Here is a 56,043-nt window from a genome sequence, read left to right as displayed (position 1 = left end):
GTTCCCGGCCCGGACCGAGCCGCTCGACGTGTCACGGGTCAACCCCGCGCTGGAGGAGGCCCAGGTGCACTCGCTGGCCGCGCTGCGGGAGCGCCGCGACGCCCGTGCCGTCGCCGCCATCGTCGACCTCACCGCCGCGGCCCAGGCCGGCGACAACCTCATGCCCGAATGTATCGACGCCATTCGCGCAGACGCGACCGTGGGGGAGATGGTCGCCCGGCTCCGCAGTGCCCACGGGCCGTGGACGCCGAGCACCTCCTACTGACGATGTTCAGCTACCAACTGCTGCTCGTTGTCGGGATCGCAGCGTGCGTCGGCGCGCTCGTACAGAGCAGTGTGGGCTTCGGCCTGGGCGTCGTGGCGGCACCGGTCATCACCGTCGCCGACCCGTCCCTGATGCCCGCGTCGCTGCTGGTCGTCAGCACGGTGCTGCCGCTGCTGACCCTGGTCAGGGAGTGGAGGCACATCGACTTTCCCGGCCTGGGTTGGGCGCTGCTCGGCCGCCTCCCCGGCACGATTTGCGGAGTCTGGCTGATCGCCGCGTTCCCCGGACGCGGTATGGAGGCCGTGGTCGCCATGACCGTGCTGGTGGCCGTGGGCATCAGCCTGCTTCCCGTGGACGTGCCCCGCACGCGTCTGACCCTCTCCGTCGCGGGCGGCGTCGCCGCAGTCACCGCCACCACAGCTGCCATCGGAGGCCCGCCGATGGCGCTCATTTACCAGCGGGCGGGCGGTGCCAAGCTGCGCGCCACACTTTCGGCGTTCTTCGTAGTCGGCGCGGCCGGCTCACTGAGCATGCTGCAACTGGCCAATCATCTCGAACGGCGCTCGGTCATTGGTGGCCTGCTCATGCTCCCGTTCGTGGCGGTCGGCTTCGCACTGGCGGCCCCGCTGCGTAGGCGCCTCGACTCGGGAAGGATCCGGCCCGCTGTGCTCGCCATCGCCGCATGTGCCGCCACGGCCCTGCTCGTCAAGGCCCTGCTCGTCAAGGCCGCGACATAGAGCTTCGACTCGAGGAAAGCGCGACGGTACGCCGCGAGGCGGTCCGAGCGAACAGAACGGTAAGGACGCTCCCCCTCCAGCCGTAGCGATCCACGTTGTGGCCTGCGGCCACCGCAAGATCTTGGGGCTCGTCCACATCACATAGACGATCGCGCGGTGGCCGCGCCACGTCTACCCCGGCCCGACCAGCGGCGTCCGAAACGGCGGCCGGCAATGGGACTGTCCGATCTTCGGCTCTGGCACGGAGACGGTGGTCGCGGTGCTATGCGAGCGGGATCCGCTGTCGCAGGAGCGGGAATGCGGCTCGGCCGTACATCTGCCGTTTCAGGAACTTGACCTTGGTGTTGGCGCCTTGGATCGGGCCGTTGCTGTAGGGCAGGGTGAGGCCGGCGACGACGGCTGGCAGGTCCATCCGCAGGTCGTGAACGTAGGCGTGCAGTGCTGGCAGGTCGTCGGCTTCCATTGAGGTTCCCCCGGTAGCTCGGAGGCTTTCGATCATGCTCTGATGTAGCTGAAGGGAGTCATCCGTGGCAGCACTGAAGAAGTACCCCGATGAGCTGCGTGAACGTGCGGTGCGTTTGTATCGGGAGTCGGACCCGAAGCCGGTGATCCGCCAACTGGCACGGCAGCTTGGGGTGCACCACGAGGCGTTGCGCAACTGGATCCGCCAGGACGAAGCCGACCGCGGTCAGCGCGACGACCGGCCGACGACCAGGGAGCTGGGGGAGCTGCGCCGGCTGCGGCGGGAGAACGCCGAGTTGAAGCGGGCGAATGAGATCTTGAAGGCCGCGTCGGCTTTTTTCGCCTCGGAACTGTGCGCCACGTAGCGCTGATTGATCGAGAGGTGGTGGGAGACCGTCTCCGCCGGGCCGTCGCAGCGGCTTGGTGAAGCCTGAGGGCAGCCCGATCCGCGCAACGGCGGTGAGGGTGGCAAGCGGCCCTGACGAAGGCGGGGCGCGCCGGAACTACCAGACGGTGCGGGCTCGTTTGGCGAGGCCAGAAGGTGTAACGCGAGTGAACCAGTGGTTGAAGCTCCGTAACAGCGAAGCCGGCTCGAAACCTGGTGGATCTGGGCCGGTGTGCAGTGCACGACCACCACGATCATGTGGTGGTCGACTCCGAAGCCGTGTAGCTCTAGCGGTGGGGAGGCCGCGGTGAAGGTCTGCGGCGTAACCGTGGCGATGCTGCCGGAGTAGAGCTGGGCACCTCGCTGGCCGATCGATCGATGAGTGAACGTGGGAACCGACCGGTTGCCCGCCCGCTGACTGTCTATCCAGGACCGTCGTGGGCAGGTGAGTTGCCGCTGATGGGTGGCTGGTCGGGGCGGAGGCCTCGTAGTAGTCGCGGGCGTGACGACCCGCCGTCGGGGTCCGGGAGAGCCGGACGCAGGGCAAAGGGGGCCAGCAAGTCAAGCAGTACGGATGCTGGAATGCCAGGAGGTTGTCGCCGGTGAATACCGACGAGCTGGAGTCGGCCCTGTTCCGGGCCGAAGACCGGGTATTGGGGATCCAGACCAAGCTGCACCGTTGGGCTCGTGATGATCCTCATCGCGTGTTCGACGACCTGTTCAACCTCGTCACCGACCCCGCGTTCCTGTTGGTGGCGTGGGATCGGGTGCGGAGCAACAAGGGCGCCAAGACCGCTGGGGTGGACGGCCGAACGGCGCTGTCCATCGCGTTGCGGGTCGGCGTCGAGGAGTTCCTCGACATGCTGCGAACCTCGTTGAAGGATCGCAGTTTCCGGCCGGTGCCGGTTCGGGAGCGGATGATCCCCAAGCCCGGTGGCAAGCTGCGCCGGCTGGGGATCGCCACGATCACCGACCGGGTGGTGCAGGCGTCACTGAAGCTGGTGCTGGAGCCGATCTTCGAGGCGGACTTCCTCCCGTGCTCCTACGGGTTCCGCCCGGGACGCCGGGCCCATGACGCGGTGGCCGAAATCCGTTACCTGGCCACCAGACCACGCAGCTACGAGTGGGTCGTGGAAGGTGACATCAAGGCCTGCTTCGACGAGATCGACCACGCCGCCCTGATGGGCCGGGTACGTGGCCGTATCGCCGATAAGCGCGTGCTGGACCTGGTGAAGGCGTTCCTGAAGTCGGGCATCCTCGGCGAGGACCGCCAACTGCGGGAGACCAACGCCGGCACCCCGCAAGGGTCGATCCTGTCCCCGCTGCTGAGCAACATCGCCTTGTCGGTGCTGGACGAGTATGTCGCCCAGCGCCCCGGTGGCCCGTCCACCAGCAAGGTCGAGAAGGCGAGGCGGCTTCGGCGCGGCCTGCCGAACTTCAAGCTGGTCCGGTATGCCGACGACTGGTGCCTGATGATCAAAGGCAGCCGGGCGGACGCCGAAGCGCTGCGGGAAGAGATCGCCGGGGTCCTGGCCACGATGGGCCTGCGCCTGTCAGAGACCAAGACCCTGATCACCCACATCGACGAGGGAATGGACTTCCTCGGCTGGCGCATCCAGCGTCATCGCAAGAGGGGGACCACCCGGCATTTCATCTACACCTATCCAGCCAAGAAGTCACTCAGAGCGGTGATGGCCAAGGTGAAGACCCTATGCCGGCAGGTCGAGGTGAACCAGCCGCTGGACGACCTGATCCGCAGGCTCAACCAAGCGGTACGGGGCTGGTGCGCCTACTTCCGGCCCGGCGTATCGTCGGCGACCTTCGCCTACCTCAGCCACTACCTGTGGCAGACGGTCTGGCGATGGCTCCGCCGAAAACACCGCCGGACCACCTGGAAGGAACTGCGCCGCCGCTACTGCGACGGCGGATGGTGGCCCCACGGCCAACGGGAACTGTTCGACCCAGAGAAACTGAGCACCACTCGGTACCTCTACCGCGGCGCGAACATCCCCACTCCCTGGCCAACCACCTAACGACGAGACACCGCGACCCCGCACGGGACTTGTGGAGAGCCCGGTGCATTGAAAGGTGCACGCCGGGTTCGGGAAGCGGCCCGCAGAAACAGACCGACCAAAGATCGGAACTGCGCTGCGGGCCGACTTCACCGACCCGACCCCGGCGACGGTCGTGACGCTCGTCGACGAGCTGCGCGACCGCTTCGGGGTCGAGCCCGTCCTCCGGGTCATCGGCGTGGCCGTCTCCACCTACTACGGCTGGCTGACCCAGGCGGCGAACACGTCACCACGGCGACGCGACGATGCGGATCTGGCGGTGGAGATCGCGAGATTCACGACGTGTCGCGTGGCACCTACGGCAGCCGCGGGTGCACGCCATGCTGCGCCGGCAAGGCCGCCAGGTGGGTCGCAAGCGGGTCGAGCGGTTGATGCGCGAGCAAGGTCTGCAGGGGGCGTTCCTGCGCAAGAAGTGCGCATCCCGTCGACCCGGTCGAACCCGAAGGCGACACCGGCACCGGACCTGGTCAACCGGCAGTTCACCGCTGCGGCACCGAACCGGCTATGGGTCGCCGACGCCACCCGCATCCCCTGCGGGCAGGGCGTGTTCTGGCTCGCTGCCGTGCGGGATGCGTTCTCCAACCGCATCGTGGGCTGGCGATGTTCCGATCGCTGCGACACCGACCTGATCCTCGGCGCCCTCGAATACGGCATCTGGTTCCGCGACAACCGCGACGGCCAACTGATCCACCGCTCCGACCGGGGGGGCTGTATTGAACGCCTGGTTGGCCGCCGCCGGCTCGGCCATCGCCCAGGCGACCTGCCGTCCGAGCAGCCGCGCATCGGTGATGTCCGTGACACCGTTGTACTGCTGCGGGCTGCCCGGGAAGACAAATGGAGCACCGGTGGCCCGGCAATCGTGCCGTAGATCGCCAGCGTCACACCCATGTTCATCGCGTTGCCCAAGGCGAACCCGATCATTGTGTCTGGTCGGTGGACCGACCAGGCGAAGCCCTGCCGCTCCGCCTCTGCGGTCAGGACATCCTCCTGGTCATAGTAGAAGTTCTGGTACGGCAGCCGCGCCTGCTACTCGCGGTACGGCGTTTCCGCGGGAGTCTTCCCGTACGCCTCGAACGGGCCGAGGTAGTGCTTGAGCCCGGTTACCAGGGTGACGTGCCGCAGCTGTGTCGTCGACCCGACCGCCTCGAGGGTGTTGCGGAGCATCGCCGCGTTGACGCGGCAGTTCTCGGCCTCGGTGTCGTGGCGCCGCCAGGTGGCGAAGACGAGGTCGGTGATGCCCTGGCCGGCCACGGCATCCTTGATCTGCGTGCGGTCGAGCACGTCGGCGGTGACGTGTTCGACACCGTGCACACGGCGGTTGACCCGGCGGGAGAGACCCACCACTCGGTGACCGGCCTCCAGTAGGGCAGCTGCGCAGTTGTTTCCGGCGATTCCGGTCACGCCGACGACCAGCGTGGTTCATTGCATCGGTACTCCTCTGCGTGGATGTGATGAGGGCGGTCGTTGTGCGGCCGGCCGCCGGCCGCCGAGCCGCACTGTCGGTCGGCGGCCACGTTGATCAGATGAGGCGCAGCCGCGCGAGACGGTCGCGCAGGTCCCCGTCCACCGGCTCGACCTGGTGGCTGCCGTCGGGGAAGACGATGACGGGGAGGCTCGCCCTGCCGCTGATGGACTCGGCGGTCGCCCACCGGGCCGGGTCGGCCTCAACGTCAACGAACTCGTAGGGAACGTCGAGCGATGCGAGCAGTGCACGCGACCGGATGGTGTCGGCGCAGCTCTTTTCCCGTACACGGTGATGTCGGTCATTGCCGAAGCTCCTATCGGGCGAGGAAGCCACCGTCGACGGGCAGGTTGACTCCGGTGATCCAGGCTGATTCGTCGGAGGCGAGGAAGAGGCAGGCGTGGGCGACGTCGATCGGCTGGCCGAGACGACGGATCGACTGGTTCGCGGTGTTGACCTTCTCGTATTCCGTGAGGCCACCCGGGAACTCGTCGGCGATCGCCCGCACGAGAGGAGTCAGCACGGTGCTCGGGTTCACCGAGTTGACCCGGATGTTGTACCGCCCGTACACGGCGGCGTCCTGCCGGGTCTGCATGTTCACCGCGCCCTTGGCGACGTGGTACGCGGAGAACTCCTCGTTTCCGATCACGCCGTAGATCGACGAGTAGTTGACGATCGAGCCCGACCGCTGGGCGATCATGTAGGGCACGGCGTGCTTGGTCGAGAAGAAGACGCCCTTGACGTCGACGGCGAACAGCGCGTCCCAGTCCGCCTCGGTGAGTTCGTGCGTGGGCTTGTCCACGCCGATGATCCCCGCACAGTTGACGAGTACGTCGATCGTTCCGTGTTCTGCACCGACGCGGGAGTAGACCTCTGCCACGCTGGACTCGTCTGTGACGTCCATGGGGTAGAAGGCCGCATTGCCTCCGGCGGCACGGATTGCCTCGGCTGCCTGCTTGCCGGACTGCTCGTTGAGGTCGGTGAGGACCGTGTCGGCGCCCTCGATGGCGAAGAGCTCCGCGGTGGCCCGGCCCATTCCGGACGCCGCACCGGTGACGACCGCAACCTTGCCGTTCAGTCTGTCCATTGTGTCGATACCTCTCGCGGTAAGGGCGGTCCGGGCCCGCGACGCGGATCGGGATCGCGTCGCCGGCCCGGACCTGGGCGTGCGTGTCAGGACGGGCGAGCTTCGGCGCTGTCGGCCGCCCGGAACGAGCGGTACCCATCGGCTTCAGCGTCGCGGCAGAACTGCTGGTACACCTGGCCGCCGCCCATGTAGACCTGGAACTGCCGCGACTTGCCCGGCACGTTCTCGCCGAAGAACCACGCCTTGGCCTTCTGCCCCTCGCTGTACATCACGGTTGCCTTCCCGGCACGGTCGACCTCCTGGGCCCACCACTGCTCGGACTCGAGCGTCGCCTCGATCGCCGGGATCCCGTTGCGCTCGAAGTAGTCGATGGCCCGCGCCATCCACTGGGCGCCTAGCTGGATCGGGACAGGAAGGTTCGAGTACGGCGTCTGCGGACCGAGCGACAGCAGGAGGTTCGGAAAGCCGTTCATGGAGATGCCGAGGTTGCTGCGAATGCCCCCGGCCCACTTGTCCCGGAGCACCTGGCCGTCCCGGCCGACGATGTCGACGTTCGTCAGGGTGCCGGTCATGGCGTCGAAGCCGGTGGCGCAGATGAGGACGTCGAGTTCGTATACGGTGTCGCCGACCTTGACGCCAGCCTCCGTGATCTCGGTGATCGGTGTGGTCTTGACGTCGACGAGGCGGACGTGCGGAAGGTTGAACGCGTCGTAGTAGCGGAATCCCGTCGGGACGCGCTTGCCGTTGAAGGAGTAGTCCTTCGGGCAGAGCAGCTCAGCGGTCGCCGGGTCCTTGACGATCTGACGGATCTTCTTTCGGATGAACTCCGACGCAAGCTCGCTCGATTCGTGGTTGGTGGCGAGGTCGTTGAAGCACTCGTTGGCGAAGTGGAAGCCGCCTTCGTCCCACTTGCTCTCGAAAATGCGCTCGCGCTCGTCTGGTGAGACCTCCAGCGCGCTGTACTCCGCGGGAACCATGTCGACCCCGAAGGGGTGGGCAGCAGCCCGCTCCCAGATCTGGTCGTACGTCTCGCGGACCCGCCGCATCTCCGCGTCGGTGACCTTGGGGTTGTTCGTCTCGACGATGAAGTTGGGCTGGCGCTGAAAGACGAAGAACTCGCCGACCTCGGGCGCGATCGTGGGGACGATCTGGATGCCGGAGGCGCCGAGGCCGATCAGGCCGACCCGCTTGCCCTTGAGGTCCACCCCGTCGTGCGGCCAGCGAGCCGCGTGCACCAACTGGCCCTTGAACCGCTCGCGTCCTGGAATGCTCGGCCAGATCGGCTGGGACAGCACTCCCATGCCCGAGATCAGGTACTTCGTCGTGAGGGTCTCGCCGCCCTTGAGGTGGACCGTCCAGACGTTTGCCGTCTCGTCGTAGACCGCGCGCTCGACGAAGGCTCCCAGCCGGATGTCCTTTCGCAGGTCCAGTCGGTCGGCGACGAAGTTCAGGTACTGGAGCACCTCGGCGCCAGTGGGGTAGCGCTCGCTCCAGGTCCACTCCTCTCGAACCTCCTTCGAGAACGAGAAGGAGTAGTAGGGGTATTCGCTGTCGGTACGGACACCCGGGTAGCGGTTGATCCACCAGGTGCCGCCTATGCCGGCGGCCCCGTCAACGGCCAGCGTGCGCTGCCCGATCTCGCGCAGGTGGTGGAGGATCGCCAGGCCCGAGAAGCCGGCGCCGATGACGATGCTGTCGTAGTCGGTGACAACCTTGTCCGAGGTCATGCCGATCTTGCCTTTCGTGTCGGTGCGGGATCGCGGAGGCATCGGAGGGTCAACCGCGACCGGCGCGGTACCAGGCGGCCATGCGCTCGATCTCCTCATCGGCCCGGGTCGCGTTACCGGCCATGAAGGGGAAGACGTGCTGCTGGCCCTTACCGATGGAGAATGTGACGTCGACGCCGGCCTTGGCGGCCAGCTCGTTGAGCCGCACGCTGTCCTCGAAGAGCGACTCGATGTCGCCGGCGGTGATGAACAGCCGAGGGAAGCCATCGAAGTCCTGGTACAGCGGGTTCGCCATCGGGTCGGTCGGAGAGGTGGCCCCGAGGATGTAGCGGTCGATGTTGTCCTGGAGCCCTTCGCGCGCGATGAGGAAGTCCGTGTCGTTGTTGGTCTCGATGGTGGAGCCGGCGTTCTCCATGTCGAGCCAGGGCGACATCGTCATGACCTGGGAGGGCAGCGGGAGTCCCCGGCGCTTGAGCTCGAAGACCAGGCTGATCGCCAGGTTCCCACCGGCGCTGTCGCCGACCGGCGTGATGTCCAGCGGCCGAAGCCCTTGCGCCAGTAGGGCTTCGTAGACGCTGACGCCGTCGTCGATCTGGGCGGGGAACTTGGCTTCCGGAGCCCGCCGGAAGTCGAGCACGAACGCCGTGCAGCCGGAGGCCTTGGCTAGGTGACCCGCGAGCTTCCGGTGGCTGGCTGACGAACCGAGCGCGAATCCGCCGCCGTGGAAGAACAGCTGGACCTGTTTCGGATCACTGACCAGCGGCGTGACGAGGATGCCAGGCACTCCGCCGATCGATGTGGACTTGTAGGTGACGTCCTCGGGTTCGGCGGTCGCGCGCTGCCAATCATCGAAGACGAGACGCAGCAGCTCGGTCGAGGGATCCGGGATTTTGCTCAGCTCGTCGTTCCAATGCGCGTAGATCTCTCCCAGGAGATCGGTCGGCTTCGGTGGCGACATGTGCGGCTCCTCGTCCTGCAAATCGGATTGACCGCATACGCTGCGCGGTCTCAGGGCGTCGGACCGAATGGCCCGCTGGTCGGGCACTCAACCAGGTTCGACGGGTCCGCGACACTCCATGGGGCGTCTCAATTCGATACGCCAAACGTTGCGTCTCACATTGAAACAGGCGCTTCCTGGTGGCCGCCTGGCCGACCTAAAGTCCCGCCGTCACGACTCCGTGTCTCACTCTGAAACACCGGCCACCGCAAGGGTTGTCGCTCGGGAACACTCGCCGCTACGACCGCCGTGAGAGCTCCCGCAAACCCACTGCACGAGTACGACTGACGTTTCGCTCCAGTCTTGAGTTCCGCTCCAGCTCTCGGCCCGCCCCGGGGGCATCGCAGCCCTCGGCAGCGGCTGGCCCGTCCCCTCAAGAAAGAGAGTTCCATGTCATCCATGCTCAAGCGCACCACCATTCCGCTCGCCGCGGTGAGCGCCCTCCTGCTGGTCGCCTGCGGCTCCGGCAGCGGCACCGGGCAGGCCGCATCAGGCGGATCAGCCGGCGCCGTCGCCGTTGGCAGGGAAGGCGTCCAGGCCGACATCCAGGACGTCGCGAAGTTCTGCGGCACCAAGCCCATCAAGGTCGCCCTCGCCGATGGCTTCGGAGGGAACTCCTGGCGGAAGACGACTCGTGCCCTTTTCGAGGCCGAGGCGAAGAAGTGCTCCAACATCACCAGTGTGCTTTACACCGACGCCCAGGCGGACCCGCAGAAGGCGATTGCTGACATCAATGGTCTCGTCGCGCAGGGCGTCAACGTTATCGTGTCGTTCGCCGACGCGGGCGAGGCGCTTCTGCCGACGGTCCAGGCCGCGTCCGCAGCCGGGGTTAAATTCGTATCTATCGTTGCCTGCCCCGGCGGCACGCCCGGCGAAGACTACGTCGACTGTGTCTCCGAAAACGTCGACACATATGGCTACGGTCTTGCCAACTGGACGATCAAGAAAATGGGCGGTAAGGGCAAGCTTGTCATGACCGGTGGCCAGGCTGGAAATCCTTACTCCGCGGCGGTTTACAAGGGCGTCAAGCGGGCTGCGGCAGAGAATCCCGGCATCACGATCCTCAACCAGCAGATGGGTGACGTGCCGGTCGACACGAGCTGGGAGCCCGGCAAGACCAAGCAGGTGATGGCCGGGCTGATCACGAAGTTCGGCCAGATCGATGGCGTGGTTGCCGACTACGGCGGTGGTTCGGTCGGCGGGATCGAGGCGTTCCTCGAGTCCGGCAGGAGGCTGCCCGTGTGGTCGGCGAACGACTCGAACCAGTTCGCGTGCCTCTACCACGAGAACAAGGACAGGCAGCCGACCTTCCAGATCGCAACCATGTCGTCGCGCAACTGGGTGGTCGTTCCGGCGCTGCACAAGGGCCTCGCGGCGTACAACGGCATCACCAACGACGAGCCGTCCACGTACAACCTCGACATCATCGAAGACAGCACCGACCAGGCCAAGCAGCCCAAGTGCGAGAAGAGCCTGCCCAACGACGCGATCCTGTCCTCCGGACTCTCGGTCGCGCAACTGCAGGCCCTGTTCAAGCAGTGACGCGGGATCGGGCGCCGGATCCTGCGGGGTCCGGCGCACGGCCCGGCCCGGTCGTGCCACCGCTCGCGCGCCGCGCGCCCGTCCGCTGCGGCCTTCCGGCCACCCGTGCGGGCGGAAACCCCTGGACTTCTCGTCGCGCCGCACCCGTGCCGCTCGCACGGCGACGCGACAGCCGCCACCCACAGCTCGCAGTGACGCGGGCTCGCACACCGTTTAGGAGAACCGCCATGGACCGCCTCAAGGGCAAGGTAGCGATCGTGACCGGCGCCGGGCGCGGCATCGGCCGGGGCATCGCCGAACTCTTCGCCGAGGAGGGCGCCACCGTCGTGGCGACCAGCCAGTCGCAAAGGCACCACTTCAACGACGAGATCGAGTACCACCAGCACGAGGTGGCGGAGGAGGACGACTGGCACCGCGTCGTCGGCGACGTGATCGCCCGGCACGGTCGGGTCGATGTCCTCGTGAACAACGCCGGGATCATCGCCTACCAACTGCTCGATGACCTCTCGCGCGCCGACTGGGACCGGGTCGTCGCCGTCAACCAGACCGGTGTCTTCCTCGGGATGCGCACGGTCCTGCCCTCGATGCTGAGCCACGGCTCGGGGTCGATCGTCAACGTCTCGTCCATCTGGGGCAACGCCGCGGTCGCCGGCGCCCACGCGTATCACGCGACGAAGGGAGCGGTGCGCAACATGTCGAAGAACGCGGCCATCACGTACGCCTCCCGTGGCGTGCGGATCAACAGCCTGCACCCCGGCTTCATCGCGACACCGCTGACGGACGCCCAGGCGCCGGAGGTCAACGAGTTCGTGGTCGGGATGACGCCGATGGGACGGGCCGGGACACCGCGAGAAATCGCCTACGCCGCCGTCTTCCTGGCCAGCGACGAGTCCAGCTTCGTGACCGGATCCGAGCTCGTCGTCGACGGCGGATACCTCGCCCAGTGAAGAACGGAGTCTCAGGCGAATGACCGAGATCCAGTCCACCGCGAGCACACCCAGGGCGGCCGCGGACCCGACGGCGGCGATGCCTCCTGGGCTCGAGCTCACGGGGATCGTCAAGACGTTCCCGGGCGTCCGCGCCCTGTCCGACGTCAACCTCACCGTCCTCGCCGGAGAAGTGCACGCACTCGTCGGCGAGAACGGCGCCGGGAAGTCGACCCTCATGGCGGTTGCCTCCGGCGCGCTGGCGCCCGACGCGGGCGCCGTGCGGATCGCCGGAGCCCCGCTCAGCGCGGCTTCTCCGGACGAGGCACGCCGGTTGGGGCTGGCCATCGTCCGGCAGGACCCAGCGCTTCTGCCGGACCTCACCGTCGCCGAAAACATGGCGATCGGGGCCGGTCGTACGACCCGTGGCGGCCTCCGGGCCGCGCCCACGTGGGCGCAACGAGCACTGGACCCCTGGCAGATGGGGATCGACGCCCGCGCCCGGATCGCCGACCTGTCGGTCGAGCAGCGATTCATCGTGGAGATCGCCAAGGCCCTTGTGCTCAAGCCCAAGGTGCTCATCCTTGACGAACCGACCGAGCACCTGAACAAGGACGAGGTGAACCGGCTCTTCCAACGGGTGCGCGAGCTTGCCGCGGCCGGCACCGCCGTCGTCTACATCTCGCACCGGATCCCCGAGGTGAAGGAAATCGCGGACCGCCTCACGGTCCTTCGCGACGGGCAGGTGCGCGGGGTCTTCTCCGCGGACGCCGTCACGGAGACACAGATTGTCGAACTCGTCGTCGGTCGCGCCCTCGGCACGGTGTTCCCCGCCAAGGGGTCGGCAACCGGCGCGGTGCGCGAGGAGGAGCGCCTCGTCGTCAGCGGGCTGACCGGACGGCACTTCCACGACGTGTCCCTCACCGTGAAGGCCGGCGAGATCGTCGGCCTGGCCGGGGTTCAGGGCAACGGCCAGGAGCACCTGATCCGGGCTCTCGCCGGCCTGGAGCCCGCGTCCGGACGGGTGGAGATCGCGGGCCGCCAGGTCACGACGGGAAGCAGCCCCGCCGCTGCCGCCGCCGGCACGGTGTATGTCCCGTCCGACCGGCACGGCGAAGGTGTGTTCCTGCCGCTCACCGTCGGCGAGAACGTCGTCATGAAAACCTTGCGCGACGTCTCGAGCGCGGGATTCGTCCAGGACCGCCGAATCGCCGAGGTGTCGAAGGAGCAGATCGGCCGGCGGTTGATCAAAACCCCGTCGTGGCGGACCCCGGTTTCCTCGTTGTCGGGTGGCAACCAGCAGAAGGTCGTCCTCGCCCGCACCCTCCTCGCCGGGCCGAAGGTGCTGCTCGCGGAGGAGCCCACCCAGGGGGTGGACGCCGGTGCCCGCGTTGACATCTACCAGATCCTCCGTGCCGCGGCGGACAACGGCGCCGCCGTCGTCATGCTCTCCTCGGACGGCATCGAGCTCGAAGGGCTCTGCGACCGTGTGTTCATCATGTCCCGCGGGCGCGTCATAGCCGAGCTGGAGGGCGACCAGGTCACAGAGGCCGAGATCGCCCACGCGGCTCTGACGTCGACGGTGATCCGGGACCGGGGAACGGACCGGAGCACTCGGTCGGGCCGGATCCGCAGCTGGCTGCGCGGCGACTACGCCCCAGCTGCCGTCCTCGCCCTCGTCATCGCACTCCTTGGCCTGATCATCGGGTCGCAGAACCCCGCGTACTTCTCCACCTTCAACCTCGGGAACATCCTCTTCACGGCGTCCATCCTCGTCCTCGTCGGAGCCGCTCAACAGACGGTCGTGATGGGGTCGGGCATCGACCTGTCCGTCGGCCCGATGATGAGTTTCCTCGTCGTCATCGCGTCCTTCTTCGTGATCAGGGACGGCAACATCGGCCTCGGCATCGCGCTCATGGTGCTCGCCGCCATCGCCGTTGGGCTGCTCAACGGAGTCCTGACGACGAGGTTCGACGTCAGCCCGGTCGTCGTGACACTCGCTGTGGCGCTGGCTCTGCAGGGAACCCTGTTCACCCTCCGCAGCACGCCCGGCGGTGCTTTCGCGACCGAGGTGACGAGGCATGTCATGAAACGGGTTGGCGGTTTCGTGCCAGTAGCCGCCATCTTCGCCGTCGTCGCGGCGCTCCTGCTCGAATGGCTGCTGCGCCGGTCGCGGTGGGGCGTCGAGCTGCGGGCCGTCGGGTCCCGCAGCGACGCGGCGCAGCGGCTCGGCATCGACGTCGGCCGAACCCGCCGCAGGTCCTACCTGCTCACGTCGCTGCTCGTCCTGCCGGCGTCGGTCGTCCTCATCTCGCAGATCGGCATCGGCGACGGTAGGCCCGGCCTCTCCTTCACCCTGTCGTCGGTCACCGTCGTCGTGCTCGCCGGGGCGAGCATCTTCGGCGGACGCGGCTCCTATGTGGGGATCCTCGCCGCGGCTGTCCTGGTCGCGCAGATCCTCGGCGCCCCCACGTTCCTGGGGCTCTCCGGAGCGTGGTCGTACCTCCTCCCCGGAATCATCACCGTCGGCGCCGCTGTGCTCTACGCCCAGCTGCGCGGAGCCAGGAGAGCATGATGAGTACCCGCACCGTGGTACCGGCGGTCGCTGCCGAGGACAGAAGTACCAATCCGCCGTGGAAGCGGCTCCTCGCGGGAGGATCTGGCGCGATCTGGGTCGCGTCACTAGCCCTTTTCCTCGTGAGCCCGGTCGTCGCTCCCGGCAGCCTCGACTACGCCGCTGTGGTGGGCATGCTGCCGTTCGCGTCGATCCTGGCTATCGCGGCCGCCGGACAGACGCTCGTCGTTCAGCAGCGCGGCCTCGACCTGTCCGTGCCTGGCATGCTGGCCTTCGGCGCCGTCCTGGCCTCGGGACTGCCGCAGTGGTACGGGTGGCCGGCGGCACTCGCCATCGCCGCCGCGATCGTTCTTCCGGGCGTCGCCGGCGTGGTCAACGGCCTCGCCGTGACCCGCGCCCGCGTCATGCCGCTCGTCGCGACGTTGGGCATGAACGCATTCCTGCTAGGGCTGACCTTCCAGCTGTCGTCCGGAACGCCCGCCGGCGCGCCGCAGGGCCTGGCCGACTTCACCAAGGCAAAGATCCTCGGAGTTCCGAGCACGCTGCTCGTAGCAGCCGTCATCTTCTGCTTGGCCGCTCTCACCGTCCAGCGATCGATCATCGGTCGCAAACTCACCGCGGTGGGCGTGAGCGAGCGTGCGTCCGCCGCGGCGGGCTTCCGGGTCGGGCTGTACCAGACGGCGGCGTACGGCGGGGCAGGTGTCCTGTACGGCCTGGCTGCGGTGCTCTACACCGGCTACGTCACGACGCCGCCGCTGTTCTTCGGCGACAGCTACCTTCTGGCCTCCATAGCGGCGGTGGTCCTCGGGGGTACCGCCCTGACGGGCGGCCGCGCCGCCGTCGTCGCCAGCGGGATCGGAGCTCTGTTCTTGACCCAGCTCGGCCAGCTCTTGCGGTCGATGGGCCTGCCGGAACCGACCCAGCTGATCATCCAGGCATGCGTCCTCCTCGCGGTCGTGCTGATTCGCGCGGGCATCCCGATGATCCAGCACCACCTCAAGCGGGCCTGAGGCATGGGCCTGCGCTACCGAGACGCCAGGGGAGGGACGATGCACAGCGGGGAGATTGACGATCACATCGCCGCCACGTCACTCGTCCGTGAGCTTGTACATCTTCATCTTGCGGTAGACGGTCGCACGGGAGATGCCGAGCATGTCGGCCGCCTTCATCCGGTTGCCCTCCGCCTCGATGAGCGCCCGCCGGATCGCGTCGAGCTCAGCCCTCTCGATCATGCTGAGGTTCTTGGCGGCCTGCATCGTGGCGGGCAGCTCATTGGGCTTGATCTCACCGGTTCGTCCGATTTCTGCGAAGCGGGTGACGAGACGGCGCATCTCCTTGACGTTCCCCGGCCACTCGTAGCGTCGCATGAGGGTGAGGGTTTGGGGAGCGAGCCGAAGCTTCGCGCGCGGTGCGATGGCATCGGCCAGGAGCCGCCAGATGTCTTCCAGGTCATCCGACCTCTGGCGCAGTGGTGCGACCCAGACCGTGGCAGCACCGAAGCGGATCTCGTTCTCGCGGACGGCCGCCGGTGTCGCGACGGTCTGCGTCAGCAGCACGGACGGCGTCTCGCCCTGGCTTTCGATGACGGCGCGGAGACCGTCGAGGGCTGCGGGGTCAAGCGTGTCGATGCCCCGCACTACGAGCCTGCGGTGCGCGCGGACCGTGGACTCGAGGACGGACAGCCACGGCTCGAGACCTTGGATGTGCCGGGCGGCGGCCTCGTGCAGGTACTCGGGGGCCTGTCCGACGCCGAGCCGGTTCGGTACGCCGAGCGCGAGACTGGTCTTTCCCACTCCCGGTTCGCCGGCGATGATCACGGTCCCGGCTGCGGACCGCAGGGGTGCGATCTGGCGGACGACGCCCATCCAGTCCTTGGATCGTCCAGCGAGGGGCACGCGCGGCATGCCGATCGTCGACGTGCGCCGGGGGAGGGGATCGCCCAGGGTGACGACCGCGTTGGAAGGGCCGATCGACGTCAGCTCGAGCGGGGTCCGACCGGTGGACAGCTCGACGACGTAGCGGCCGGTTGGGCGGTCCTCGGCGAGCAGGTTGCGCAGCGTCTCGAGGTCCTGGAGGTTGAGCCGTCGGGCGTTGTCGCTCTGCAGCACCGAACCGTGCGGGCCCAGCGCGATCACGGGTGCGCCACCCTTGCGGGACTGCTCGAGGAAGACGTGGAGCATTTCGAGGGAGGCCGGTTTCTCGACACTCCGCAAGTGGGCCTCGATCTGGCGCGACATCCCGCGTACGAGCGGCTTGAGCAGTTCGGAGCCTTTCCGGACGTCGCAGGAGAGGGTCATCACCGCGACGAGCCCGTTCGTCACCGGGTGGAGCACGGGGGAGCTGGTGCAGACGGCCCCTTGGTAGAAGTCGGCGAAATGCTCGTTCCCCCAGACCTGGACGGGTCTGGCCAGGGCGATCGCCGTTCCGACGCCGTTCGTCCCCACCGCATCCTCGGCCAGGACAGCGCCGCGGACCGTGCCCATCCGGTCGAGGTGGTCGATAGCGGTGCGCTCCGCCGCCCAGCGCTCGAGGATCTGCCCGTTCGAGTCGGCGAGCAGCAGCGCCAGGCCGGTGCCGCGCAGGTCGTCGGCGAAGGTGTTCATCGGGGCGCGGACGACGTCGAGGAGGTGTTCGTCGAGGATCTCTTCGGGGACATGCGGCACGGTCCGGACCCGACCTGGGTCGCCGATCGCTGCGAGCGACCGCTGCCACGAGCGCACGAGGTCCGGTGCGGGCAGGCCCGTCTCCCGTCTGGCCAGTACATCCTTCTTCGACAACTGGGCCGCGGTTTCCTCGAGGGCCTTGAATTCGCCGCCGTCGTAGGGCTGAAGCATCTGGTCACCTCTACGCCGAGTGAGTGGGAAGAGTCGATTTGTTTCCGGAGCGGCTGCGGTGTGTCGCCACGGACTCGTCGTACCGGTCAGGGGAGGCCGGAACTCGTCGCATGGGGCTATCCGGGGGCTGCCTCGTCGCCTGAGTCACGCATTGTCATCTCCGTCGGTTCGTCGCCGGAACCCCAGCGTGCCGTGAAGCGCGTCGCCGCGAACCACGTCCTCGCTGGTCAGCTAGCGCCGACGATGAGGCACGGCTCACAGTCTGCGGCGCACGTGGCGCAAAATGAGACGCCACGACGGCCAAGTTGTGTCCTTCCTGTTACGAGCGTTGCGGCCAGGCAACGGAATGTCCCGGTCTTTCACGCGCTGATCCCGCCCGCGCACGCTTCGCCGATTTTGCTGTGGCGTCGCCGCTTCCTTTCGCACCTACCCGGTTCTGTACGTCTGTCTCCGTCTCAGGGGGAAAATCCGCTATGACGACCCGTGCACCAATCAGCCCGGATACCGCTCTAGTTCGTGGCCACGAGATCCCGCTCGGCCTGTATATCGCCGGCCGTTGGGTTCCGAACACCGCCACCTTCCCGGTGTACAACCCCAGCACCGAGGAGTGCGTGGCCGAGGTCGCCGACGGCACTCCCGAGGACGCCCGGGACGCCCTCGACGCCGCGGCCGCCGCGCAGCACGAGTGGCGGCGGTGGTCCCCCCGCCGACGCGCCGACCTCTTTCACACCGCGCATCGGCTGCTCATCGAGCGGGCCGACGCCTTCGCCGACGTCATGACGTCCGAGAGCGGCAAGCCGCGCGCGGAAGCGCTTGCCGAGTTCGGATTGTCGGCGGCCTTCTGGCTCTGGTACGCCGAGCAGATCGCCCACCTGCACGGCACGTTCGCCCAGGGCTCTCCGGGCGGCTACCGCATCATCACGGCCCACGAGCCGGTCGGCCCCAGCCTGCTCATCACCCCGTGGAACTTCCCCATGCTGATGTCCGCCCGCAAGGCCGGGGCGGCGCTCGGCGCCGGCTGCACGGTCGTCATGAAGTCGGCGCAGGAGACACCGCTCACCGCCGCGCTCTTCGTCAAGACACTGCACGATGCCGGCTTCCCGCCAGGCGTCGTCAATCTGATCCACACGAAGAGTTCGGCGAGCGTCTCGGACGCGCTGATGGCGGATTTCCGACTCAGGAAGATCAGCTTCACCGGCTCGACTGGTGTCGGCGCAACCCTGCTCGCCAAGGCGGCCCCGAACATCGTCAACACCTCGATGGAGCTCGGCGGCGACGGGCCGTTCGTCGTCCTCGACGACGCCGACGTGGACCTCGCGGTCGAGCAGGCGGTCGTCTGCAAGTTCCGCAATGCGGGACAGGCCTGCGTCGCGGCGAACCGGATCATCCTGCACTCGGCGGTCGCCGAGGAGTTCACCGCGAAATTCCTCGATCGGGTGAACGGACTCCGCGTCGGCGACGGCTTCGACCCCAGGGTCGACGTCGGCCCGATGATCAACGCGCGCCAGCGCGAGCGGGTGGCAGATCTCCTGGATGCCTTCGTCTCCGACGGGGCGGAACTGCTCACCGGCGGCCGGCCGATCGAAGGCGACGGGCACTTCTTCCAGCCGACCGTACTGCGGATGAAGGACCACGACACAAGCCTCTGCAACGAGGAGATGTTCGCGCCGGTCGCGGCGCTCTACACGGTCAACTCGGTCGCAGAGGCGGTCGAATTCGCCAACGACACGACCTACGGGCTCGCCGCGTACGTCTTCTCGGCCGACCTTTCCCGGGCGGTCGCCGTCGCCGAGCGCCTGGAGTTCGGGATGGTCGGCGTCAACCGCGGAATCATGGCCGACCCCGCCGCGTCGTTCGGCGGCACCAAGGCGTCCGGCATCGGGCGCGAGGGTGGCCACGACGGTATCCACGAATTCCTCGAGCCCAAGTACATCGCCCTGACCATCGACGAGGACGGAGCCCTGTCGTCGTGAACGTCAATCAGATCGGCCTCGGCGTCCTGCGCCAGCCCACCATCGTCTACTTCGGTCCCGGGCAGCGCGCACTCATCCCGCAGGTGGTGTCGGCCGTGGGCAGCCGCGTGCTCCTTTGCACGGACGAACGGATGGCCACCACCGACGTCTTCGGTGAGATCACCGCGGCGCTCTCGGACGAAGGCCTCACGGTGTCCGTCTACGCGAAGGTCGAGCCGGACCTGCCGCGCGAGAACCTCGTCACCCTCATGTCGGCCCTCGGTGACCGGGAGCAGGATGTCGTCGTGGGGCTGGGCGGCGGCAGCTGTCTGGACTTCGCAAAGGTTGCGGCCCTGCTCCTGGCTCGCGGCGGCGACGTTCGCGACCTGTACGGCGAGAACCTCATCGCGGGCCCCGGACTTCCGGTCGTCACCGTCCCCACGACCGGGGGGACGGGCGCCGAGGCGACGTGCATCTCGGTCGTATACGACGCGGAGAAGGAAATGAAGCTGGGCGTCGCGAGCGCCTACCTCGAACCCTATGCCGCGGTCATCGACCCGGAGCTGACGCTGACATGTCCGCCGACACTCACTGCCGCGACCGGCGCGGACGCCCTGAGCCACCTCGTCGAGTCGTTCACCGCCCGGGCGAAGAACCCCACCACCGAGCAGATCCGCAGGCACCTGTACGTCGGCAAGAACGTCCTTGCCGATCTTTATGCCCGCAACGGACTCACGCTCCTTGGAACGTCCCTGGAGAAGGTCGCAGCGTCCCCCGACGACCTGCCGGCCCGGGCCGACACGATGCTCGGCGCGTTCTGCGCGGGGATGGCGATCTGCACCGCTGGGACGGCTGCGGCCCACGCCATCCAGTCGCCGATGGGCGCCATCACGCACACCCCGCACGGGCTCGGGGTGGGGGCGCTGCTGCCCTACGTCATGCGGTACAACCTGCCGACGCGTCAGGCCGAGATGGCCGAGATCGGTCGCCTGCTCGGCGCACCGGCCCAAAGCGACGACCCGCTCGCGCAGGCCCGCGCCGGTATCCTCCGCGTGGAGGAGATCCTCGCCGCGCTCGGCGTTCCGCTGAATCTGCGGGACCTGGGACTCGAGCCCTCGATGTTCGAGTTCGTCGCCGCGCAGTCGGTGCTCGCGACTCGGCTGCTGGCCAACAACCCGCGAGAACTCACCCACGACGCCGTCCTGCAGATCCTCCGTCGCGGCTACGACGACGACCGCAGCTGGACGGAGTTCTGATGCGCCCTGTCGCCGTGGTGGGGACCGGTTCCATCGGGGTTGCCTTCGGCATCGTCTTCGCCAGCGCCAGCCGCTACGTGCGGATGTGGGATCCGATCGCCGACAGCCTGGGCAGGGCTCGACACGACATCGCCGACCGCCTCGCCATGCTGGCCAGCCGCGGACTGCTCCGGGAGCCGGCCGAGGATGTCGCTGCGCGGATCACCTTCCACGACGAACTCGAACATGCCCTCTGGGATGTCGAGCTGGTCCAGGAGTGCGCCCCCGAGGACATCGACCTCAAGCGGCGGCTGTTCGATCTGCTCGGCCGGCACGCACCGGCCGACGCCGTACTGGCCAGCTCGAGCTCCGCGCTCATCCCGTCCCAGTACGGCGCCGGGCTGGATTTCCAGGACCGCATCCTGGGAGCCCATCCGGGCAACCCGCCGTACCTCCTGAGGGTCATCGAGCTCGTCCGCTCCCCGGAGACGTCCGACAAGTTCCTCGATCTTGCTGCCGAGATATACGCGGACGCCGGGCTGACGGCCGTGTTCGTTCGCAAGGAGGTCGAGGGCTTCCTGTTCAACCGGCTCCAGGGCGCCTTGTTGCGGGAGGCGTACTGCCTGGTGCGCGACGGGGTGGCCACGGTCGAGGACATCGATGAGGTGGTCCGAAGCGGGCTCGGGCTTCGGTGGTCGTTGATGGGTCCGTTCGAGACGGTCGACCTCAACACCCGAGGCGGCGTGCAAGCACACGCCGCACGGATGGGGCCGGCGTACGAACGGATGGGGGCCGAGCGCGGCCAACACGACCCGTGGACGCCCGACCTCGTGGCGAGCGTCGTGGCGCAGCGACGACGCCTGCTCCCACTCGATGCGTGGGAGCAGCGAGTGAGGTGGCGCGACGAGCGGCTGATGCTGCTGCGCTCGTTCAAGGATCTGCAGGAGGAATCATGAGGTCGGCCTTCGTCTACGACGCGGTGCGGACACCATTCGGCAAGTACGGCGGTGGCCTGGCGGGCGTGCGGCCCGACGACCTGGCGGCGCATGTACTGCGCGCTGTCGTCGACCGTAGCCCCGGCCTGGACCTCTCGCTGATCGACGAGGTCGTCCTCGGCAATGCCAACGGTGCCGGCGAGGACAACCGCAACGTCGCGCGAATGGCCGTGCTGCTCGCCGGTCTGCCGGTGACGATTCCCGGAAGCACCGTCAACCGGCTGTGTGGGTCCGGCCTCGATGCCGTCATGACCGCCTCGCGATCCATCGAGACCGGGGATTTCTCCGTCGCGCTGGCAGGCGGCGTGGAGTCGATGACCCGAGCACCCTGGGTGCTGCCCAAGCCCGGGCGGCCCTTTCCACCCGCCGACTTGACGGCGGTCTCCTCGGCCCTCGGATGGCGGCTGGTCAACCCACGAATGCCCGCCGAGTGGACGATCTCCCTCGGCGAGGCGAACGAACTGCTCGGCGAGGAGTTCGCCATTTCCCGAGACAGGCAGGACGAGTACGCGGTGCGCTCGCACCGGCTCGCGTCGGCCGCCTGGGAAGCCGGCTTCTACGACGACCACGTGCTGCCCGTGCCCGGCACGGACCTCGCCCCGGATGAGGGAGTCCGACCGGAAGCGGCTGTCGAGACCCTGGCCACACTCCCCCCGGCCTTCCGGCCGGGCGGCACGATCACGGCCGGCAACGCGTCACCGCTGAGCGACGGCGCCGCTGCCATCCTGCTCGGAGACGAGGAAGCGGCGGTCGCCATCGGCCGTGACCCCATCGCCCGGATCGTGTCCCGCGCCGCCGTCGCCTGCCTGCCGCAACGGTTCGGCTACGCCCCGGTCGACGCCGCGAACCTTGCCCTGAAGCGGGCGGGCCTCACGTGGTCGGATGTCGAAGCCGTCGAGTTGAACGAGGCGTTCGCCGTTCAGAGTCTGGCCTGCGTCGATGCCTGGGACATCGACCCGCAGATCGTGAACACCCGTGGCGGTGCCATCGCCATCGGACATCCACTCGGCGCTTCAGGCGGCCGCATCCTCGCCACTCTCGTACGGGTGCTGCGCGAGCGCGGAGGACGGCACGGCGTCGCCGCGATCTGCATCGGCGTTGGCCAGGGACTGGCCGTCGTCGTCGAGAACGTCTCCCGATGACCAGCGAGTGGAGGAACGAATGCTCACCGTCTGCCAGAACGCCGATGACGCGATGGTCGGCGTCCAGGACGGCGCCACCGTGCTCATCGGCGGATTCGGTCTGGCCGGCCAGCCTCGCGAGCTGATCGACGCCCTCCGGCGCACCGGAGCGCGCGAACTCACGGTCGTCAACAACAACGCCGGAAACGGCGACCACGGGCTGGCCGCACTGCTTGCCACCGGCGCCGTACGAAAAATCATCTGTTCCTTCCCGCGGCAGCCCGACTCCTGGGTCTTCGACGACCTGTACCGAAGCGGCAGGATCGAGCTCGAAGTTGTGCCACAGGGCAACCTCGCCGAGCGGATCCGGGCCGGCGGAGCCGGCATCGGCGGGTTTTACACGCCGACCGGAGTCGGCACACCCCTCGCCGAGGGGCGCGAGGTCCGCAGGATCGACGGCCGGGACTACATTCTCGAACTCCCCATCAAGGCAGACCTTGCCCTGATCTCGGCATGCCGGTGTGACCGCCGGGGAAACCTCGTCTACCGCAAGACAGCACGCAACTTCGGACCCATCATGGCGACCGCGGCGACGACAACCGTCGTCCAGGTGGGCGAGCTGCTCACCGACGGTTTCCTCGACCCCGAATGCGTCGTGACACCCGGCATCTTCGTCGACCGGGTCGTCGTCGTGCCGCAACCCGGCCGAATCCGACCCGGCAGCGCCGGTGGAGATCTTCGCGGCGTCCACAGCCGAAAGGAGAACAGCGCATGACGTCCGTCGTGACCGCTACTGTCGAACACCTCGACCGCGGGCCGTTGTCCCGGGAGGAGATGGCGAGGCTCGTCGCCTCGGACATCCCCGTGGGCGCCGTCGTCAACCTGGGCATCGGTCAACCTACCGCGGTCGCCAACTACCTTGACCCGGCGAGCGGGATCACGCTGCATACCGAAAACGGCATGCTCGGCATGGGACCCGAGGCACACGGCGACGACGTCGACGACGAACTCGTGAACGCCGGCAAGATCCCGGTGACCGAGCTTCCCGGTGCTTCCTACTTCGACCACGCGACCTCGTTTGCCATGATGCGCGGCGGGCACCTCGACGTGTGCGTGCTCGGGGCGTTCCAGGTTTCGATCAGGGGAGACCTGGCGAACTGGCACACGGGCGCCCCGGACGCCATACCCGCTGTCGGGGGTGCGATGGACCTGGCCACCGGTGCCCGCGACGTCTACGTGATGATGACGCTCTTGACCAGGGACGGCAGGCCGAAGATCGTCCGGGAGTGCACCTATCCGCTGACCGGTCTGAGGTGCGTCAGCCGGGTCTACACCGAGCACGCGGTGTTCCTTGTAGGAGAGTCCGGATTGAGCGTACGCGAGACGTTCGGCGTCACCGTCCACGAGCTCCGGGCCCAGCTCGACGTACCGCTGCGGTCCCTTCCAGACTGAAATTAGCCGGCCGGCACCGCTACGAGGACTGGAAACCTGACGACCCCACCGGGCAGTGGCCGTCCCCACGGGGCGATTGCCCCAAGTTGACGGCACAGCCCATGGCGTGCGTCAGGGGTCCGGACGGCGGTGATGCCACGCCGCACAGGTTAAAGATCAAGTTAGGGCCTGCGGTTGGGCACGAGGCCGGTTCCGCGGCGCCATGGACGTCGGCATGATCATGAAGAGCCGCCGCGGAGGTCGTCGATGGGGGTGGTCGAGGCCGCCATCGGCACCCCGGTGAACGGCGTCGGCAACGTCGCCGGCCCGGACGTCGTTACCCTCGACGAGCTCGGCTGGGTCGCCCTGGCCGGCAGCAGGACAGCAATCATCTCCTCGACCCTCGGCGGGCGGGGCGGTCAGGTGCACGGTCTCAATCTGATCGAGTTGCCGGCCGCGACGTCCATGGCGACCTTGATCTGGCGGATCATCTCCACGATGCCATCGTTGGTCTTCGGGACGCTGGTGGAGTTACCGGCCAGCACCGAGCGAGCGGCGTTGACATCGCGGGCTCCAGCTCAGACCAGGGCGACAGGAGTTCGTGATGCTGGCCGGCCGGGTGGATGGGACTGTGACGGGACCTGCTGCGATCAGGCTCCTATGAGGTCACTGCACGCCCGGTCAGCACCACTGGGTGCTGCACCGCCAGGCGGACGACAGATCAACAGCAAGGACACCCAAGCCGCGGAGTCAGTCGTAAGCAAGAGTCAGGCCGCCTGACGGCGCCTCAAAGTCTCACAGTCGTACGACGAGCCGACACGCCCTATCGAGCGGTGGACACCGTGGCGGCGGCAGGCATCGGCGAAGTCGCTGCCGCCGTACTGCCTGGGCGCCGCGGTCGCTCAAAAGATCACGTCGGCGACGTGGCCGCCGCGGGCGGCGACCGCGGCCTCAAGGGCGTCGATGACCAGGCTGGTGCGCATATGGGTGGTGATCGACCTGACGATCAGGCGGCGGGTGGCGATGTCGATGACCGTGGCCAGATACAGCCAGCCGGTCCCGACGCGTAGGTAGGTGATGTCGCCGCACCACCGCTGATCCGTGCGGTGGCGGTGAAGTCCCGGCCGATCAGGTCCGGCACCGGCGGGCGGCCGGATCCGGGATCGTGGTGCGTTTGCGGCGGCGCGGATGCCGGCCAACCACGCCGCGTTGCCAACTGCTGCTCGTTGTCGGGATCGCAGCGTGCGTCGGCGCGCTCGTACAGAGCAGTGTGGGCTTCGGCCTGGGCGTCGTGGCGGCACCGGTCATCACCGTCGCCGACCCGTCCCTGATGCCCGCGTCGCTGCTGGTCGTCAGCACGGTGCTGCCGCTGCTGACCCTGGTCAGGGAGTGGAGGCACATCGACTTTCCCGGCCTGGGTTGGGCGCTGCTCGGCCGCCTCCCCGGCACGATTTGCGGAGTCTGGCTGATCGCCGCGTTCCCCGGACGCGGTATGGAGGCCGTGGTCGCCATGACCGTGCTGGTGGCCGTGGGCATCAGCCTGCTTCCCGTGGACGTGCCCCGCACGCGTCTGACCCTCTCCGTCGCGGGCGGCGTCGCCGCAGTCACCGCCACCACAGCTGCCATCGGAGGCCCGCCGATGGCGCTCATTTACCAGCGGGCGGGCGGTGCCAAGCTGCGCGCCACACTTTCGGCGTTCTTCGTAGTCGGCGCGGCCGGCTCACTGAGCATGCTGCAACTGGCCAATCATCTCGAACGGCGCTCGGTCATTGGTGGCCTGCTCATGCTCCCGTTCGTGGCGGTCGGCTTCGCACTGGCGGCCCCGCTGCGTAGGCGCCTCGACTCGGGAAGGATCCGGCCCGCTGTGCTCGCCATCGCCGCATGTGCCGCCACGGCCCTGCTCGTCAAGGCCCTGCTCGTCAAGGCCGCGACATAGAGCTTCGACTCGAGGAAAGCGCGACGGTACGCCGCGAGGCGGTCCGAGCGAACAGAACGGTAAGGACGCTCCCCCTCCAGCCGTAGCGATCCACGTTGTGGCCTGCGGCCACCGCAAGATCTTGGGGCTCGTCCACATCACATAGACGATCGCGCGGTGGCCGCGCCACGTCTACCCCGGCCCGACCAGCGGCGTCCGAAACGGCGGCCGGCAATGGGACTGTCCGATCTTCGGCTCTGGCACGGAGACGGTGGTCGGCAACCAGATTTGTCATCCATGTGCGTCGTTGGGCGCGCCGGGCGCGAGACACCCGTTGCGGTCGGCACCGAGTCGCTCAAGGATCTCCGAGACGTCCGGGGCTTGAACGGGCTTGGCGGTGTAGTAGGTGTCAGTGACCTCCTCGCTGGAGTGCCCAAGCTGCGCCGATGCGCTTTTGGTGTCCGCCTCGTCCTTGATGAGGGTGGCCATTGTCGGCACAGCGCGGCCCGGACGGTGGTCAGTGCCCACGTCGCGGCAGGCCAACGCTTGTCCCTGGCTACGAACCTGATGACGATAGTGAATCAGGGACGGGTGCTTCGCTCACGTCATCAGGTTGGTAGCGCGGAGAGCAGCGGGCCGCGCAGGTTCTCGTCAGGGGTGCATCTCGTACGCGCCTGCGAGGGCGGCGACCTGTTCCCAGATCCGGGCGGTGCGCTCGGTGTCGCGAATTGTCGGCCTCGAAACCCTTGGCGGCGATGACGTCCCAGAGCAGGTCGATGACCTTCTCGCCCTCGGTGGTGACCTTCATCTTGGTCATCGGGTTGAACGGCAGGTACCGCCGGTCGTCCGGTCCTGCCGAGCGGAAGTAGTCGACCGCCCGGTCGCTGAACAGCTTCATCGCCACCAGGCGGGCGTCTCGCGTCGGTCAGTTCGCGTCGCACGTGCGGGAAGTCGGTGACCCGCCGTCCGTAGAGCATGCGGTGATGGGCGTGGGTGACCGCCTCGTACATGGCGTGCTCACAGATGCCGATGGAAGCCGTGCAGAGGTTGAACTTGCCCACGTCGACCGTGTTCAACGCGGCGTCGAAGGCAGGTTGGTCCGGTGTGCAGCACGTCCTCGGCGCGCACCGGATAGTCCTCGAGCCGGAACTCGCTGACGTACGTCTGCGCGTTGACCACGTTGCGGACCAGCCGGTACGCGGGGCGCCGGCTGTCGGCGGCGAAGAAGACGTGCCCCTCGGGGCCTTCGATGTCGACGCGGCGGCCGAAGACGGAGACCAGCCCGGCGACGTTGCCATTGCCGATGTAGGACTTGCCGCTGTTGACCCGGAAGCCGCCCTGCCCGTCGGGGTGAGCAGCATGTCGGTGGAGTAGATGTCTGCGCCGTGCGGCCGCTCGGAGAGGCCGAAGGCCATGACGTGTTCCTCGTCGAGCAGCGCGGCGGCGCGGGCCCGGGCGGTGTCGTTCCCGCTCTGCCAGACCGGCCCGAGGCCGAGCACGGTGACCTGCCAGGCGTACCAGTAGCCGAGGCCGTAGAAGCTGAGGATCTCGCTGAGCGCGGCGTTGCGCGCGGTGTCCCAGCGCTTGTCCGGGGCGCCGTCGCCGTCGCCCGCCGGGGTGAGGAAGGTGGCGAAGAGCTTCTCCTCGGCGGCGAAGTCGAGGAAGTCGGCGTACCACTCGTGGCGGTTGTAGCTGTCGACCAGGGCCCGCTTGCCGCGCTGCTCGAACCAGTCGACGGTAGCGCGCAGCAGCCGCCGGGAGGTCTCGTCGAGTCGCGGCGCTCTCCGACCAGGTAGCCGGCGAGGGTGGCCGCGTGGTCGGCACGGTAGCGCTCGACCTCGGCGAGGAGGGCCGTCCGGCCGTCAGCGTCGGTGAACGCGGCACCGCGAATCTTGACGGCGAGTTCGTGTCGGACGGCCTCGGGCTGCGCCGGGGCGCGCAGTCACGCGACCAGGGCGGACCGCCCGGTGGAGGTGACCAACCAGAGCTTCTTATCCGGCAGCCCGGGCTGGCCGACCTCCTCAGCGGTGATCCACTCGTCGCTCTCCATCCGCTTGGAGACGCGATAGATCTGCTGGTGGGTGGCGGTCCAGAAACGGCCGATCGAGCGGTCGAAGCGTCGGGCCAGCTCGTAGCCGCAGGCGGGTTGCTCCAGCAGCGAGACGAGGATGGCGTGCTCCAGCGACATGCCGAGCATCAACCTATGCAACGAGTTGCACAACAACGGGGGGTCAAGGGCGCCAGGGCCGCTGCGCATCAGTTCGCTCCGGCGGTTTGTGGTCAAGCGCGTTTGACCACCCCGCGACTCACCTACCGGCCCTGTTGATCTCCGTCTGCGGACGGGGGTGGCCATCGTGCCCACCGGTGTCGTGTCCCCGGTCGTCCCGCCTACGGTGTCTGGCAGCCGCCAGCCGGGGCAGCCAACCCCTCGGGCCGCGTTGCTGGTCGCGGACCTCGCCTCACCGGCGGACCGTCGCCGGCCTGCGGGATGGCGGCGATCGACTGCTATAGCCGCCAGGCTGACGCCATCGTCATCCCGTCGATGGGTTGGGTGGCGGGTACCCGTGGCAGCGCATCGGCACGCGTCTGCCGGGGGTGGCAGCCCAGCAGATCAGCACCCACTGGCTGCGGCGCACGACGCTGACGTGGGTCGAGATGGGGGAGTAGCGCGTGCGGTCACCGCTGTTGTTCGGGCGCATCCGAGCGCCGCTCCCGGTCGTCGCCGAGGAAGAACGCGCCGATGCTGCCGGCGAGCGTAGCGAAGACCAGCACCGAGTACGCGGCGAGCACGACCTCGATGATCTCTCCGACGCCGCTTCCTTCAATAATTGGTTGGCCGACGAATGCGCTGATCGCCGTGTCGTGCAGGGCCTTGAGGTAGGACGAGTAGCCGCCCGAGAGGTAGACCAGGTGGGTGGCGACCAGGATGACGATGGCAGTGAACACGGCCAGCCGGATCACCCGACCGGACAGCAGTTGGACGGAGTGTGAACCGCGTACGGCGGAGCTGATCACTTGGGCGAACGCGGCGATCCGCAGCGCGCGCAGCAGCGCGAAGGTCCGCAGGATCGGGACCGCGAGGATGATGATCCGCCACCAGTTGCGCTTGAGGAATTGGCGGCGGTCCGAAGCGATCCACAGCCGGAGAAGGAACTCCGCGATGAATGCCGCCCACAACACGTAGATGGTGATGGTCAGGACGAGGGAGAGGGTCGGGTTCCGGCTGAGCGGTTCGGCCAGGACGACGACCAGGAACAACAGCGCCAGCGCGCCCATGAGCCAGTCCAGACGGCGTTCGAACCGCTCGCCGTCGGGCGGGTTCGGCTTAGTGGCGCGCTGTTTCAAACTGGTTCCTAACTGGAGCGGGTACGCCCATAGTCTCCAACCTTGTGCCGATTCATCACTCGGCTTCGAGCAAAGACCCCAGAGTCGGTCGATGGGGAATCTCCCTGCCGCCCGTCACGATGTCCACGGGCTGGCTGCACGAGGCCTGCGTGAGCGCGATCATGAGCCTTCCGGACCGGTCACGGCCCACAGGCTGCGCCATTGCGATTGTCGAGCGCCGGCTGGATCGCCGCGGCGGCAGCGGCCAGCACGATGCCGAGGGACGCGAGTTGCACGAGGGGTGCCCACATCGGCGCGCGTACCGCGAGCAACCCGCCCAGCGCCGCGCCCGCGATCAGCCCCAGCAGGGTGAGGACGCTCTGCGCGACGTCGCGCAGCCGGTGCCCGGAGGTGAGTCGGGCGATCACGGTGGTCAGCGTCCCGGTGAGGTAGGTGGTCGACAGGCCTGGCACGCCGAAGCGCTGCACGGTGCTGCTCTGGACGCCGAGCGCGAGCGCGTTGAGGGCCAGCAACGCCAGCTGCAACTGCCCCGACGGCTGGGCGCCGGTCACCCACCAGCCCACTGCGTACGCGGTGAGCACCACCGCCTCGACAGCCAGCGCGCGGGTCACGGCGGGTGGCCACACCGGGTCGTCCGGTCTCGGGGTGCCGGCGATGCGCGTGCCGAGCGAGCAGCCGAGGATGAAGCTGGCGATCGCCGCCCCGGTGTTCATGGCCAGCGCGGCGTCGGGCCCGGCCGCGGCGACCCCGAGCAGGACGAGGTTTCCGGTCATCACGCTGGTGAAGGCGCCGCCGAGCACCAGGAACCCGATCGCGTCGGTGGCTCCGCTGTTCACCGCCAGCACGACCGCCATCCGCTCCCGCCACCGACGCTGCCGGTCGCTGCTGCGCCTGGTCGGCGCCCACTTGAGCCGGCACCGAGGCGCGCTGTCGATCGTTGCCACCGATCCACGATGGCACATCGGCCGGCGACCATTCCGTGGGCTTCTTGCACAGAACACCACGGCGAAGGATGTGCATCTTCACCGTGGGGCGCGAGTCGTCGGCTCCCTAGCGTTGGTGACACCCCAGGGATTCCCGTGGCGCCACGCTGAGCTGCCGGGACCGGACACACAGAGAGAGGGGCGACCAGATGACCGACTTGCTCTCCCGCGACGAGTTCCGCGCTGCCCTCGAAGAGGCGATCAAGGGCCGGGAGGCCAAGAACGCGTCGTTCAGCCAGGCATGGGCCGACGGCAAGCTGCAGCGACACCACTTCGCGCGCTGGGCGGAGAACCACTACCACTACGTGGGCCCGTTCGCCGACTACCTGAGCTACGTCTACGCCAACACCCCCGACACCTGCACCGACGCCAAGGACTTCCTCCTCCAGAACATGTACGAGGAGGAACTGGCCGACATCCGCCACACGGACCTGCTGATCCGCTTCGCCGAGGCGTGCGGGACGACGCGGGAGCGGATCGAGGACCCGAACAACATCAACGCGGTGACCCGCGGCCTTCAGGCCTGGTGTTACGCCACGGCCATGCGGGAGCACTTCGCGGTCGCGACCGCGGCACTGGTCGTGGGTCTCGAGTCCCAGGTGCCGAGCATCTACAAGCGGCAGATCGTCCCGCTGCGCGAAGTGTACGGCTTCACCGAGGACGAGATCGAGTTCTTCGAGCTGCACATCACCTCGGACGAGGTGCACGGCGAGCGCGGCTACCAGATCGTTCTGGATCACGCCGACACGCCGGAGCTGCAGCAGCGCGCGCTGCAGTTCGTCCGCTGGGGCGCGGAGATGCGCTTTTCCTACACCAAGGCGCTCTACGACACCTATGTGGCGCCGGACCTGGTCAGCGCCTGACCTGAGCCACCAGACGGGTGGGTCCATCGGTGGGGCCCACCCTTTTGGGCACCCCGGTCAAGCGTCCCAGACACGGAGGGAGTCGGGAGTGAGCGAGACCAACCCCGGCGAGTGGGTGCTCGTGGCCGAGCTGCCCGAGCTTGCCCGCCGCAAGCGGAAGCAGGTGTCGATCGGCGGGACGCCGATAGCACTCTTCCTCATCGACGGCCGGGTCTACGCGTTGCACGACGTCTGCGTTCACAAGCAGCGCTCGCTGAGCAAGGGAACGGTGCTGCACGGGCGGATCATCTGCCCCGGTCACCAGTGGTCCTTCGACCCGGCCACCGGCGAGGCAGCGGACCAGACCGAGTGCCAACCGACGTACGACGTGCGGGTGGACGACGGGAAGATCTACGTCAACCCGCGACCGGGCGCCGGGCGCGCGCTGCCCGGTGCCGCCTCCCACCCGGCTCGGGCAGCGGGGTGAGACGCCGATGACCAGGACCATCGTCACCATCGGCGCCGGTCAGGCCGCGGCGGTCGCCGCTCGTACCCTGCGCCGGCGCGGCTTCGACGGTCGGATCGAGCTGCTCGGCGCCGAACCGGACCGACCGTACCAGCGGCCGCCGCTGTCGAAGGAGTACCTCGCCGGCGACGACGACTGCGGCCTGCACCTGTTGCCCGAGGACTGGTTGGCGAGAAACGACGTACACCTGCGGCTCGGCCAGCCGGTCGTCCGGATCCGGCCCGAGTGGGGGCTGGTCGAGTTGGCCGACGGCACCGAGGTCGCCGCCGACGCCATTCTCGTCGCCACCGGCGGGAGCCCACGCCGGCTGCCCGGCGTGGAGGGCGAGCGCATCCACTATCTGCGCACCCTGCGGGATGCGGAGCGGCTGCGGGCCGCGCTGCGTCCGGGCGTCCACGTGATCGTCATCGGCGCCGGTTTCATCGGTGCCGAGGTCGCCGCGACCAGCCGCGCCACGGGCGCCGACGTCACGGTGGTGGAGGCGCTCGACGTGCCGCTGCAGCGCGTACTCGGCCGCGAGATCGGGGCCAGCTGCGCGGCGATCCATCGCCGGCAGGGCGTCAGGCTGCGGCTGGGCGAGTCCGTCGAGTCCGTGGTGGAGACTCCGACCGGCGTGGTCGTGACGACCAGCGGTGGCCGACTCGAGGGCGACCTCGTGGTGGTGGGCATCGGCATCACGCCGAACACCAGCGTCGCCGAGCGGTCCGGCCTCGCCGTCGACAACGGCGTCGTCGTGGACCAGTACTGCCGGACCGCGGTGCCGAACGTGTACGCGGCGGGCGACGTGGCCAACCACTGGCATCCGCTCTTCGGCGAACGGATCCGGGTCGAGCACTTCGACAACGCGAGCCGGCAGGCGGCCGCCGCCGCCAACAACATGATCGGCCGGACGAGGGTGTACGCGGACCCGCACTGGTTCTGGTCGGACCAGTACGACCACAACCTGCAGTACACCGGTCACGCGCCGGTCTGGGACGAGCTGGTGGTGCGCGGTTCGGTCGAGGAATGCGACTTCTCGGTGTTCTACCTGCGCGACGGCCTGGTCCGGGCGGCGTTCGCCGTCGACCGCGGGGCCGACGTCCTCGTCGCCAAGGAACTGATCGCCGGGCAGGTCACCGTCAGTCCCCAGGTCCTCGCCGACGAGGACGTCGACCTGTCCGAATTGACGGCGTTGGAGGAGCAGCTGTGAAGGGCAACTTCATCGGTGGCGAGTGGGTGGGCTCGGCCAGCGGGCGTACGCGCGAGCGACGGAACCCGGCTGACGAGCGCGACGTCGTCGCGGTCTTTCCGGACTCCGACGCGAAGGACGCCCACGACGCGGTGACCGCGGTCGCGGCGGGCTACCGGGAATGGGCGGAGCGCGGTCCGGAGGCGCGGGCGGCAGTCCTGCACCGGGCCGCGGACGTCCTCGCCGCCCGCGCCGACGACCTCGCCCGGGAACTGGTCCGCGAGGAGGGCAAGACGCTCGCCGAGGCGCTCACCGAGACCCGCCGCACCCCGGCAAACCTGCGGTTCTACGCGGGTGAGGCGCTGCGCGTCGCGGGCCGCACGTACGCCACCGGCGACGGCAGCCTCGTCTACACCTCCCGGGAACCCGTCGGGATCGTCGTGGCCGTCACGCCGTGGAACTTCCCGCTGAACATCCCCTCCCGCAAGCTGGGACCGGCCCTTGCGGCGGGCAACGGGGTAGTGTTCAAGCCGAGCGAGGTGACCCCGCTGATGGGGCAGCGGCTGGTCGAGGCGCTGCTGGAGGCGGGTGTCCCGGCCGGTGCGCTCGCCCTCGTGCAGGGTGGCGGGGAGGCCGGCGCGGCATTGGTCGCGGATCGGCGGGTGGGGGCGGTGACGTTCACCGGCTCGTCTGACGTCGGAGCGGCCATCCATTTGGCGGTCGGACCGAGCCAGCGCTGCCAACTGGAGATGGGCGGCAAGAATCCGGTGATCGTGCTGGAGGATGCCGACCTGGACCGGGCGGCCGACATCGTGGTCCGCGGGGCGTTCGGCCTCAGCGGCCAGGCGTGCACCGGCACCAGCCGCCTGATCGTGCACGACGCGGTGCACGACGCGCTCGTCGAGCGGGTGGTCGTCCTCGCTCGCGCCCGTCGGGTGGGCGACGGGCTCGCCGACGGGGTGCAGATGGGCCCCCTCGCAACCCGCGCCCAACGGGACAAGACTCGGCTGTACCTGGACCTCGCGGCGGCCGCCGGCGCTCACCTGCGCGCCGGTGACGAGCCGCTCGGCCCGGGCCTGGAACACGGCAACTTCGTCCGCCCGGCGGTCTTCACCGACGTCGACCCGTCGTCACCGCTGGCGCAGGAGGAGGTCTTCGGTCCGGTCCTCGCCGTGCTGCGCGTCGACTCCTTCGACGAGGCGATCAGCGTCGCCAACGACACGGCGTACGGGTTGTCGGCCGGGATCGTCACCCGCGACGTCGGCCGCGCACTCGACTTCGCCCGGCGGGTCGACAGCGGCCTGGTGAAGGTCAACCAGCCCACCACCGGCATGGCGATGAACGCGCCGTTCGGTGGGCTCAGGAACTCCAGCACCCAGACGTTCAAGGAACAGGCAGGGGAGACGATGATGCACTTCTACACCGTCGACAAGACCGTGTACGTGGCCTCATGAGCACGCCCGACACCGCTGGCCCGGCGCCCACGGGAGCGGAATCGGGCACCGTCAGATTTGTCTGCGTCGCCCGCTCCGGCCAGGTGCCCGACGGATACGTCCGTCGCTTCTACGCCGACAGCCTGGAGCTGTGCGTCGCCCGGTCTCAAGGCAAGGCGTACGCGACGTCGAACTACTGCACGCACCTGGACTGCCTGCTGTCGTCGGGCAAGCTGGTCGACGACGGGATCGGCTGCTCCTGCCACGGCAGCGTCTTCGATCTCGAGACGGGCGAGCCGGTCTGCCCGCCCGCCACCGAACCCATCAAGACGTTCCCGGTGCGCGAGGAGGACGGGCAGATCTACGTCGGCGTGACGCCGGAGGACATCGCTTCCGGCGGCCCGCGCCGCCGCCGACCGGTCAGGTGACCCGGGTGAGCGTGGACTGGCCGGCACCGGCCCGCAACGCGGTCCTCGCCGGCGAACACATGGCCGCCGCGAGCCACCCGGCGGTCAGCGCCGTCGGTCATCGCGTACTCGCCGACGGCGGCACCGCGATCGATGCGACCGTGGCGATGGCCGCGATGTCCTGGCTGGCGCTGCCAGGTCAGTGCGGCGTCGGCGGCGACGCCTTCGCCGTGATCCGTGAGCCGGACGGGTCGGTGTGGACGATCAACGGCAGCGGGTACGGGCCGGACGGCGCCGAGCCGGACTTCTACCGGGCGCGAGGACTGTCCGCGATTCCCCTCACCGGGGCGCTGGCCGTGGCGGCTCCGGGTGCGGTTCCCGCCATCGCCGCACTGCACGTCCGCGGAGCGACGCGCAGCCTCCCCGAGTTGTGGGCGCCGGCGATCGCGGCCGCCGAACGCGGTCTGCCCTGCACCCGCAAGACCCGCGCGGACATCCTCGAGCACGAGGCGCAGTTGCGTGCCGACGAGGGAGCCCGGCGGACGTTCCTGCGCACCGGCCGGGCACCGCAGGTCGGCGAGCGGCTCGCGCAGCCGGAACTCGCGGACTCGCTGCGGTCGTTGGCGGCCGATCCCCGCGCCCTGCACACCGGCGACCTGGCTGATCGCGCGGTGGCCGCGCTGGCGGCGGCCGGTGCCCCGTTCAGCGGCGACGAGTGGGCAGCCTCCGGCGTCCCGATCGAGGGCGAGGCGATCGCCGGGCGGTACGGCGACCTGGTCGTGCACGCGACGCCGCTGCCCACGCCGGGTTGGATGGTGCTCCAGCAGGCGGCCGTCTGCGACGGGACGCTCGCCGGCCTGCCGTGGCTGGGCGCCGAGGCGGTGGGCTGGCTCGCCGGTGCGGCCCGGCAGGCCTTCCGGGACCGCTGGGACCGGTGTGCCGCCGACACCGACGCCTGGCGGGCGCTGCTGCGACCCGAGGCGGTGGCGGACGTGCGCGCGAGGCTGTCCACCGGAGGGCGTTCCCTCGTCACGGCCGGGCTGACACCCGACGGGGACACCACGACGACCGTCGCGGTCGACGGCGACGGCCGCGCGGTCAGCTTCATCCACTCGCTCGCCTTCACCTTCGGCGCCCGGATCACCGTCCCCGGCACCGGCATCGTGCTCAACAACCGGCTGGGACGCGGCGCGTACCTGATCGACGGCCACCCGAACCAGGTACGACCGCGGCGCCGTCCGCTGCACACCTGCCTCGCGTGGCTGGTGACCGACGGCACGGGAGCCCTGCGCCACGTCGGCAACACGCCCGGCGGCGACGGGCAGGTGCAGTGGAACATGCAGGTGCTCTCGCACCTGGTCGACCACGGCCTGGATCCGCAGGAGGCGGTGTCGGCGCCGCGGTTCAGCGTCTTCCCGGGCAGCGACGCCGACGTGGTGGGCGCGCCCGACGAGCTGATCTGCGAGTCGCGGCTGAGCGAGCGGGTCCTGGCGGGTCTGCGCGCCGCCGGGCACCCGGTCCGGGTGGTGGGGCCGTGGGACGCCGGCGGCAGTGCCCTCGTGGTCTCCGTGGACGAACGGCTGGGCTGCCTCGTCGGCGGTGCCGACCCCCGGCAGGACGGGGTGGTGCTCGGTGGCTGACCCGGCCGGCCGGGGCGCCCTGGCGGCCCCGCCGGCCCCGCAGGGCCACTACGTTCCGGCGGTGGTACATGCCGGCACGGCATACGCGGCGGGCATGACCCCGCGGGTCGACGGCCGGCTCGTTGCGCGCGGGCTGGTGGGCGTGGATCTGACCGTGGCCGAGGCGCGCGCCGCCGCCGGCCTGGCGGCCGGCAACGCCCTCGCCGCCGTGGCGCAGGCGGTCGGTGGACTGGAGCAGGTGCGACGGTGCCTGCGGATGACCGTGTACGTCGCCTGCCGTCCCGGCTTCACCCAGCACACTGCGGTCGCCGACGGCGCGTCCGAGGTGCTGCGGGACTGGCTGGGCGACCGCGGCGCCGTCGCGCGCTCGGCAGTCGGGGTGGCGAGCCTACCGTCCGACGCCCCGGTCGAGGTGGAGCTCACCGTCGCCGTGACCGCTCGTTGAGCCCGGTCGGGCGGCCCGGCGGAGGCGGTCGGGCATCCCTGCCCGGCCGCCTCTGCAGCAGGTGTTGCCGAGAACTAGGGGAAGAAGACCACCGCGAAGAGGGTCCCAACCACGAGCCCACTGATGACCGGGATGAAGCACTTGCGGGCAAGGTCGATCACCGGCACCCGGGCGAAACCGGCGACGGCGATGAGTGAGGACCAGGCGACGAGCGTCCCACCACCGGACCAGATGTTGCCCATCTGCCCGACGGCGGCGAGCGTCTCGGCGCTGATCCCGGTGGCCGGACCGAGGCTGCCCGCCAGCGCTCCGGTGAGCGGCAGGCCGGAGAAGCCGGACCCGTCCAGGCCCGCGATCAGGCCGACGATCAGGATGCCGAAGGCCGCGACGAAGCCGCTCTGGGGGATGTGGTCCTGGGCCGCCACGACCAGGTCCGGCAGGAGGGCCGGCCCTTTGGTCGGGTCGGCGGTGCCGAGGATCTGGCCGGAGAACTCGCCGTTGCCGATGAAGAAGAATCCAGCGATCGGCAGCACGACCCCCATGGCCTTGAAGGCGAACACCAGTCCGTTGACGACGTGCTTCGCCGAGCTGTCCAGGAAACCCTTGCCGTCCCCGGCGAGCGCCGCCAGGAAGACGGTGAGCGCCGCGATGCCACCGACCAGCGCGGCGGCGTCCCCGCCCCGCAGGTCGGGCACGCTGTCGGAGAAGGTGGCGACCGCCATGTACACGATCAGCGACAGGTAGGCCGCCGGTACGAAGATGGCGAAGAAGGTCGGAATCATCGGGTTGCCGCGGTAGCTGACGGCGGGCTCGTCGGGGCCGCCGTCCCGCCCCCTGTCGTACTCCTCCCGCAGCGCGACGCCGTGCCCGATGGTCGGCGCGGTACCCCGCGGTGGCGGGACGTCGCCGCCGCCGGCCTCGCGCTCGCCCGCGCCGACCTCGATCAGCTCGCGCTCGCGCCGGGTGACCGCCAGATCCCGCGCCCGTTGGTCGCCGCTGCTCGTCGCGGTCTCCCACTCGACGAGCAGGGCCGGCTCGGGCCGACGCATCCGGCGGAACTCCATCAGGTAGGCGACCGCCAGGGCGACCCCACCGACGACGAGGGACAGCACCAGCGCCCGGTCGGCGACCAGGTTCGCGTCCGCCCCGGCGGACGTCGCCGAGAGCCCCGGAGCCACCCGGATGACGTAGTCGGAGGAGAGGGCCATGCCCTGGCCGGCGATCGCCACCACCAGGCCGACGGCCATCGGCCGTAGACCCGCGCGGATCGCCACCGGTATGAGTACGGCACCGATCAGCGGCACCGCCGGGGTCGGCCAGAAAAACAACGAGATGAAGTACGTGACGACCACCAGCGTCCAGAACGCGAGGTGGCCGTTGCGCATGACGCCCCGGAACGGGGCGACCATCTTCCGGTCGGCGCCGATCGCCTGCAGCGAGTGCAACATCGCCGTCACCAACGCGATGATCAGAAATATGTTGAACAGCGCCGTGGCCGCCACAAGACTCGCGTTGAACACCGCGGAGAGCGCACGGACGATGCTGTTCGAGAAGACGAGCGCGGTCGCGAACGTCGCGACCACCGCCGGGACTACGATGTTCTTCCGGGCGATCATCGTCCCGATGATGACCACAACGCCGGCGAGATAGACCCAGTGGGTCGCCGTTAGCTGCATGTGCCACCTCACTGCCGCTTGCAGGGGGTCGATTGCTGGTCAGCGTCCGCGTGCGGACCGGTAAGCGTCTAGCGCCGATGTGCACAGGCCGGCGGGCAAAGATTGTGCAGGGCGGCCGTAGCACTACCCGGCCGTCGCGGTGCACGCTCGGGCGGTATGTGACCTGCGCATACGACGGGAAGGACGGGACGTGCGGGACACTCGGCCGCGGGTCACAGCCGCGCAGTCGTTCACCGCCCCGGCCAACCCGCAGGGTTCGCCGCGGCGAAGGTCCGGCGGGCTCGGCGTACTGCTGACCCTGCTCGGTGCGACGCTGCTCGGCACGGTCATCAACAACGTGCTGAACGTGCCGCTGCGCGACATCACCACCGATCTCGGAGTGTCGCTCTCCGCCGGCGTGCTCGTGGTGAGCAGCTTCGTCCTGGTCCTGGCCGCCGGCATGGCGTTGAGCGGCTGGGTGGGCGACCGGTTCGGCCGACGCCGTACGGTCATCGTGGCGCTGGCTGTGATGGCGGTGGCCATGGTCGGTGCGGCGCTGGCGCCGTCGCTGCCGGTGCTCGTCGCGATGCGTGCCCTGCAGGGCGTGGCGTGTGCGGCCTACCCGCCGGCCGTCATGGGGATGCTCGCCACCATCTACGGGCCGACCCAGCGGGCCCGCACGATGAGCGCGTGGGCGGCCGCCAACGGCATCGGACAGGCGATCGGTCCCCCGCTGGGCGGTCTGCTGGCCGATCTGGCCGGCTGGCGGGCGATCTTCTGGTGTCTCGCGCCGGTGGCCGTGCTGCTGCTGGCCGCCACGGTCCTGGTCGTGCCGGACGACCGGGGCCACACCACCCCGCTGCATTGGCCGGGCGCGGTCTCGTTGACCCTCGGCGCCGCGTTCGTGATGACCGCCGCCACCGCGGTCCCGCAGGACATGGTGCCGCCCTGGCTCACCGTCACGCTCGCCGCGACGGGCGTCGTACTTCTGGCGGCCTTCGTCATCTCCTCGGCCAGGGCTGCGGCGCCAATCATCCGACCGCGTCTCATCGTCGAGTCGCGGTTCCTGCGCAGCACCGTGGCCGCGGCCGTACAGATGTTCTGTCTCGCCGCGACACTCGTCGCGGTTCCGCTGTACGTCACGGGCGCCCTCGGGCGAACCACTGCCCTCACCGGCCTGCTGGTCCTGGCACTTCCCGCCGCCATGGCGCTGCTGGCTCCGCTCGTCGGCCTGCTCAGCGAGCGCACCCGGCCGCGCTGGATCCTGCGCGTCGGACTGATCGTGCTGGGCACGGCGGAACTGCTGCTGGGGCTGTACGCGGGCAATGCCGGCCGGAGCGTGGCGCTGCTCGTCGCACTGCTCATCGCGGTCGGGGTGGGCGTGGCCCTCGTCCAGACGCCCTCCGCCGCCGGGGCGACCCGGTCACCCGCGGGCCGATCGGGAGCGGCCCTCGGTCTGTTCAACATGATGCGATTCGGCGGCTCGGCGCTGGGTGCGGCCTGGGTGGCCGTCGTCTACCCGCACGATGCTCTGGTGCTGCTCTTCGCCGGAGGCGCGGCGGCCGCCGGGCTCGGGCTGGTGGTCAGCTTCATCGGCCCCGACCCGTCCCCGCCCGACGACGACGCGACGTCGCCCGCTACGCCGGGCTGAGATCCCGGTCGACGGCCGTCACCGTGTCGGCGAGCAGCCCGAGCTTGTAGGCAAGCCACACCGCGAACTGGTGCTCCGCCTCGCGTAGGTCCAGTTGCAGAAGCCGGGAGGCGCGGTCGAGCTTGTAGAGCATCGTGTTGCGGTGGATGTGCAGGTCCCGCGCGGCGGCGTTGAGGTTTCCGCCGGATGCGATGTAGGCGATGACCGCCTGCTCCAGGTCGTTCCCGCCGGCGCGGGCGCCGCGCAGCGGGGCCAGCACGTCGCGGGCGAAGGCGCGCCCCTGCGGGCTCTCGGCGAGTTCCACCAGGGTGGCGTACACGCGCAGGTCCTGGAAGCCGCACACCCGGTCCATGCCGAGACGGTTGCGGATCCCGAGAGCGATGCGCGCTTCGCGGTAGCTGTCGAAGATCCGGGCCGCGCCGCCGACGCAGCGCCCGTACGCCACGGCCACCCGGTGGTGGGTCCTTCGTTCCAACTCCGTCTGCAGGGTGTACGCGAAGTCCGCCAGCGCCCGGTCCTCCGCGCCCGGCGAATCCCGCCGGCCCGCCGGATCGACCTGGCGGACCACCGCGAGCACGTCGCCGACGACGGTCGCCAGGGTGTGCGCGTTCGGCCGGGCGTCCAGGCGGGTGACATGCCGGGCCAGCTGGAACAGGGCGGTCGGGGAGTCGGGGCTGCCGACCGAGCCGAGTCCGCTCGCGACGACCACGCCGAAGGTCGCCCCGACCGGGAAATCGTAGTGCGCCGCCCGGGCTTCGAGCTCGTGCTGAGTGGAGAAACGGCCGTGCAGCAGTGCGTGAACGAAGTCGCCCCGCGCCCGCTCCTGCGCCTGCTCGATGCTGCGCAGGCGCAGCATCTCGGTACCGACGATGGTCGCGGCCTGCTCGACGACCACCCTGTGCTGCGCGATGTCGTGCGGCAGGGGTGGATCGGCTGACTCCACGATCACCACCCAACCGTCGTGGCGACCGCCGAGCAGGATCGGGTTGAGCACGCACGTCGCGCTGGCCCCGTCGATCAGCAGCGTCCGGACCTCAGGACCGGTGTTCGGCTGCTCGGAAACGAGCGGTGGCGGCGCCGCCGCGGCGTCCTCGCGCAGCGCGTCCGCCACCGCCGCCGCCTCGAACACGCGGTCGCGGCTGCGTTCGAACGCCAGGACCCGGTACTGCGGGTCGAGGATCGCGGCCGTGCACCCGGACAGCCGGGCCATCTGGTGCCCGAGCGCGGCCAGGCCGGCCCCGCGATACAGCAACTCCACCAACGAGCGGTGCACTCGCAGGCCGTAGCGGAGGACGTGGGTGTCCCGGGCAAGGACGAGTTCCGCCACAAGCTGGCTGAGGTGTCGGAACGCGACGTGCGCACCGACGTGGATCACCGGCAGGTCGACCGCGGGCTGGGGAGGATCAGCGATCCCGCCGGCGACGACGACGGCCGTGGCGTTGCGCCGCCCAAGACCGGCCAGGAGCGTCGGTCGGAGCTGGTCGGCCCGGGCATGGACGACGACGCCGGGCAGCGGGTCGTCGCTGGCCTGGACCTCGTCCCAGGGCAGACACCAGGTGACAGCGGTGTCGAGCAGGTCGGCCGATGCCGCCGTACGGGCGGGGCGGAGCAACCGTTCCTGCATCAGCCGGCCCACCGTCAGGTGCTGCGGATCCGCGTCGCCGGGCGGGCTGTCCGGCACACTGGCCGATGGGTCACTCACGACAACTCCTTGGACAGGTTGCACAAGTTACCCTCGCGGCCTCGCGGCAGTCTAGCCATTGTTCGCGATCTCCGTGCCCCGGCAGGCTGTAGCCACGGACCGCCCGGCAGTGGGCAGAGGAGGCACGGTGCACAGGATCTACCGAATCACGCTCGACGACGCACTCCCCATGCTCGCGGCAGCTCGAGCGAAGGCGGAGGAGATCGGCGTCAGGCAGACGATCTGCGTCTGTGACGACGGCGGCCATGCGATCGCGCTGCACCGGATGCCGGGTGCCCGCCTCACCGGGGTCGACATCGCGATCGCGAAGGCGTTCACCGCGGCCGGCCACGAGCGGGCGACCCACAAGTTCAACGAGCCGCCGAACGGCCCGGCGCTGCCGGGCAACGAGGCGTTCGGGATCAGCCACATGCACCCCGGAAAGTTCGCCATCTTCGTCGGCGGGTTCCCCATCGAGTACGACGGCCAGATCCTCGGCGCCGTCGGGGTCAGCGGCGGCAACGGCGAGCAGGACAAGGCGGTCGGCGCGGCCGCGCTCGAGGCGTTCGCCAAGCACGTCGCGGACCTGGGGCTCGGCGGGTAGTCCCGGGTCACCCGCGTCGTCGCTGACCTGCCGCCGACGAAGCCGGCACGTCAGCGGCGCCGTCCGGACCGGGCCGGCGCCGCTACGGATACCGTCGGGCCTCGGTGAGGACCAGCGGGGCGTCGAGGACCACCACCGTCGCCGAGAGCTCCGTGCTCGGGTCGTAGTCCTTGAGGACGACCCGTACCGCAAGTCCGATCTTGTCCCGGAACTCCTGGGCCAGCCGCCGCTTGCCCTCGTCCAGCAGCGCCACGTCCACCTCGCGGGTGATGTCGCGGTGGGCGGGATCCAGCGTCGCGAGCGCCTTGACGCGCTGATGCTGGGCGAGGATGAGGATCCGGTCGTCCAGGAGGTCGACCCGCTGCCGGCTCACACCGACGCCGGAGATCCCCTGGTTGACGCTGTTGTACACCCGCAGGATCTCCTGCTTGAGCTCTCCGGGCGTCCGCGGCGGGGTGCTGGCTGAGCGATCCATGGCGCGACTCTAGTGATCGTCGGACGGTTCGGTCGAGGTCTTGACACCCTCCGGCGGGCGCCGATATATATCACACACCTCTGAGGCGCTGTTCCTACGGGTACGGGCCGACGAGGACGTCGTGTTCAGAGCCGACGAACGGTCTAGGGAGCTTCCGTCCCGAAGAGCCCGACAGCTGTCGCCGATGGCGGTTGGCGGTCTGCGCGAATTTCGCGCACGCCGCCAAGTCCGAGCGGTGGCAGCTTCTTGCTTCCGCCGCACCCGATCCAGTGCGCGTCGCACTGACATCAACGGAAGGCGGACGAAACGCGTGACGAACAAGACAGCGTCGCAGACCGGTCCGACGGTGGCCGATGTGGTCGCGGCCCTCGATGGGCTGACCGGCGGCCGGGTCACCAGCTCCGACGGGGGCCGCAACCCGTACGTGATCAGCAAGGACTCGGGGATACCCGGCAAGGCGGTGACCGAGCGGCCCGGCCTGGTCTGGGGGGCCTCCGACAAAGCGGTGCGGCGGCTCGCGGTCGCCATGACCATCACCGAGCACCACATCGAACTTGCGCATGCCAGCGGCGTGGACGCGATCGTTGCGCACCACCCGATCGCGGACGCGGCGAGTTCCGGTGGAGTGACGCTCGCCGACTACCTTTCGCTGTACGGAATCGCGGTGCTGGAGTGCCACGAAGCCTTCCACGGACTGCACCCCGGCATGGCCTACCTCCACGGCCACCAGCCCTTCTACGTCAACCCCGCCTACGACGGGGTACACGGGCTGGTGGTCATGGTCGGCCGGCCGCTACCGGGCGTCACCACGGTCGGTGACGTACTCACCCGGCTCGACGCGGGCCTGGAGCGGTCCCTGGACCTGCGCATCCTGGACGGGGAACGCTCCGTCCGCCAGTGCGCCGACCTGGTGGACAGCGCCACAGCTCCGGGGATGCGGGTGCTCGCGGGTGCTCTCGACGATCCGCTTGGCGAGGTTGTCCTGCACGCCTTCCCACACACCGGCTTCGGGGAGAAGCAGCTCGCCCAGCTGCTCGCCGAGTATCCGGCCATCTCAACGGTCATCTTCAGCATCAGTGCGGCTCCCCCGGACTCGGCCGTGGTGGCGAGCGCGGCCGCGCGCGGACTCAGCGTGCTGGTGGGCAGCAGCCATGCCTCGGAGGTCTTCGAGAACGGACTTCCGCTGGCCTTCGGACTGTCCGCCCTGCTGCCGAACGTCGACGTTGTCCTGTTCCGGGACCGGGTCGTCTCGATCCCGATCAACAGCGTGGGCACGGGCGCCTTGCGCGAGTACGGGCGGTCGGTGGCGCAGGAGCACCTGCTGCCACTCGCCGAGGCCGTCCGCGCTCGCGCCGCCGCGACGACGCTCGCGGCCACACCCCTTAGCCACTCCGAGCACGCAAGCTAGGAGACAACCATGGAAATAGCGCCTGCGCACTGGGTGTACCTGGCAGGTCTGGCCTCCCTGATCGTCGTCATGGTCGCCCGGAAGAACGTCGTCGTTCCCGCCATCGCCGCGACCTTCCTCACCGCCGTGACCTTCACCGGCAGCGTGCCCGGGGGAGTGGCGTCCGTGTTCCGCGCCAGTCTGGTGGCCGCGTCGGAACTGTTCAACATCTTCCTCATCATCGCGCTCGTCACCGCGATGCTCGCGGCGCTGAGAGCCATCGGGGCCGAGCACCGGATGGTGGCGCCGTTCCGTCGGCTGATGGTGAGCGGGCCGGTCGCCTACGTCGTCCTGTTCGTTGTCACGTACATCTTCGCCCTGTTCTTCTGGCCCACGCCGACCCTGGCGTTGATCGCGGCGATCCTGCTCCCGGCCGCCATCCGGGCGGGCCTGTCCCCGATGCTCGGTGCGATCGCGATCGCCATCGCCGGACAGGGCATGGCCCTGGCCTCCGACTACGTCATCGGTGTCGCGCCGAGTCTCTCGGCGAGCGGCGCCAACGTGTCGGCCGACCTGATCGCCGACCGGGCCCTGGTCCTGTCGTGGGTGGTCGGAATCGTCGCACTGGCGATGAGCTATGTCCTGACGGTGCGTCGTCGCGGGCTGAGCACTGCGGCGGCAGATGAGCCCAGCGCCCAGACGAACGTGGCGCACCGCGCCGAACTCGCGATCGCTGGAGTGGCCGGCGTCAGTGGTACGGGTGGCACCTCCGGGCAGCTCGGCCACGCTCTGGCGACGAAGCAGCCACCGCCGGAGGCGCTGGAGGAGCGGGAGGCAGTAGCCAGTGACGCCCGGCTCGACGACGATCCTGCCGGCCAGCGTGGACAGGATGGGCGGGCCAAGCTGTTCGCCGTCCTGGTGCCCGTCGCTTTCGGCGCGCTGCTCGTCTACATGCTGCTCGGGCGGTTCACCGACCTGGTGTCGGTCGACGACGGTGCGGGGGCCCCGCTGGTCGGCGGCATGGCAGCACTGCTGCTTCTCGCCGTTGCGGTGACCAGCGACGGGGTCCGCTCCCTGGAGAGCTGCGCCGAGCACGTCGTCGAAGGCCTCTCCTTCGCGTTCAAGGCGATGGGCATCGTCATCCCCATCGCCGGCTTCGTCTTCATCGGCATCTCGGACTTCTCCGGCCGCATCATGGGGTTGGCAGAGGACCAGACGGCGCCAGGATTCCTGTTCGACGCTATCCGCAGCGTCGAGGAGCACATCCCGAGCAACCCGATCGTCATCATGTTCGCCGTCCTGCTCGCCGGCATGACGGTCGGGCTTGACGGATCGGGTTGGGCGGGGCTGCCGCTCACCGGCTCCCTTTCGGAGGCGCTCAGCCCGCACGCCGGAGTCGACACCGCCACGCTCGCCGCCATCGCGCAGAACGGCGCGTCCTGGACCGGCGGCGGCACCCTGGTCATCTGGTCGTCGCTCATCGCCGTTGCCACCTTCTGCGGGGTGTCCGTGGTCGACCTCGCCCGCAGGCTGTTCCTGCCCGTGGTTACGGGACTGGTCGTCAGTGTGGTGGTCGCCGCGATCATCTGGTGAGGCATTCGCTCACCAGAGCGGACGACGCCGGCGCTGCTGTCGCGGATACACCGTGCGGCAGCGCCGGCATCAGGAACGCCAGGACGTCGTCCTCGGTCAGGCGTTCGTCGCCTTCAGGCGGTCCAGCACGAAGGCGAGGATCTCGACCTCGTAGCGGTAGTGCGCGTACCGGCCTGCGGTGCCGAAGTTGCGGGACGCATACCGGCGGCAGCGCGGCAGGAGGTTTTGCCTCCATTGACGGCGTCGTTGCCGACGACAGCCGGCAGCATCCAACGGGCCTGGCCGTCTGCCCGGCTTGTGGACGTCATCAATGACCTGGCTGCCCACGATCAGGCGGTGCTGTACTTCCAGCTGTGGGCAGTCATGGACGGTGGCGCGTTCTGGAACGGCCACGAGCGGCTCGACAAGCCGCTTGACGTCGGCAAACCGTGGCAGCAGGTCGTCGAGGATGCGCGTGAGTCCGCACTAATTGAGGCCGCGTTCGTGGTTGCCCGGCCCAACCTGTTCGCGACCGTCGAGTGGATCGATCGTGCGGATGTCTGAAGGCGACGGACGTCAAGATGAGGGACCGCGCGGGCCGATGACCGGCGATATTGTGGACACCGTCGCACTTTCGCGGCTGTGGGATGAGCGGTGGCCGGGCTGTTCGAAGCTGCCGCATGAACTTCGAGCCGTGCGGGACCGGTGGGTGCGGTTCCACACTCTGCTGGGCTCCAAGCGCTATTCCGACACTGAGAACGAGTACGCGGTCGTTCTGGGCAGGTACAACACCGTCCTCGCCGAACTGGTTATTTTTACCGGTCCCGTACTTCTGGTCGTCACCGCGGGCTACTCCGATGCTCCCGAGCCATGGAAGCCCTGCCGGCCGCCGGAAACCGTGGCGGCGCACCCGAACCCCCTTCAACGCGGTTTACGAGTGAAGGCCGTCGGTACGCCGAGCGGGTAGCGGGGCATAAGGCGCGGGACACCCAGCCGCCCTAGACCGGCGACCGAACCGCGGCTGTCGAAGGGCGCGTCGCCCGCGACGCAGAATGTCGCCGGGGGATTGCTATGCAACGAGTTGCATAGCAGGATCGCCGGTGTGGCACTGGAACACGCGATTCTCGTCTCGCTGCTGGAGCAGCCCGGGTCCGGCTACGAGCTGGCCCGGCGGTTCGAGCGCTCCATCGGCCGGTTCTGGACGGCTACCCACCAGCAGATCTATCGCGTCCTCAGGCGGATGGAGACCGACGGCTGGGTCACCGCCGAGGAGATCGGCCAGGATGGGCGCCCCGACAAGAGGCGCTACTCCGTGACCGCGGCTGGCCGAGGGGTGCTCGCGAGCTGGCTGCGGGAACCCGTCCAGCCAGAGACGGTCCGCCACGAACTGGCCGTGAAGATCCGCGGCGCAGCGTTCGACGACGATGCCGGCCGGGCTGCACTGATCGTCGAGGTCGAGCGGTACCGCGCCGACCACGAAGCCACCCTCAACCGCTACCTGGCCGGCGAGCGGCGTGATTTCCTCGACGCCGGCGAGCTCGACGCGGGCCAGCGGTTGCGGCACGTCGTGCTCCGGGGTGGCGTCGCGTACGAGCGGATGGTCCTCGACTGGCTCGACGACGTCCTCGAAACCCTCCACGGCCTCGGCCGCTGACTCCCCAGGAAGGCACTGCCACCATGGCGAACTCGTTGTTGCTGAACCCGCGCACCTACGACCCCGCACACCTCGACGACGAGACGCGCAGGCTGCTCCGCGCCACTGTCGACTTCTTCGAGAACCGCGGCAAGAAGGCACTGGTCGACAGCTACAACGACCGGGCCTGGTACGGCGACTTCCTGGACTTCGTCGCGAAGGAGGGCCTGTTCGCGACGTTCCTGACGCCGGCAGCCGACGGTGGCGGGGCCGAGGGCAGACGCTGGGACACCGCGCGCAACGCAGCGCTCAGCGAGATCCTCGGCTTCTACGGTCTCGGCTACTGGTACACCTGGCAGGTGACCGTCCTGGGTCTCGGGCCGGTGTGGCAGAGCGCGAACCTGACCGCCCGCGCCAACGCGGCCCGGCTGCTCGCCGACGGTCATGTCATGGCGTTCGGCCTGTCCGAGCGCAGCCACGGCGCCGACATCTACTCCACCGACATGATCCTCACTCCGGACGGCGCGGACGGATACCGGGCCAACGGCGGCAAGTACTACATCGGCAACGGCAACGTCGCCGGCCTTGTCTCCGTCTTCGGCCGCCGCGCCGACGTCGAGGGGCCCGACGGCTACGTCTTCTTCGCCGCGGACAGCCGCCACCCCGCCTACCGCCTGGTCAAGAACGTGGTGAACGGGCAGATGTACGTCAGCGAGTTCCGGCTCGAGGACTACCCGGTACGCGGCGAGGACGTGCTGCACACGGGCAAGGCCGCGTTCGACGCCGCGCTCAACACCGTCAACGTCGGCAAGTTCAACCTTTGCACCGCTTCCATCGGCATCTGTGAGCACGCGATGTACGAGGCGGTCACCCACGCGCACCGGCGGGTGCTCTACGGCAAGCAGGTCACCGACTTCCCGCACGTGCGGCGCGAGCTCACCGACGCGTACGCCCGGCTGGTCGCGATGAAGTTGTTCAGCGACCGTGCCACCGACTACTTCCGGTCGGCGGGCCCTGACGACCGGCGGTACCTGCTGTTCAACCCGATGACCAAGATGAAGGTCACCACCGAGGGCGAGCGGGTGATCGACCTGCTGTGGGATGTGATCGCCGCGAAGGGTTTCGAGGCGGACACCTACTTCGACAAGGCCGCCAAGGACATCCGTGGCCTGCCGAAGCTTGAGGGCACCGTGCACGTCAACCTCGCCCTGATCCTGAAGTTCATGCCGAACTACCTGTTCCAACCGGCCGACTTCGCGCCGGTACCCACCCGTCAGGACCCCGCCGACGACGAGTTCCTGTTCCGGCAGGGGCCGGCCCGCGGCCTCGGGGCGATCCGGTTCCACGATTGGCGCGGCGCGTACGACACGTACGCCGACATCCCGAACGTGGCGGTGCTCCGGGAACAGGCCGACGGACTCTGCGCACTGCTGCGTGCCCACGCCCCGGACGAGGATCAGCAGCGCGACCTGGACTTCCTGCTCACCCTCGGTCAGCTCTTCGCGCTGGTCGTCTACGGTCAGCTGATCCTGGAGCAGGCCGAGCTGACCGCCCTGGATCGGCACCTGCTCGATGAGATCTTCGCGGTACTCGTCGGGGACTTCTCCGCCTACGCGACGGAGCTGTACGGCAAGGCGGCCACCACCGACGCGCAGGCCGCCTGGGCCGTGGCGCACCTGCGCCGCCCGGTTCCGGACGCGTCCCGCACCGCCGCCGTCTGGGCGCAGGTCGAGGCGCTCGCAGGCGCGTACGAGATGCAGCCGTAGGACGCGGTCGGCCTGATCGAGCGCTGCGGGCGGCCGGGGAACGTCCCGGCCGCCCGCGGTTGCCCCGCCGGTATCGGCCATCCCGGCAGCGCGGAGGCGAGGACGCCCGGTCGAGCGGTATGGCGCACCGAACGAAGTCGTCAGGAAACCGGGGCAGCGGCTGTTGTGGTGCGGTACTGATGCCGGCGTCGCTGTCGTGACCATCAACGTATGTGGCGCCGGGTCGGACGCCGGTGATCAGGTGTGCAGCAGACGGCGGACCTCGCCGAGGGCGAGGGGTATGAGGTCCTACCGGTCGTCCTGTCAGCGCTCGGGCGCGGTCCTCGGCGGTGCCGCTCAGCGGGCCTTCTTCGTCGCCCGCTTGCGGGGCGGCGTCAACAGGTCGGCTATTCCCGCGATCGCGGACGGCACCAGGCGGTAGTAGGCCCAGACGCCGCGCTTCTCGCGCTCGAGCAGGCCGGCCTCGGTGAGGATCCGAAGGTGGTGACTCACGGTCGGCTGGGACAGGTCGAGCGGCGCGGTGAGGTCACTCACCGACGCCTCGCCCTCCGGGGCGGACTGGATCAGACTGAGCAGTCGCAGTCGGGCCGGATCGGCGACCGCCTTCAGCACTCCCGCGAGCCGCTCGGCGTCGGCACGCTTGATCGGCTCGCCGGCAAGCGGCGAGACAGCAGGCATATCAGTTCTCACAGATCCCACGCCTTCCATCGTCGCACCAACACCAGGATCGGCCGCGTGAATCAAGACGCTGTCACCGTCCGTTCGCGGGAAGGGAACAGTTGACGTGCGCTTGTCAGGCTGGCGGTTCACCTGGATGCCTCGTCGTTCTCAGTTGGTCAACCACCTACGTTCCTGGACATGAGGCGGTCAAACACCGACCCTGACGCGGGGTGGCTCAGCCGTCGCGCCCGGCACCTCGATCGGGTGCGCTCATGTCCCCCGTCCCGGGCGTGCCACCGGCGAGCCCGTAGCGCAGGTACACGGTGCCCTGCTGACCGGCAACCGGCGGTTCGAGGAGTGTCAGGTTCGTGGGCACCGCGCCACCGTCGAACACCTTCTTCCCGACGCCGAGCACGATCGGGTACACCCAGAGGTCCAGACGGTCGAAGAGCTTCTCGCGCAGCAGAGTCTGCACCAGGTTCAGACTCCCGACGACCTTCACGTGCTCGTGCCGGTCACGGATCTCGCGCACCGCGCCGGCCAGATCCGGGCCGAGCCGGGTTGACCCGGCCCACGAGAGGTCGGGCCTGCCGCGCGAGGCCACGTACTTGGGGACGCTGTTGAACAGCGTGGCGATCTCGTTGTCCTCGCCGCCCTCCTGGTGCGGCCAGTAGGCGGCGAAGATGTCGTACGTCCGCCGGCCGAGCAGGAGGGCGTCCGTGCCCTCGTACGCGGCACCGACCTGCGCCCCGGTGACCTCGTCCAGCAGGGGCGCCTGCCAGCCGCCGAACGGGAACCCCACCGGATCCTCGTCGGGGCTACCGGGCGACTGCCCGACGAAATCCAGGGTCGTGAACAGCTCGATGTGGATCAGGCCCATGCCTTACTCCCGATGAGTCGGTTGTCTCGGTCGGAGAGGTAGACCAGTGGGCGCCGGCAGACTCATCGCTGCCACCGGCGCCCAGCTTCGTCGTCGTCACAGCATCGCCCGGCGGGTTACCTGCGCCGACGTCCCACCCTATGCTCTCCAGCGTGCCGATCAAGCTCCTCAACCGCGCCGCGTCCCCCACCCACGACCCCGTCGAGCACTATCCAGATCTGGCTCCGCTGCGGCAGGCGCTGCACGCCGAGGATTGGCGTGCCGTGGTCGCGTTCTTCGATCGGCTGCCCGACGGTGACGATCCGACGGTGGCCACTGACATGGTCGCGCAGATGAGGGGCGTGGAGACGTACCTGCGGTCGGTCGGCGGGCCTGCCGAATCGCCGCTGGCGGGCACGCTACTGGGGGTACGTCTCGTAATGCTGGCCTGGGAGGCGCGCGGATCGGCACGGAGCCAGTACACGAGCAGTCGCCGGTTCGCCTCGTTCCACGAGACCCTGCGGGAGGCAGAGGCGGTGTTGAGTGAGGTCACCGCGGCCGATCCGGGCAACATCGCCGCCTGGACGGCTCGGCTGTGCATCGCGCGCGGGTTGGAGATGGGACCGGCTGAGGCGAACCGGCGCTATGAACGCGCCGTCGGAGCGCGGCCGCACCCGTTCACCGCGCAGCTGGCCTATGTGCAGCAACTGTGCCCCAAGTGGGGTGGTTCGCTGGAGAAGATGCATGACTTCGCGCGCCGCTGCGCCGAGGAGGCACCACCGGGTTCGCTCAATGCCGCCGCGGTGGCCGAGGCACATCTCGAGGACGCGTTCTACGAGGGCACGTTCCACTACCTGCGCCGGCCGAGAGTGCTCACCGAACTGCAGGATGCGGTGGCGGTATCGGTCGGGCATCCGGACTACCGTCCCGTGCACGGCTGGGTCCGGGCACAGAGCAGCTTAGCGATGGCCCTCTGGTACGCCGGCGACCGAGCCGGGGCCGCGAGCCGAATGGCCACGCTCGACAACCGGATCACCGAGTACCCGTGGCGCAGCGTCCGTCAGTTCCGAACCGTGCGTCGCCGCCTGCTGCGGATCGGAGCACGGGGATGAAGCAGTACGAGATCGACGGAGTGCCGGCGCTGTTCGTCAAGGCGACCGGGCCGCTGCGGGCCGGCCTCATGTTCCGCGTCGGTCGAGTGGACGAGCCGTTGCCACTCGCGGGCGTCTCTCACCTCGCCGAACACCTGGCGCTGCACCGGCACGGGCTGATGGATCACCACGCCAACGCCACGGTCGATGCGACGACGACGCACTTCCACACCTCCGGTACCGCGGCAGAGGTGGTCACCTACTTCGCGAAACTGTGTACCGGGTTGATCGACCTGCCGGTGGACCGGCTTGGTGTGGTGAGGGAGATCCTGCGAACGGAGGCCGCCGGACGTGGCGGCGGCGTGAACGCGAGCCTGCCCCTGTGGCGCTACGGCGCGCAGGGGTACGGCCTGGTCAGCTACGCCGAGTTCGGCCTCAACCAGATCTCCGGCGACGACGTGCGGTCGTGGGTTACGGAGAACTTCACCCGGGCCAACGCGGTGCTGTGGGTGGCCGGTGACGACGTGCCGGCTGATCTGCGGCTCGACCTGCCGCCCGGGCGGCGGCGACCGCTGCCGGCGCCCACTTCGGCGCTACCTGACACGCCCGCCTACTACCACGCCCCGGTCGACGGCATCGTCATGGACACCGTGGTCCCCAACGGGGTGGCTGGGCAGCTGTTCGCGGCCCTGCTGGAGCGCGCGCTCTATCGCGAGCTACGGCTCGAAAGCGGGATCAGCTACACGGCTTGTGCCGACTACTCGTCGCGGGGCGACGGCATGGCCACGATCACGGCGTACGTCGACGCGCTGCGTGAGAAGCACACGGCCGCCGTCAACGGCTTCGTCGACACCTTCAGGCAGCTGGCGAAGGCGGGCATCGATGAGCAGGAGCTGAATGCCGTACGGACGAAGGCGCTGCAGAGCCTGGCGCATCCCGAGTACGAGGCGAGCCGGCTGCCGGGCGTGGCGGCGAACCTGCTGACCGGTCAGCCCGTGCCGACTGTCGACGAGGTCTCCGAGGGACTGCGGTCGGTGACCGCCGCCGACGTTCACACCGTTGCCACCGAGGCTTACGCCAACGCGCTGCTCCAGGTGCCGTACGGCGTTCCCGCCGACACCATCGGGTTCACGCCGGCACCGACGACCTCGGACGCGGCGGTGGAGGGCAGGCGGCACGCCGCGCGCAGCGGCGACGGGCAGACGTTGATCGTCGCTGACGACGGTGTCTCGGTGACCGACAGGTCGGGCAGTGCGCTGACGGTGCGCTTCGCCGAATGCGCGGCGCGACTGCGGTGGCCGGATGGCGCCAGTGTGTTCCTCGGGCTCGACGGCATCACCGTGTCGGTCGAGCCGACGCTGTACCGCGTCGACGCCCTCGACCTTGCTGCGCTGGAGCGGGACGTGCCGGAAGGGCTGACCGTGACGATGCCGGAGCGTAGCCCCGACCAGATCCCGCAGCCCGAACGGCGTGGCTTGGCTCGTCGCCCTGTGCGCAAGACGGAGTTCATGATCCTGGCGCCGATCACCGGGCTGCTGGCATGGGCTCTGGTCAGTCTGGCGAACGCCTGGCGGCCGGAGGACGGCGAGTTCGCCGAGAAGTTGCTGCTGGTCCTGTTGGTAGCCGTCGCCGTGTGCTTCGTCCGGGTGTTCCTGGTCGGGCTCTACCGCATCCGGTTCGGCCGTTGGTGACCGGCGACGCCTACATGGACGTGGGCGAACGGCGGGCGCTCGGGCCAAACAGCTCGGTCACGGCTCGCGGCTCAGCTCCTGGCTCCGTGTCACCGCGGTGTGGTACCTCAGCCGCCGATCTCGCTGACCTGGGCGAACGGCGCGTCGTCGCGCCACACCACGTGGATGACGAAGTGATGATTCGTCTCCAGGAAGAAGACCGCCAGGTTGTCCGGGGTGTTCTGCACGGTCTTCGCCGAGTAGCCGGGGCCGGGTGTGGCGGTGACGAGTTGCACCCGCCCGCGGCTGGCGCGGACAACCGTCTGGCCGCCCTCCACCCGGAACGAGCGAAGGTATGTCGCCACGCCCGCGGCGTCCGTGGTGACCGTCCAACCGTCCCGGGTGGTCGTGGTCCGCGGCGCGCCGGCGCTGGGGGTCGGCGTCGCGGCGGCGGACGGAGGTGCCGATGACGGCGACGCGACCGACGGGGTCGGCTGCGCCGGCGTCGTGACGGTCAGTGGCGGCTCGTCGCCGGCGCCGCCGCGTCGCAGCTCGTGGACCGAGGCGAGCGTCTCCTCGCCGGCCGGGGCGGTGCGCAGCACGGGGAGCAGGGCGGCCGAGGCCAGCGCGATGCTGGTGGCGGTGGCCGCGAGCCAACCCAGCGTAGGCATCCAGTTGCGGAGCGTTCGCACGATCATCCTCCGTCCCGCCGGTGCCTATGGTGATCCTATGGCGCTGATCCTGCTGGTCGAGGACGACCGCATCATCACCGCGGCGTTGTCCCGCGCGCTGACCGACGCGGGTCATGTCGTGCGGGCCGTCGGCCAGGCCGCCGAGGCGTTGCGCATCCTGACCGAGGAGCAGCCCGACCTGATCCTCCTCGACCTCGGGCTGCCCGACATCGACGGTACCGATGCGCTCCGTATGATCCGGTCCGTCTCCGACGTGCCGGTCGTCGTCGCCACCGCGCGCCGGTCGGAGACCGACATCATCCACCTGCTCAACGCGGGCGCCGACGACTACGTCACCAAGCCCTTCTCCGGCGGGCACATCCTGGCCCGCATCTCCGCCGTGCTTCGGCGGTACCGCAGCGGCGTCGACGAGGAGGGGCCCGGCGCCATCACCGTCGGGCCGCTGGTGATCAGCCGGAAGGAGCGGCGGGTCAGCTTGAACGGCGAGCCGCTCAAGCTGACCCGGCGTGAGTACGACGTGCTCACGTACCTGGCCGAGCGGGTCGGGCAGGTGGTGAGCCGGCGGGAGCTGATGACCGAGGTCTGGCGGCAGGCCCGCATCGGCGAGGAACAGACCATCGACGTCCACATCTCCTGGCTGCGGCGCAAGCTCGGCGAGACGGCCGCGAAGCCCCGGCTGCTGCACACCGTCCGCGGGGTCGGCGTCATGATGGTCGACCCGGAATGACGGTCGGCTCCCGGACGAGGCGGAGGTCGCGATGAGGTGGGCACTCAACCGGCTGGCGCTGGCCATCACGTCGATGGTGGCGCTGGCCTTCCTGGTGCCGCTCGCGGTGGTGACCCGCCAGCTCGCGCACGACCGGGCCATCGGCGACGCCCGTCAGCAGGCGGCAGCGATGGTGGCGGCGCTCGCCGTCGACGCGGACCCGCAGCTGCTGACGCGTGCCGTGGTGAGCACCGCCGCCGGCAACGAGGGACGGCTCGCCGTGCACCTGCCCGACGTGGCCCCGGTCGGGGTGGTGCACGCCACCGCCGCCGACGTGACGCTCGCCGCCGGGTACCGGCGCCCGGTCACCGCGGACGCCGGCGGCGGGCTGGCGTACCTGCTGCCCACGGTGATCGGCGACGGCCGGACCGCGGTGATCGAGGTGTACGTGCCCCGCGAGGACATGGAGCGCGGGGTGTGGCGGTCCTGGCTGGCCCTCGCGGTCCTCGCCGTCGTCCTGGTCGGCGGCTCCACGCTCGTCGCCGATCGGCTGGGCAGCCGCATCGTGCGGGCCACCGGCCGGCTCGCCGGCGCCGCGCGGCAGCTCGGCACCGGCGACCTGACCGCCCGGGTCACCCCGGACGGCCCGCCGGAGCTGCGCGACGCCGCGCAGGCGTTCAACGGGCTGGCCCAGGACATGCGGCGGCTGATCGACGCCGAGCGGGAGTTGGCCGCCGACCTGTCGCACCGGTTGCGTACGCCGCTGACGGCCCTGCGCCTCGACGCCGAGGCGATGCCGCCCGGGCCGATCGGGGAGCGGATGCGGCAGGCCTGCGACCTGCTCGACGAGGAGTTGGAGGCGATCATCACGGGGGCCCGGCGCAGCGTGGGCGAGCGCGGCGCCGAGAGCGCCGACCTGGTCGAGGTGCTGGCCGACCGGCTGGCGTTCTGGTCGGTGCTCGCCGAGGACCAGCGGCGCCCCTGGTCGGTGGTCGGCGGCGACCGGCCGGTGCTGCTGCCGCTGTCGCGCGGCGACCTGATCCTGGCGGTGGACGCCCTGCTCGGCAACGTGTTCGCGCACACGCCGGAGGGGTCGGCGTTCCGGGTCACCGTCTCGCCGGAGGGGCTCGTCGTCGACGACGCCGGCGCCGGCATCGCCGACCCCGCCGCGGCCGTCCGGCGCGGCGCGAGCGGAGCCGGCTCGACGGGGCTCGGCCTGGACATCGTGCAGCGGGTGGCCACCGCCGCTGGTGGCCGGCTCGACATCGGACGCGGACCGCTGGGTGGCGCCCGGGTGGCGTTGGTCCTGGCGGGGGACGCCGCGCCCGCCTCGCCGGCCGGGCCGGCCGAGCGTCGCCGGCGCGCCGATCGCGGCTGAGCCGGCACCGCCCGTACCGTGCCGGGGCGATCACGGTCCGCGCTCTAAAGATCC

56 protein-coding genes and 2 pseudogenes (1 of these 58 cut by a window edge) are annotated in these 56,043 nt (G+C 69.4%); 36 read left to right on the top strand and 22 right to left on the bottom strand.

Features of this window, described 5'->3' with window-relative positions:
* Positions 1-265 carry the 3' portion of a methylmalonyl-CoA mutase family protein gene (locus ACN26Y_RS24885; protein WP_155332583.1) on the top strand. Its footprint begins 176 nt before the window's first position, so the window shows 265 of its 441 coding nt (coding positions 177-441); its start codon lies off the left edge, out of view; its stop codon occupies positions 263-265.
* On the top strand, positions 241-1,002 hold the full coding sequence (locus tag ACN26Y_RS24880) for a sulfite exporter TauE/SafE family protein (protein ID WP_230688757.1): 762 nt from the start codon (positions 241-243) through the stop codon (positions 1,000-1,002). Before ACN26Y_RS24885 ends, ACN26Y_RS24880 begins: the two co-directional genes overlap by 25 nt.
* Positions 1,003-1,264: 262 nt before the next feature.
* On the opposite strand, the gene ACN26Y_RS24875 is transcribed toward ACN26Y_RS24880, so the two are convergent.
* On the bottom strand, positions 1,265-1,465 hold the full coding sequence (locus tag ACN26Y_RS24875) for a hypothetical protein (RefSeq protein WP_422733616.1): 201 nt from the start codon (positions 1,463-1,465) through the stop codon (positions 1,265-1,267).
* A 64-nt stretch (positions 1,466-1,529) separates the two neighbouring features.
* Here ACN26Y_RS24875 and ACN26Y_RS24870 point away from each other — a divergent pair, with 64 nt between their 5' ends.
* The 3 genes from ACN26Y_RS24870 to ACN26Y_RS24860 all read left to right on the top strand — a co-directional run bounded on the left by ACN26Y_RS24870 (position 1,530) and on the right by ACN26Y_RS24860 (position 4,789).
* Positions 1,530-1,829 carry a transposase gene (locus ACN26Y_RS24870; protein ID WP_422733615.1) on the top strand — a complete coding sequence of 100 codons (300 nt, stop codon included), beginning with the start codon at positions 1,530-1,532 and terminating at the stop codon, positions 1,827-1,829.
* 622 nt (positions 1,830-2,451) lie between these two features.
* Positions 2,452-3,882 (top strand): group II intron reverse transcriptase/maturase, encoded by a 1,431-nt coding sequence (gene ltrA / locus ACN26Y_RS24865; RefSeq protein ID WP_422733614.1) that lies wholly within the window; start codon positions 2,452-2,454, stop codon positions 3,880-3,882.
* Positions 3,883-4,036: 154 nt separating this feature from the next.
* Positions 4,037-4,789: a DDE-type integrase/transposase/recombinase gene (locus tag ACN26Y_RS24860; RefSeq protein WP_422733613.1), complete on the top strand. Its 753-nt coding sequence runs from the start codon at positions 4,037-4,039 to the stop codon at positions 4,787-4,789.
* A gap of 158 nt (positions 4,790-4,947) precedes the next feature.
* Here ACN26Y_RS24860 and ACN26Y_RS24855 read toward each other — a convergent pair whose 3' ends face one another.
* The 5 genes from ACN26Y_RS24855 to ACN26Y_RS24835 form a co-directional block, all read right to left on the bottom strand.
* Entirely contained in the window at positions 4,948-5,322 is a 375-nt protein-coding gene (locus ACN26Y_RS24855; RefSeq protein ID WP_422733612.1) for an NAD(P)H-binding protein, read from the bottom strand.
* A gap of 118 nt (positions 5,323-5,440) precedes the next feature.
* On the bottom strand, positions 5,441-5,719 hold the full coding sequence (locus ACN26Y_RS24850; protein ID WP_422733611.1) for a glutaredoxin family protein: 279 nt from the start codon (positions 5,717-5,719) through the stop codon (positions 5,441-5,443).
* Positions 5,700-6,470 carry an SDR family NAD(P)-dependent oxidoreductase gene (locus ACN26Y_RS24845; RefSeq protein ID WP_422733610.1) on the bottom strand — a complete coding sequence of 257 codons (771 nt, stop codon included), beginning with the start codon at positions 6,468-6,470 and terminating at the stop codon, positions 5,700-5,702. The genes ACN26Y_RS24850 and ACN26Y_RS24845 overlap by 20 nt, the downstream gene beginning before the upstream one ends.
* 86 nt (positions 6,471-6,556) lie before the next feature.
* Positions 6,557-8,197, bottom strand: a complete 1,641-nt coding sequence (locus tag ACN26Y_RS24840; protein ID WP_422733609.1) for a flavin-containing monooxygenase — start codon at positions 8,195-8,197, stop codon at positions 6,557-6,559.
* A 49-nt stretch (positions 8,198-8,246) separates the two neighbouring features.
* The gene (locus tag ACN26Y_RS24835; RefSeq protein ID WP_422733608.1) at positions 8,247-9,155 is read right to left on the bottom strand and encodes an alpha/beta hydrolase; all 909 of its coding nucleotides are present in this window, start codon (positions 9,153-9,155) and stop codon (positions 8,247-8,249) included.
* A gap of 429 nt (positions 9,156-9,584) precedes the next feature.
* Here ACN26Y_RS24835 and ACN26Y_RS24830 point away from each other — a divergent pair, with 429 nt between their 5' ends.
* The 4 genes from ACN26Y_RS24830 (at position 9,585) to ACN26Y_RS24815 (ending at position 15,247) form a co-directional block, all read left to right on the top strand.
* A complete protein-coding gene (locus tag ACN26Y_RS24830) occupies positions 9,585-10,736 on the top strand; it encodes a substrate-binding domain-containing protein (RefSeq protein WP_422733607.1) in 1,152 nt (383 codons plus the stop codon).
* A 227-nt stretch (positions 10,737-10,963) separates the two neighbouring features.
* Complete coding sequence (locus tag ACN26Y_RS24825) at positions 10,964-11,683, top strand: SDR family NAD(P)-dependent oxidoreductase (protein ID WP_422733606.1); 720 nt, start codon at positions 10,964-10,966, stop codon at positions 11,681-11,683.
* Positions 11,684-11,702: 19 nt separating this feature from the next.
* Positions 11,703-14,237 carry an ATP-binding cassette domain-containing protein gene (locus tag ACN26Y_RS24820; protein ID WP_422733605.1) on the top strand — a complete coding sequence of 845 codons (2,535 nt, stop codon included), beginning with the start codon at positions 11,703-11,705 and terminating at the stop codon, positions 14,235-14,237.
* Positions 14,237-15,247, top strand: a complete 1,011-nt coding sequence (locus ACN26Y_RS24815; RefSeq protein WP_422733604.1) for an ABC transporter permease — start codon at positions 14,237-14,239, stop codon at positions 15,245-15,247. The genes ACN26Y_RS24820 and ACN26Y_RS24815 overlap by 1 nt, the downstream gene beginning before the upstream one ends.
* Before the next feature lie 78 nt (positions 15,248-15,325).
* Here the strand turns inward: ACN26Y_RS24815 and ACN26Y_RS24810 are convergent, their stop codons facing one another.
* Positions 15,326-17,071 (bottom strand): sigma-54-dependent Fis family transcriptional regulator, encoded by a 1,746-nt coding sequence (locus tag ACN26Y_RS24810; RefSeq protein ID WP_422733603.1) that lies wholly within the window; start codon positions 17,069-17,071, stop codon positions 15,326-15,328.
* 473 nt (positions 17,072-17,544) lie between these two features.
* Here ACN26Y_RS24810 and ACN26Y_RS24805 point away from each other — a divergent pair, with 473 nt between their 5' ends.
* The 7 genes from ACN26Y_RS24805 (at position 17,545) to ACN26Y_RS24775 (ending at position 24,585) form a co-directional block, all read left to right on the top strand.
* Positions 17,545-19,044: an NAD-dependent succinate-semialdehyde dehydrogenase gene (locus ACN26Y_RS24805; RefSeq protein ID WP_422733601.1), complete on the top strand. Its 1,500-nt coding sequence runs from the start codon at positions 17,545-17,547 to the stop codon at positions 19,042-19,044.
* The gene (locus ACN26Y_RS24800) at positions 19,041-20,279 is read left to right on the top strand and encodes an iron-containing alcohol dehydrogenase (protein WP_422733600.1); all 1,239 of its coding nucleotides are present in this window, start codon (positions 19,041-19,043) and stop codon (positions 20,277-20,279) included. Before ACN26Y_RS24805 ends, ACN26Y_RS24800 begins: the two co-directional genes overlap by 4 nt.
* A complete protein-coding gene (locus ACN26Y_RS24795) occupies positions 20,279-21,214 on the top strand; it encodes a 3-hydroxyacyl-CoA dehydrogenase (protein WP_422733599.1) in 936 nt (311 codons plus the stop codon). Before ACN26Y_RS24800 ends, ACN26Y_RS24795 begins: the two co-directional genes overlap by 1 nt.
* Positions 21,211-22,395, top strand: coding sequence for a thiolase family protein (locus tag ACN26Y_RS24790; protein ID WP_422733598.1), 1,185 nt, complete (start codon positions 21,211-21,213; stop codon positions 22,393-22,395). Before ACN26Y_RS24795 ends, ACN26Y_RS24790 begins: the two co-directional genes overlap by 4 nt.
* 19 nt (positions 22,396-22,414) lie before the next feature.
* Positions 22,415-23,149, top strand: coding sequence for a 3-oxoacid CoA-transferase subunit A (locus tag ACN26Y_RS24785; protein WP_422733597.1), 735 nt, complete (start codon positions 22,415-22,417; stop codon positions 23,147-23,149).
* Entirely contained in the window at positions 23,146-23,826 is a 681-nt protein-coding gene (locus ACN26Y_RS24780; protein WP_422733596.1) for a 3-oxoacid CoA-transferase subunit B, read from the top strand. The genes ACN26Y_RS24785 and ACN26Y_RS24780 overlap by 4 nt, the downstream gene beginning before the upstream one ends.
* A 246-nt stretch (positions 23,827-24,072) precedes the next feature.
* On the top strand, positions 24,073-24,585 hold the full coding sequence (locus tag ACN26Y_RS24775) for a hypothetical protein (RefSeq protein ID WP_422733595.1): 513 nt from the start codon (positions 24,073-24,075) through the stop codon (positions 24,583-24,585).
* A gap of 20 nt (positions 24,586-24,605) precedes the next feature.
* Here ACN26Y_RS24775 and ACN26Y_RS24770 read toward each other — a convergent pair.
* A pseudogene (locus ACN26Y_RS24770) lies at positions 24,606-25,008 on the bottom strand (DDE-type integrase/transposase/recombinase); the annotation flags it as partial.
* Here ACN26Y_RS24770 and ACN26Y_RS24765 point away from each other — a divergent pair.
* Complete coding sequence (locus tag ACN26Y_RS24765; RefSeq protein ID WP_422733594.1) at positions 24,971-25,741, top strand: sulfite exporter TauE/SafE family protein; 771 nt, start codon at positions 24,971-24,973, stop codon at positions 25,739-25,741. The pseudogene ACN26Y_RS24770 and the gene ACN26Y_RS24765 overlap by 38 nt on opposite strands.
* 270 nt (positions 25,742-26,011) lie before the next feature.
* Here ACN26Y_RS24765 and ACN26Y_RS24760 read toward each other — a convergent pair whose 3' ends face one another.
* From ACN26Y_RS24760 to ACN26Y_RS24730, 7 genes and pseudogenes are all read right to left on the bottom strand, one after another.
* Positions 26,012-26,209 (bottom strand): integrase, encoded by a 198-nt coding sequence (locus tag ACN26Y_RS24760; protein WP_155332582.1) that lies wholly within the window; start codon positions 26,207-26,209, stop codon positions 26,012-26,014.
* Positions 26,210-26,276: 67 nt separating this feature from the next.
* Positions 26,277-26,624, bottom strand: coding sequence for a hypothetical protein (locus tag ACN26Y_RS24755; RefSeq protein WP_370463380.1), 348 nt, complete (start codon positions 26,622-26,624; stop codon positions 26,277-26,279).
* 73 nt (positions 26,625-26,697) lie between these two features.
* Positions 26,698-26,781 (bottom strand): annotated as a pseudogene (locus ACN26Y_RS24750) (hypothetical protein); the annotation flags it as partial.
* A gap of 11 nt (positions 26,782-26,792) precedes the next feature.
* Entirely contained in the window at positions 26,793-27,611 is an 819-nt protein-coding gene (locus tag ACN26Y_RS24745) for a hypothetical protein (RefSeq protein WP_370463367.1), read from the bottom strand.
* 51 nt (positions 27,612-27,662) lie between these two features.
* Positions 27,663-27,908: a PadR family transcriptional regulator gene (locus tag ACN26Y_RS24740; RefSeq protein ID WP_230688755.1), complete on the bottom strand. Its 246-nt coding sequence runs from the start codon at positions 27,906-27,908 to the stop codon at positions 27,663-27,665.
* Between the two features lie 488 nt (positions 27,909-28,396).
* Entirely contained in the window at positions 28,397-29,065 is a 669-nt protein-coding gene (locus ACN26Y_RS24735; protein WP_155332581.1) for a hypothetical protein, read from the bottom strand.
* 179 nt (positions 29,066-29,244) lie between these two features.
* Complete coding sequence (locus ACN26Y_RS24730) at positions 29,245-30,009, bottom strand: DUF1275 family protein (protein WP_196255685.1); 765 nt, start codon at positions 30,007-30,009, stop codon at positions 29,245-29,247.
* A gap of 188 nt (positions 30,010-30,197) precedes the next feature.
* Between ACN26Y_RS24730 and ACN26Y_RS24725 the strand changes: the two genes are divergently transcribed.
* The 7 genes from ACN26Y_RS24725 (at position 30,198) to ACN26Y_RS24695 (ending at position 36,509) form a co-directional block, all read left to right on the top strand.
* Positions 30,198-30,911 (top strand): TenA family transcriptional regulator, encoded by a 714-nt coding sequence (locus ACN26Y_RS24725; protein ID WP_155332579.1) that lies wholly within the window; start codon positions 30,198-30,200, stop codon positions 30,909-30,911.
* A gap of 88 nt (positions 30,912-30,999) precedes the next feature.
* Positions 31,000-31,377: a Rieske (2Fe-2S) protein gene (locus tag ACN26Y_RS24720; protein ID WP_230688754.1), complete on the top strand. Its 378-nt coding sequence runs from the start codon at positions 31,000-31,002 to the stop codon at positions 31,375-31,377.
* 7 nt (positions 31,378-31,384) lie between these two features.
* A complete protein-coding gene (locus ACN26Y_RS24715; RefSeq protein ID WP_422733593.1) occupies positions 31,385-32,605 on the top strand; it encodes an NAD(P)/FAD-dependent oxidoreductase in 1,221 nt (406 codons plus the stop codon).
* Positions 32,602-34,038, top strand: a complete 1,437-nt coding sequence (locus ACN26Y_RS24710) for an aldehyde dehydrogenase family protein (protein ID WP_155332576.1) — start codon at positions 32,602-32,604, stop codon at positions 34,036-34,038. Before ACN26Y_RS24715 ends, ACN26Y_RS24710 begins: the two co-directional genes overlap by 4 nt.
* On the top strand, positions 34,035-34,445 hold the full coding sequence (locus tag ACN26Y_RS24705; protein ID WP_155332575.1) for a Rieske (2Fe-2S) protein: 411 nt from the start codon (positions 34,035-34,037) through the stop codon (positions 34,443-34,445). Before ACN26Y_RS24710 ends, ACN26Y_RS24705 begins: the two co-directional genes overlap by 4 nt.
* A 5-nt stretch (positions 34,446-34,450) precedes the next feature.
* Positions 34,451-36,064 (top strand): gamma-glutamyltransferase family protein, encoded by a 1,614-nt coding sequence (locus ACN26Y_RS24700; RefSeq protein ID WP_230688753.1) that lies wholly within the window; start codon positions 34,451-34,453, stop codon positions 36,062-36,064.
* Positions 36,057-36,509: a RidA family protein gene (locus ACN26Y_RS24695; protein ID WP_155332574.1), complete on the top strand. Its 453-nt coding sequence runs from the start codon at positions 36,057-36,059 to the stop codon at positions 36,507-36,509. The genes ACN26Y_RS24700 and ACN26Y_RS24695 overlap by 8 nt, the downstream gene beginning before the upstream one ends.
* 74 nt (positions 36,510-36,583) lie before the next feature.
* On the opposite strand, the gene ACN26Y_RS24690 is transcribed toward ACN26Y_RS24695, so the two are convergent.
* Positions 36,584-38,185 (bottom strand): hypothetical protein, encoded by a 1,602-nt coding sequence (locus ACN26Y_RS24690; RefSeq protein ID WP_155332573.1) that lies wholly within the window; start codon positions 38,183-38,185, stop codon positions 36,584-36,586.
* Between the two features lie 190 nt (positions 38,186-38,375).
* Between ACN26Y_RS24690 and ACN26Y_RS24685 the strand changes: the two genes are divergently transcribed.
* Complete coding sequence (locus ACN26Y_RS24685; RefSeq protein ID WP_196255684.1) at positions 38,376-39,815, top strand: MFS transporter; 1,440 nt, start codon at positions 38,376-38,378, stop codon at positions 39,813-39,815.
* On the opposite strand, the gene ACN26Y_RS24680 is transcribed toward ACN26Y_RS24685, so the two are convergent.
* The gene (locus tag ACN26Y_RS24680) at positions 39,802-41,517 is read right to left on the bottom strand and encodes a PucR family transcriptional regulator (protein ID WP_155332571.1); all 1,716 of its coding nucleotides are present in this window, start codon (positions 41,515-41,517) and stop codon (positions 39,802-39,804) included. The genes ACN26Y_RS24685 and ACN26Y_RS24680 overlap by 14 nt on opposite strands.
* 127 nt (positions 41,518-41,644) lie before the next feature.
* Between ACN26Y_RS24680 and ACN26Y_RS24675 the strand changes: the two genes are divergently transcribed.
* A complete protein-coding gene (locus ACN26Y_RS24675; RefSeq protein WP_155332570.1) occupies positions 41,645-42,100 on the top strand; it encodes a GlcG/HbpS family heme-binding protein in 456 nt (151 codons plus the stop codon).
* A gap of 82 nt (positions 42,101-42,182) precedes the next feature.
* On the opposite strand, the gene ACN26Y_RS24670 is transcribed toward ACN26Y_RS24675, so the two are convergent.
* A complete protein-coding gene (locus ACN26Y_RS24670) occupies positions 42,183-42,575 on the bottom strand; it encodes a Na-translocating system protein MpsC family protein (protein WP_155332569.1) in 393 nt (130 codons plus the stop codon).
* A 310-nt stretch (positions 42,576-42,885) separates the two neighbouring features.
* Between ACN26Y_RS24670 and ACN26Y_RS24665 the strand changes: the two genes are divergently transcribed.
* Positions 42,886-43,983, top strand: a complete 1,098-nt coding sequence (locus ACN26Y_RS24665) for a Nif3-like dinuclear metal center hexameric protein (protein ID WP_230688752.1) — start codon at positions 42,886-42,888, stop codon at positions 43,981-43,983.
* Between the two features lie 9 nt (positions 43,984-43,992).
* The gene (locus ACN26Y_RS24660; RefSeq protein WP_155332567.1) at positions 43,993-45,555 is read left to right on the top strand and encodes a permease; all 1,563 of its coding nucleotides are present in this window, start codon (positions 43,993-43,995) and stop codon (positions 45,553-45,555) included.
* 96 nt (positions 45,556-45,651) lie between these two features.
* Here ACN26Y_RS24660 and ACN26Y_RS24655 read toward each other — a convergent pair whose 3' ends face one another.
* Positions 45,652-45,882: a hypothetical protein gene (locus tag ACN26Y_RS24655; RefSeq protein WP_230688751.1), complete on the bottom strand. Its 231-nt coding sequence runs from the start codon at positions 45,880-45,882 to the stop codon at positions 45,652-45,654.
* Between the two features lie 9 nt (positions 45,883-45,891).
* On the opposite strand from ACN26Y_RS24655, the gene ACN26Y_RS24650 reads away from it, so the two are divergent.
* The 4 genes from ACN26Y_RS24650 to ACN26Y_RS24635 all read left to right on the top strand — a co-directional run bounded on the left by ACN26Y_RS24650 (position 45,892) and on the right by ACN26Y_RS24635 (position 48,933).
* On the top strand, positions 45,892-46,098 hold the full coding sequence (locus ACN26Y_RS24650) for a hypothetical protein (RefSeq protein WP_230688750.1): 207 nt from the start codon (positions 45,892-45,894) through the stop codon (positions 46,096-46,098).
* On the top strand, positions 46,091-46,501 hold the full coding sequence (locus ACN26Y_RS24645) for a DUF3885 domain-containing protein (RefSeq protein ID WP_196255683.1): 411 nt from the start codon (positions 46,091-46,093) through the stop codon (positions 46,499-46,501). Before ACN26Y_RS24650 ends, ACN26Y_RS24645 begins: the two co-directional genes overlap by 8 nt.
* 135 nt (positions 46,502-46,636) lie before the next feature.
* Positions 46,637-47,188: a PadR family transcriptional regulator gene (locus tag ACN26Y_RS24640; protein WP_155332566.1), complete on the top strand. Its 552-nt coding sequence runs from the start codon at positions 46,637-46,639 to the stop codon at positions 47,186-47,188.
* A 23-nt stretch (positions 47,189-47,211) separates the two neighbouring features.
* A complete protein-coding gene (locus tag ACN26Y_RS24635; RefSeq protein ID WP_155332565.1) occupies positions 47,212-48,933 on the top strand; it encodes an acyl-CoA dehydrogenase family protein in 1,722 nt (573 codons plus the stop codon).
* A gap of 336 nt (positions 48,934-49,269) precedes the next feature.
* Here the strand turns inward: ACN26Y_RS24635 and ACN26Y_RS24630 are convergent, their stop codons facing one another.
* Together ACN26Y_RS24630 and ACN26Y_RS24625 are read right to left on the bottom strand one after the other, a co-directional pair.
* Positions 49,270-49,611, bottom strand: a complete 342-nt coding sequence (locus ACN26Y_RS24630) for an ArsR/SmtB family transcription factor (RefSeq protein WP_196255682.1) — start codon at positions 49,609-49,611, stop codon at positions 49,270-49,272.
* A 217-nt stretch (positions 49,612-49,828) separates the two neighbouring features.
* Entirely contained in the window at positions 49,829-50,473 is a 645-nt protein-coding gene (locus ACN26Y_RS24625; protein WP_155332564.1) for a dihydrofolate reductase family protein, read from the bottom strand.
* Positions 50,474-50,625: 152 nt separating this feature from the next.
* Here ACN26Y_RS24625 and ACN26Y_RS24620 point away from each other — a divergent pair, with 152 nt between their 5' ends.
* Positions 50,626-51,564, top strand: a complete 939-nt coding sequence (locus tag ACN26Y_RS24620) for a hypothetical protein (protein ID WP_422733592.1) — start codon at positions 50,626-50,628, stop codon at positions 51,562-51,564.
* Positions 51,561-53,234, top strand: a complete 1,674-nt coding sequence (locus ACN26Y_RS24615; protein WP_422733591.1) for a M16 family metallopeptidase — start codon at positions 51,561-51,563, stop codon at positions 53,232-53,234. Before ACN26Y_RS24620 ends, ACN26Y_RS24615 begins: the two co-directional genes overlap by 4 nt.
* A gap of 107 nt (positions 53,235-53,341) precedes the next feature.
* Here ACN26Y_RS24615 and ACN26Y_RS24610 read toward each other — a convergent pair whose 3' ends face one another.
* Positions 53,342-53,905 carry a hypothetical protein gene (locus tag ACN26Y_RS24610; protein WP_155332561.1) on the bottom strand — a complete coding sequence of 188 codons (564 nt, stop codon included), beginning with the start codon at positions 53,903-53,905 and terminating at the stop codon, positions 53,342-53,344.
* A 37-nt stretch (positions 53,906-53,942) separates the two neighbouring features.
* On the opposite strand from ACN26Y_RS24610, the gene ACN26Y_RS24605 reads away from it, so the two are divergent.
* Together ACN26Y_RS24605 and ACN26Y_RS24600 are read left to right on the top strand one after the other, a co-directional pair.
* Positions 53,943-54,632, top strand: coding sequence for a response regulator transcription factor (locus tag ACN26Y_RS24605; RefSeq protein WP_155332560.1), 690 nt, complete (start codon positions 53,943-53,945; stop codon positions 54,630-54,632).
* Between the two features lie 31 nt (positions 54,633-54,663).
* Positions 54,664-55,989 (top strand): sensor histidine kinase, encoded by a 1,326-nt coding sequence (locus ACN26Y_RS24600; protein ID WP_155332559.1) that lies wholly within the window; start codon positions 54,664-54,666, stop codon positions 55,987-55,989.
* Positions 55,990-56,043: the final 54 nt, after the last annotated feature.

The organism is Micromonospora sp. WMMD558 (genome assembly GCF_049315255.1).
Taxonomy (GTDB): Bacteria; Actinomycetota; Actinomycetes; order Mycobacteriales; family Micromonosporaceae; genus Micromonospora.
This window is presented reverse-complemented; position numbering and strand designations above follow the sequence as displayed.

Coding starts and splice junctions, on each gene's coding strand:
- ACN26Y_RS24875 (WP_422733616.1), bottom strand. CDS start 1,465: ATGGAAGCCGACGACCTGCCAGCACTGCACGCCTACGTTCACGACCTG.
- ACN26Y_RS24845 (WP_422733610.1), bottom strand. CDS start 6,470: ATGGACAGACTGAACGGCAAGGTTGCGGTCGTCACCGGTGCGGCGTCC.
- ACN26Y_RS24840 (WP_422733609.1), bottom strand. CDS start 8,197: ATGACCTCGGACAAGGTTGTCACCGACTACGACAGCATCGTCATCGGC.
- ACN26Y_RS24835 (WP_422733608.1), bottom strand. CDS start 9,155: ATGTCGCCACCGAAGCCGACCGATCTCCTGGGAGAGATCTACGCGCAT.
- ACN26Y_RS24830 (WP_422733607.1), top strand. CDS start 9,585: ATGTCATCCATGCTCAAGCGCACCACCATTCCGCTCGCCGCGGTGAGC.
- ACN26Y_RS24825 (WP_422733606.1), top strand. CDS start 10,964: ATGGACCGCCTCAAGGGCAAGGTAGCGATCGTGACCGGCGCCGGGCGC.
- ACN26Y_RS24820 (WP_422733605.1), top strand. CDS start 11,703: ATGACCGAGATCCAGTCCACCGCGAGCACACCCAGGGCGGCCGCGGAC.
- ACN26Y_RS24815 (WP_422733604.1), top strand. CDS start 14,237: ATGAGTACCCGCACCGTGGTACCGGCGGTCGCTGCCGAGGACAGAAGT.
- ACN26Y_RS24810 (WP_422733603.1), bottom strand. CDS start 17,071: ATGCTTCAGCCCTACGACGGCGGCGAATTCAAGGCCCTCGAGGAAACC.
- ACN26Y_RS24805 (WP_422733601.1), top strand. CDS start 17,545: ATGACGACCCGTGCACCAATCAGCCCGGATACCGCTCTAGTTCGTGGC.
- ACN26Y_RS24795 (WP_422733599.1), top strand. CDS start 20,279: ATGCGCCCTGTCGCCGTGGTGGGGACCGGTTCCATCGGGGTTGCCTTC.
- ACN26Y_RS24790 (WP_422733598.1), top strand. CDS start 21,211: ATGAGGTCGGCCTTCGTCTACGACGCGGTGCGGACACCATTCGGCAAG.
- ACN26Y_RS24785 (WP_422733597.1), top strand. CDS start 22,415: ATGCTCACCGTCTGCCAGAACGCCGATGACGCGATGGTCGGCGTCCAG.
- ACN26Y_RS24780 (WP_422733596.1), top strand. CDS start 23,146: ATGACGTCCGTCGTGACCGCTACTGTCGAACACCTCGACCGCGGGCCG.
- ACN26Y_RS24775 (WP_422733595.1), top strand. CDS start 24,073: ATGGGGGTGGTCGAGGCCGCCATCGGCACCCCGGTGAACGGCGTCGGC.
- ACN26Y_RS24760 (WP_155332582.1), bottom strand. CDS start 26,209: ATGGCCACCCTCATCAAGGACGAGGCGGACACCAAAAGCGCATCGGCG.
- ACN26Y_RS24740 (WP_230688755.1), bottom strand. CDS start 27,908: ATGTCGCTGGAGCACGCCATCCTCGTCTCGCTGCTGGAGCAACCCGCC.
- ACN26Y_RS24725 (WP_155332579.1), top strand. CDS start 30,198: ATGACCGACTTGCTCTCCCGCGACGAGTTCCGCGCTGCCCTCGAAGAG.
- ACN26Y_RS24715 (WP_422733593.1), top strand. CDS start 31,385: ATGACCAGGACCATCGTCACCATCGGCGCCGGTCAGGCCGCGGCGGTC.
- ACN26Y_RS24705 (WP_155332575.1), top strand. CDS start 34,035: ATGAGCACGCCCGACACCGCTGGCCCGGCGCCCACGGGAGCGGAATCG.
- ACN26Y_RS24690 (WP_155332573.1), bottom strand. CDS start 38,185: ATGCAGCTAACGGCGACCCACTGGGTCTATCTCGCCGGCGTTGTGGTC.
- ACN26Y_RS24670 (WP_155332569.1), bottom strand. CDS start 42,575: ATGGATCGCTCAGCCAGCACCCCGCCGCGGACGCCCGGAGAGCTCAAG.
- ACN26Y_RS24660 (WP_155332567.1), top strand. CDS start 43,993: ATGGAAATAGCGCCTGCGCACTGGGTGTACCTGGCAGGTCTGGCCTCC.
- ACN26Y_RS24645 (WP_196255683.1), top strand. CDS start 46,091: ATGTCTGAAGGCGACGGACGTCAAGATGAGGGACCGCGCGGGCCGATG.
- ACN26Y_RS24635 (WP_155332565.1), top strand. CDS start 47,212: ATGGCGAACTCGTTGTTGCTGAACCCGCGCACCTACGACCCCGCACAC.
- ACN26Y_RS24630 (WP_196255682.1), bottom strand. CDS start 49,611: ATGCCTGCTGTCTCGCCGCTTGCCGGCGAGCCGATCAAGCGTGCCGAC.
- ACN26Y_RS24625 (WP_155332564.1), bottom strand. CDS start 50,473: ATGGGCCTGATCCACATCGAGCTGTTCACGACCCTGGATTTCGTCGGG.
- ACN26Y_RS24615 (WP_422733591.1), top strand. CDS start 51,561: ATGAAGCAGTACGAGATCGACGGAGTGCCGGCGCTGTTCGTCAAGGCG.
- ACN26Y_RS24605 (WP_155332560.1), top strand. CDS start 53,943: ATGGCGCTGATCCTGCTGGTCGAGGACGACCGCATCATCACCGCGGCG.
- ACN26Y_RS24600 (WP_155332559.1), top strand. CDS start 54,664: ATGAGGTGGGCACTCAACCGGCTGGCGCTGGCCATCACGTCGATGGTG.